This is a genomic window from Bradyrhizobium sp. 22, from assembly GCF_000482425.1.
Classification (GTDB): Bacteria; Pseudomonadota; Alphaproteobacteria; order Rhizobiales; family Xanthobacteraceae; genus Bradyrhizobium; species Bradyrhizobium japonicum_B.
In genome coordinates, this window is the sequence record NZ_KI519399.1 from 3675967 (window position 1) to 3732487 (window position 56521).

The 56521-nt window shown below is 65.4% G+C and carries 51 protein-coding genes and 1 tRNA gene (1 of these 52 cut by a window edge); 29 read left to right on the top strand and 23 right to left on the bottom strand.

All coding sequences use genetic code 11. The annotated features are described in order from the left end of the window. The 3 genes from K410_RS0118845 to K410_RS0118855 all read left to right on the top strand — a co-directional run. Positions 1–1857: hypothetical protein (locus tag K410_RS0118845; RefSeq protein WP_028136322.1), on the top strand; the 1857-nt coding region annotated here is incomplete at its 5' end. Next, entirely contained in the window at positions 1854–2108 is a 255-nt protein-coding gene (locus K410_RS0118850) for a hypothetical protein (protein ID WP_028136323.1), read from the top strand. The genes K410_RS0118845 and K410_RS0118850, both read left to right, overlap by 4 nt. Further along, positions 2101–3309: a hypothetical protein gene (locus K410_RS0118855; protein ID WP_028136324.1), complete on the top strand. Its 1209-nt coding sequence runs from the start codon at positions 2101–2103 to the stop codon at positions 3307–3309. The genes K410_RS0118850 and K410_RS0118855 overlap by 8 nt, the downstream gene beginning before the upstream one ends. Before the next feature lie 39 nt (positions 3310–3348). Here the strand turns inward: K410_RS0118855 and K410_RS39640 are convergent, their stop codons facing one another. Continuing rightward, entirely contained in the window at positions 3349–4020 is a 672-nt protein-coding gene (locus K410_RS39640; RefSeq protein ID WP_155253491.1) for a hypothetical protein, read from the bottom strand. A gap of 121 nt (positions 4021–4141) precedes the next feature. Then, positions 4142–4393, bottom strand: coding sequence for a hypothetical protein (locus tag K410_RS39645; protein ID WP_155253492.1), 252 nt, complete (start codon positions 4391–4393; stop codon positions 4142–4144). Between the two features lie 311 nt (positions 4394–4704). Here K410_RS39645 and K410_RS0118865 point away from each other — a divergent pair, with 311 nt between their 5' ends. Next, complete coding sequence (locus tag K410_RS0118865; RefSeq protein WP_028136325.1) at positions 4705–5259, top strand: hypothetical protein; 555 nt, start codon at positions 4705–4707, stop codon at positions 5257–5259. A 102-nt stretch (positions 5260–5361) separates the two neighbouring features. Here the strand turns inward: K410_RS0118865 and K410_RS0118870 are convergent, their stop codons facing one another. The 4 genes from K410_RS0118870 to K410_RS0118885 all read right to left on the bottom strand — a co-directional run bounded on the left by K410_RS0118870 (position 5362) and on the right by K410_RS0118885 (position 9795). Then, the gene (locus K410_RS0118870) at positions 5362–5754 is read right to left on the bottom strand and encodes a hypothetical protein (RefSeq protein WP_028136326.1); all 393 of its coding nucleotides are present in this window, start codon (positions 5752–5754) and stop codon (positions 5362–5364) included. A gap of 67 nt (positions 5755–5821) precedes the next feature. Then, positions 5822–5897, bottom strand: a tRNA-Lys gene (locus K410_RS0118875). 433 nt (positions 5898–6330) lie between these two features. Continuing rightward, the gene (locus tag K410_RS0118880) at positions 6331–8991 is read right to left on the bottom strand and encodes a glycosyltransferase (RefSeq protein WP_028136327.1); all 2661 of its coding nucleotides are present in this window, start codon (positions 8989–8991) and stop codon (positions 6331–6333) included. 213 nt (positions 8992–9204) lie between these two features. Further along, on the bottom strand, positions 9205–9795 hold the full coding sequence (locus tag K410_RS0118885) for a hypothetical protein (RefSeq protein WP_028136328.1): 591 nt from the start codon (positions 9793–9795) through the stop codon (positions 9205–9207). Between the two features lie 342 nt (positions 9796–10137). Here K410_RS0118885 and K410_RS0118890 point away from each other — a divergent pair, with 342 nt between their 5' ends. Further along, positions 10138–11697, top strand: coding sequence for a glycoside hydrolase family 17 protein (locus K410_RS0118890; RefSeq protein ID WP_028136329.1), 1560 nt, complete (start codon positions 10138–10140; stop codon positions 11695–11697). Here the strand turns inward: K410_RS0118890 and K410_RS0118895 are convergent. The 3 genes from K410_RS0118895 to K410_RS0118905 form a co-directional block, all read right to left on the bottom strand. Beyond that, on the bottom strand, positions 11657–12037 hold the full coding sequence (locus tag K410_RS0118895) for a hypothetical protein (RefSeq protein ID WP_028136330.1): 381 nt from the start codon (positions 12035–12037) through the stop codon (positions 11657–11659). The two genes, K410_RS0118890 and K410_RS0118895, sit on opposite strands and share 41 nt — an antisense overlap. Before the next feature lie 331 nt (positions 12038–12368). Next, on the bottom strand, positions 12369–12809 hold the full coding sequence (locus K410_RS0118900; RefSeq protein ID WP_028136331.1) for an MgtC/SapB family protein: 441 nt from the start codon (positions 12807–12809) through the stop codon (positions 12369–12371). A 127-nt stretch (positions 12810–12936) separates the two neighbouring features. Continuing rightward, positions 12937–14328, bottom strand: coding sequence for a hypothetical protein (locus K410_RS0118905; RefSeq protein WP_028136332.1), 1392 nt, complete (start codon positions 14326–14328; stop codon positions 12937–12939). 168 nt (positions 14329–14496) lie between these two features. Between K410_RS0118905 and glmU the strand changes: the two genes are divergently transcribed. Then, entirely contained in the window at positions 14497–15852 is a 1356-nt protein-coding gene (gene glmU / locus K410_RS0118910; RefSeq protein ID WP_028136333.1) for a bifunctional UDP-N-acetylglucosamine diphosphorylase/glucosamine-1-phosphate N-acetyltransferase GlmU, read from the top strand. 8 nt (positions 15853–15860) lie between these two features. Here glmU and K410_RS0118915 read toward each other — a convergent pair whose 3' ends face one another. Further along, complete coding sequence (locus K410_RS0118915) at positions 15861–16079, bottom strand: hypothetical protein (RefSeq protein WP_028136334.1); 219 nt, start codon at positions 16077–16079, stop codon at positions 15861–15863. 222 nt (positions 16080–16301) lie between these two features. On the opposite strand from K410_RS0118915, the gene glmS reads away from it, so the two are divergent. The 4 genes from glmS (at position 16302) to panE (ending at position 21115) form a co-directional block, all read left to right on the top strand. Continuing rightward, a complete protein-coding gene (gene glmS, locus K410_RS0118920) occupies positions 16302–18128 on the top strand; it encodes a glutamine--fructose-6-phosphate transaminase (isomerizing) (protein ID WP_028136335.1) in 1827 nt (608 codons plus the stop codon). An 85-nt stretch (positions 18129–18213) separates the two neighbouring features. Beyond that, complete coding sequence (locus K410_RS0118925) at positions 18214–18984, top strand: DUF502 domain-containing protein (RefSeq protein ID WP_028136336.1); 771 nt, start codon at positions 18214–18216, stop codon at positions 18982–18984. A 106-nt stretch (positions 18985–19090) separates the two neighbouring features. Beyond that, on the top strand, positions 19091–19948 hold the full coding sequence (locus K410_RS0118930; protein ID WP_028136337.1) for an NAD(P)-dependent oxidoreductase: 858 nt from the start codon (positions 19091–19093) through the stop codon (positions 19946–19948). A gap of 237 nt (positions 19949–20185) precedes the next feature. Continuing rightward, positions 20186–21115 (top strand): 2-dehydropantoate 2-reductase, encoded by a 930-nt coding sequence (panE, locus tag K410_RS0118935; RefSeq protein ID WP_028136338.1) that lies wholly within the window; start codon positions 20186–20188, stop codon positions 21113–21115. Here panE and recG read toward each other — a convergent pair. Beyond that, the gene (gene recG / locus K410_RS0118940) at positions 21112–23220 is read right to left on the bottom strand and encodes an ATP-dependent DNA helicase RecG (protein ID WP_028136339.1); all 2109 of its coding nucleotides are present in this window, start codon (positions 23218–23220) and stop codon (positions 21112–21114) included. The genes panE and recG overlap by 4 nt on opposite strands. Before the next feature lie 184 nt (positions 23221–23404). On the opposite strand from recG, the gene K410_RS0118945 reads away from it, so the two are divergent. Beyond that, on the top strand, positions 23405–23695 hold the full coding sequence (locus tag K410_RS0118945; RefSeq protein ID WP_028136340.1) for an FAD assembly factor SdhE: 291 nt from the start codon (positions 23405–23407) through the stop codon (positions 23693–23695). Continuing rightward, positions 23692–27210 (top strand): transcription-repair coupling factor, encoded by a 3519-nt coding sequence (gene mfd, locus K410_RS0118950; RefSeq protein WP_028136341.1) that lies wholly within the window; start codon positions 23692–23694, stop codon positions 27208–27210. The genes K410_RS0118945 and mfd overlap by 4 nt, the downstream gene beginning before the upstream one ends. 137 nt (positions 27211–27347) lie before the next feature. Here mfd and K410_RS0118955 read toward each other — a convergent pair whose 3' ends face one another. From K410_RS0118955 to K410_RS0118965, 3 genes are all read right to left on the bottom strand, one after another. Next, positions 27348–28571: a hypothetical protein gene (locus K410_RS0118955; protein ID WP_028136342.1), complete on the bottom strand. Its 1224-nt coding sequence runs from the start codon at positions 28569–28571 to the stop codon at positions 27348–27350. Positions 28572–28657: 86 nt separating this feature from the next. Next, on the bottom strand, positions 28658–30160 hold the full coding sequence (locus tag K410_RS0118960; protein WP_028136343.1) for a class I adenylate-forming enzyme family protein: 1503 nt from the start codon (positions 30158–30160) through the stop codon (positions 28658–28660). Between the two features lie 4 nt (positions 30161–30164). After that, complete coding sequence (locus K410_RS0118965; protein WP_028136344.1) at positions 30165–32027, bottom strand: extracellular solute-binding protein; 1863 nt, start codon at positions 32025–32027, stop codon at positions 30165–30167. 260 nt (positions 32028–32287) lie between these two features. Between K410_RS0118965 and K410_RS0118970 the strand changes: the two genes are divergently transcribed. Beyond that, complete coding sequence (locus K410_RS0118970) at positions 32288–33094, top strand: invasion associated locus B family protein (RefSeq protein WP_028136345.1); 807 nt, start codon at positions 32288–32290, stop codon at positions 33092–33094. Positions 33095–33175: 81 nt separating this feature from the next. On the opposite strand, the gene hspQ is transcribed toward K410_RS0118970, so the two are convergent. Then, the gene (hspQ, locus tag K410_RS0118975; protein ID WP_028136346.1) at positions 33176–33508 is read right to left on the bottom strand and encodes a heat shock protein HspQ; all 333 of its coding nucleotides are present in this window, start codon (positions 33506–33508) and stop codon (positions 33176–33178) included. 106 nt (positions 33509–33614) lie between these two features. On the opposite strand from hspQ, the gene K410_RS0118980 reads away from it, so the two are divergent. Then, the gene (locus K410_RS0118980) at positions 33615–34568 is read left to right on the top strand and encodes an AEC family transporter (protein ID WP_028136347.1); all 954 of its coding nucleotides are present in this window, start codon (positions 33615–33617) and stop codon (positions 34566–34568) included. A gap of 21 nt (positions 34569–34589) precedes the next feature. On the opposite strand, the gene K410_RS0118985 is transcribed toward K410_RS0118980, so the two are convergent. Next, a complete protein-coding gene (locus tag K410_RS0118985) occupies positions 34590–35774 on the bottom strand; it encodes a UbiH/UbiF family hydroxylase (RefSeq protein ID WP_028136348.1) in 1185 nt (394 codons plus the stop codon). Positions 35775–35859: 85 nt separating this feature from the next. On the opposite strand from K410_RS0118985, the gene pcsA reads away from it, so the two are divergent. The 3 genes from pcsA (at position 35860) to K410_RS0119000 (ending at position 38410) form a co-directional block, all read left to right on the top strand. Then, positions 35860–36627, top strand: coding sequence for a phosphatidylcholine synthase (pcsA, locus tag K410_RS0118990; protein ID WP_028136349.1), 768 nt, complete (start codon positions 35860–35862; stop codon positions 36625–36627). Beyond that, the gene (locus tag K410_RS0118995) at positions 36624–37358 is read left to right on the top strand and encodes a TerC family protein (RefSeq protein ID WP_028136350.1); all 735 of its coding nucleotides are present in this window, start codon (positions 36624–36626) and stop codon (positions 37356–37358) included. Before pcsA ends, K410_RS0118995 begins: the two co-directional genes overlap by 4 nt. A gap of 77 nt (positions 37359–37435) precedes the next feature. Then, positions 37436–38410 (top strand): quinone oxidoreductase family protein, encoded by a 975-nt coding sequence (locus tag K410_RS0119000; protein ID WP_028136351.1) that lies wholly within the window; start codon positions 37436–37438, stop codon positions 38408–38410. Between the two features lie 105 nt (positions 38411–38515). Here the strand turns inward: K410_RS0119000 and K410_RS0119005 are convergent, their stop codons facing one another. Continuing rightward, complete coding sequence (locus tag K410_RS0119005; protein WP_028136352.1) at positions 38516–39706, bottom strand: acetylornithine transaminase; 1191 nt, start codon at positions 39704–39706, stop codon at positions 38516–38518. Between the two features lie 268 nt (positions 39707–39974). Next, positions 39975–40613, bottom strand: coding sequence for a membrane protein (locus K410_RS0119015; RefSeq protein WP_028136353.1), 639 nt, complete (start codon positions 40611–40613; stop codon positions 39975–39977). Between the two features lie 325 nt (positions 40614–40938). On the opposite strand from K410_RS0119015, the gene K410_RS0119020 reads away from it, so the two are divergent. The 4 genes from K410_RS0119020 to K410_RS37010 all read left to right on the top strand — a co-directional run bounded on the left by K410_RS0119020 (position 40939) and on the right by K410_RS37010 (position 43689). Then, positions 40939–41886 (top strand): hypothetical protein, encoded by a 948-nt coding sequence (locus K410_RS0119020; RefSeq protein ID WP_028136354.1) that lies wholly within the window; start codon positions 40939–40941, stop codon positions 41884–41886. A 168-nt stretch (positions 41887–42054) separates the two neighbouring features. Continuing rightward, the gene (locus K410_RS38010; protein ID WP_063831424.1) at positions 42055–42486 is read left to right on the top strand and encodes a MerR family transcriptional regulator; all 432 of its coding nucleotides are present in this window, start codon (positions 42055–42057) and stop codon (positions 42484–42486) included. Further along, the gene (locus K410_RS0119025) at positions 42419–42838 is read left to right on the top strand and encodes a carboxymuconolactone decarboxylase family protein (RefSeq protein ID WP_028136355.1); all 420 of its coding nucleotides are present in this window, start codon (positions 42419–42421) and stop codon (positions 42836–42838) included. Before K410_RS38010 ends, K410_RS0119025 begins: the two co-directional genes overlap by 68 nt. After that, positions 42835–43689, top strand: coding sequence for a Vgb family protein (locus K410_RS37010; RefSeq protein WP_049820101.1), 855 nt, complete (start codon positions 42835–42837; stop codon positions 43687–43689). Before K410_RS0119025 ends, K410_RS37010 begins: the two co-directional genes overlap by 4 nt. Positions 43690–43921: 232 nt before the next feature. On the opposite strand, the gene rimO is transcribed toward K410_RS37010, so the two are convergent. Continuing rightward, entirely contained in the window at positions 43922–45241 is a 1320-nt protein-coding gene (rimO, locus tag K410_RS0119035) for a 30S ribosomal protein S12 methylthiotransferase RimO (protein ID WP_028136356.1), read from the bottom strand. 283 nt (positions 45242–45524) lie between these two features. Here rimO and K410_RS0119040 point away from each other — a divergent pair, with 283 nt between their 5' ends. From K410_RS0119040 to K410_RS39650, 6 genes are all read left to right on the top strand, one after another. Beyond that, the gene (locus tag K410_RS0119040; RefSeq protein ID WP_245269402.1) at positions 45525–45953 is read left to right on the top strand and encodes a hypothetical protein; all 429 of its coding nucleotides are present in this window, start codon (positions 45525–45527) and stop codon (positions 45951–45953) included. A 227-nt stretch (positions 45954–46180) separates the two neighbouring features. Then, positions 46181–46771, top strand: coding sequence for an ANTAR domain-containing response regulator (locus K410_RS0119045; RefSeq protein WP_028136358.1), 591 nt, complete (start codon positions 46181–46183; stop codon positions 46769–46771). Beyond that, positions 46768–47931 (top strand): CmpA/NrtA family ABC transporter substrate-binding protein, encoded by a 1164-nt coding sequence (locus tag K410_RS0119050; RefSeq protein WP_028136359.1) that lies wholly within the window; start codon positions 46768–46770, stop codon positions 47929–47931. Before K410_RS0119045 ends, K410_RS0119050 begins: the two co-directional genes overlap by 4 nt. 335 nt (positions 47932–48266) lie before the next feature. Next, the gene (locus K410_RS0119055) at positions 48267–50051 is read left to right on the top strand and encodes a NirA family protein (protein ID WP_028136360.1); all 1785 of its coding nucleotides are present in this window, start codon (positions 48267–48269) and stop codon (positions 50049–50051) included. Next, positions 50048–51658, top strand: coding sequence for a sulfite reductase subunit alpha (locus K410_RS0119060; protein ID WP_028136361.1), 1611 nt, complete (start codon positions 50048–50050; stop codon positions 51656–51658). The genes K410_RS0119055 and K410_RS0119060 overlap by 4 nt, the downstream gene beginning before the upstream one ends. 202 nt (positions 51659–51860) lie before the next feature. Then, on the top strand, positions 51861–52013 hold the full coding sequence (locus K410_RS39650; protein WP_063831425.1) for a hypothetical protein: 153 nt from the start codon (positions 51861–51863) through the stop codon (positions 52011–52013). Positions 52014–52202: 189 nt separating this feature from the next. On the opposite strand, the gene K410_RS0119070 is transcribed toward K410_RS39650, so the two are convergent. From K410_RS0119070 to pxpB, 3 genes are read right to left on the bottom strand one after another with little or no spacing between them, the layout of a single operon-like run. Next, on the bottom strand, positions 52203–52973 hold the full coding sequence (locus tag K410_RS0119070) for a LamB/YcsF family protein (RefSeq protein ID WP_028136362.1): 771 nt from the start codon (positions 52971–52973) through the stop codon (positions 52203–52205). 34 nt (positions 52974–53007) lie between these two features. Continuing rightward, positions 53008–54045: a 5-oxoprolinase subunit C family protein gene (locus tag K410_RS0119075; protein WP_028136363.1), complete on the bottom strand. Its 1038-nt coding sequence runs from the start codon at positions 54043–54045 to the stop codon at positions 53008–53010. Then, positions 54042–54773, bottom strand: a complete 732-nt coding sequence (pxpB, locus tag K410_RS0119080; RefSeq protein WP_028136364.1) for a 5-oxoprolinase subunit PxpB — start codon at positions 54771–54773, stop codon at positions 54042–54044. The genes K410_RS0119075 and pxpB overlap by 4 nt, the downstream gene beginning before the upstream one ends. 257 nt (positions 54774–55030) lie before the next feature. Here pxpB and K410_RS0119085 point away from each other — a divergent pair, with 257 nt between their 5' ends. Together K410_RS0119085 and K410_RS0119090 are read left to right on the top strand one after the other, a co-directional pair. Then, entirely contained in the window at positions 55031–55729 is a 699-nt protein-coding gene (locus K410_RS0119085; protein WP_028136365.1) for a ribonuclease activity regulator RraA, read from the top strand. Positions 55730–55753: 24 nt separating this feature from the next. Continuing rightward, positions 55754–56158, top strand: a complete 405-nt coding sequence (locus tag K410_RS0119090) for a (R)-mandelonitrile lyase (RefSeq protein WP_028136366.1) — start codon at positions 55754–55756, stop codon at positions 56156–56158. A gap of 152 nt (positions 56159–56310) precedes the next feature. Here K410_RS0119090 and K410_RS0119095 read toward each other — a convergent pair whose 3' ends face one another. Continuing rightward, positions 56311–56521: the 3' portion of a hypothetical protein gene (locus tag K410_RS0119095; protein WP_028136367.1), read on the bottom strand. 146 nt of this gene lie beyond the right edge of the window; 211 of the gene's 357 nt are visible here — the last part of the coding sequence; its start codon lies beyond the right edge, outside the window; it ends in the stop codon at positions 56311–56313.

Below are 56521 nucleotides of genomic sequence, written 5' to 3' on the forward strand. Positions count from 1 at the left end.
TTCATCGAAGGATTCTATAACCGGACAAGGCTCCATTCCGCACTCGGATATGGGGACAACCTTGCCAGAGAGCAGGCCGAGACCGCGCGGTTTCAGGCGGCGCATCCGATTGCGGCGCCGGCCGTGGAGGCGGTGGGCAATATCACAACGCCGCTCGGGGTGATTGGCGCGGCGGCAAGGGGAGCGACCCTGGGAGCCAAGACGCTATATGCATCGGGCGCTGGCGCCGTGTTGGGTGGATTGCAGGGCGCGGCCGGCTCCAAGGATTGGACGAACATTCCCCAGACGGCCATGGATGCCGGCATTGGCGGCGGCACGGGCTTTGTTGTGGGCGGCATGATGCCTGGAGCCGGCCGCATCATTGGCGCCGGCTACAACCGCGTCGCAGATGCCTTGACAGGCCAAGCGGTGGGCATGTCCAGAGGGGCTTCCCGGCACCTTGTGCCCGCCATGGCGGCCGACACGCCGGCTGCCGTGCAGGCGCGGCTCGCCGAGCTGGGACCGGATGCCATGCTGGTTGACGCGGGCCCGTCTTTCCTGGGCAAGGGGCAGGGCGCATCGCTCAACAGCGACGAAGGACGGACGATCTTGCAGGGCCGTCTTGGCGTGCGGGATCAGGCGACCAATCAGCGCATCATGGGCGACGTAAACCGCGCGCTTGGCCCGGCTGAAGATCCGCAGACGGTTCGGAATGCCATCGTCGCGCATCGGTCGGAAGTGGATGCGCGCAACTACCCCGCGGCGTTCCGCGACGCTCCTCCGGTCGATACGGCCAATGTCCTGGTCGAGCTGGGGCCCATGATCCAAGGCTCGCCGGCTGGCAGCATGGAGCGGCGCGCGCTGGAAAACCTCCGCGGCATGCTGATGACCGAGCGGCCGGTGCCACGCCTCGACCCGAACACGGGGGTGCATATGTCGGACGCGCAAGGCAACCGGCTCTATGACATGATTCCGGAGCCTCAAAGCGACCCGCAGTTGCTGCACAAGATCAAGGGCGAGATTGACAATGTCGTGGAATACGACGCGCCGGGGCTCGGCATTCCGGCCGCGGCATTGTCCCGGCAGCAAGGTGCGCTGAAACATATCCGCGGCATTCTCAATGAAAGCCTTGAGCAGCAAGTGCCGGGCTACATGGCGGCCAATCGCCAGTCCGCCGGACTTGCGCGGCGTGCGGAGGCGGTTGAGCTGGGCACGCAGTACCTTGGAAGCGGGAAAACTACCGCCTCGCCTGATCGCTTCGTTGACGAGTTCGGCCGGCTCACGCCTGGCGAACAGATCGCATTCGCCAAGGGCAGCCGCGGCGAGATCGAGCGGAAGCTCGGGACGAAGGCGAACGACTTGCAAGCGCTGCGGACCGAGCTGCAAGGCGAGGGCGGGTGGAATACGGCCAAGCTCGCGGCGGTGCACGGCGAGCCGTCTGCGCAGGAGCTGATCAACTCAGTCAATCGCAACCTGAAATTCCGTGACACTCACAACAAGGTCGTGGAGAACAGCCAGACTGCACAGCGGCTTTCCGCGAAGGAAGCCATGAAGCCGTCGCCGTCGAGTGAGACGCCGCTGATCAATCCGAACGCGACGCTGTCGGGCATGTCCGTGACGGCGATCAAGAAGGCGCTCGGGATGGCTTACGGCGCGGTGAAGCCGAGCGAGACGCGGGCGTTTGGGGAGATCGCCGACATTCTCTCGACGCAGGGGCCGGCGCGTGATGCGCGAGTGCAGGCGATCATTGATGCACTGGAGAAGCGCCGTGGTAACGCGGCTATCGCTCCAGCCGCGGGCGATCGGGCGGCGCTGATCGCTGCGATTGCTGCCCACGGCTACGCTCGTACCAATCAAAAGCGAAGGCAAGAGCGATGACGGCAGATCCAACAACGGCACACATCACCATGAAGGACCAGAACTCCATGGACTTGGACAACCCGGACAGCACTTGGCTCACGCCGAACAGGAAGGCGGCCAATATGACGGAGCAGATGACGTATTTGCGCACGAGCGACGCTCCCGAGGGAGGTGATTTGCCCTCATTATCCGAACCGTTCGCAATTGTCGATGAACTCGGGAACCCGATCAGCGCTGGATCTGACGACGAGGGCCTAAACCATGGCTAACAAACGCTTCACCGATCTTCCCGAGGCAACGTCTTCCACGGCTGGAGACGTTCTCGCGATCGACGGCGCGACGACTCGGAAAATCACCATCGAAAATATGCTCGCGGACAACCTTGTCGCGATCAGGGATCTCACGTCCGCGGCCGACAAGGGCATCCAATTTACAGGCAGCGGAACCGCCGCGACCTTTGACCTGACGGCAGCTGGCAAAGCCCTTCTGGACGATGCTGACGCAACAGCGCAGCGGGCTACGCTTGGCCTCGTCATCGGAACGAACGTGCAGGCATACGATGCCGACCTCGCGGCGCTGGCCGCCAACTCGAGCACCGGGCTGTGGTCAGTCACAGGAGCCGGGACGGGGTCGGTTAGGACGCTCACAGCTCCGGCCGCCGGCATCACGGTGACGAACGGGAATGGCGTATCCGGCAATCCAACTCTAGCGCTTGCCAACGATCTGGCCGCCCTGGAGGGCTTGGCCTCAACTGGCATTGCGCGCCGAACTGGATCTGACGCGTGGTCGGTCGGGACAGCGGTAGCGAACTCCGAACTGGCGACTATGGCGGCCTATACCCTCAAGGGCAATGCGACGGGGTCGTCTGCAACTCCGACCGACATTGATATTGCGGCCTTGACCACGAAGGCCAGCCCGACTGCCGCGGATTATATCCCGATTTCCGACCAGGCTGCCTCAGGCGCATTGAAGAAGGTTGCGGTTTCGTCGGTAGCCTCGGCGGGATCGGTGTCATCGATCGCCGGCAACACCGGAGCGTTCACGCTCGGGGTAGGCCTGACCAATGCCGTTAATGATCTCAGAGTGTCGCTTTCAACGGTCGCCAACGCGTTGGCTGCCGATGTTGCGCTCAATAATACCGCAAACTATTTCGATGGTCCGAGCGTGGCACAAGGGTCATCCGGGACATGGCTTGTGTTTGGAACAGTCACGGTGACGGCCACGGCTGCGCAAAGCAACATCAGTTGCAAACTGTGGGACGGCACTACGGTGATTAGTTCGTCAAGGGTGCTTGTGCCTACTGCATCGCTCACTGGCGGATTTCCTGTTCCCTTGTCCGGCATTATCACCGCCCCGGCTGGAAACCTGAGGATTAGTTGCCGAAGCGAGAACTCGACATCCGGTGTGATCCTGTTCAATTCCAGCGGCAACAGTAAGGACTCTACCCTCAGCGCGATCAGAATTGCTTAGGCTTGCGCGGTCACTAGTGATCGCTTGCTGCGGACTGAACTACTTCAATTCGGTTTTCGTGCAGATAACGAGCTGGATGCGAAGATGCGGTGGAAGAGAATAGGGTGTCACGTCGAACTTTATGCCAGCTGCCAGTAAGGCTCTTATCACAATCGATGCTTCCGGTGGCGGCTCCGCTGGGTTGCTGATTCTGACGGCTATACCTGATGGAGGTCGGTCTCCGATGCCGAGTATCGATCCTTCCTCAATGGCCCACGGCCCCGCGGAGCGAAATGCGCTGACAAAATCGCTGGCGAACTGTGGACTATCGCCCCCGGGCTCAGAAGCAATTGCGACGCGCGGCTGAGTGTTTGGAGGTGGGGATAGTCGAGCTATTAATGCCGCTCGTTGCTCCGCTTTAAGTCGGCGCGGTTCAATTGCCGCAATTTTTGGTTCGAGGGCTGCCAGTCTCGCTTCAAGAGCATCGACGCGAGCTTTGGCCTGATCCGGCGTCGCGCCATTCAACTTGTCCTTGTAATCGTCTCTTTGGCCCTTCAGTAAAGCGATCTCTGCATCTCGGTTGCTAATTATGCTTCCGTAGCGCCAATCCATCAGCCACCAAATGGCGCAGAACAGCCCAAATACGACGGCAGCAAAAATCGGAAGGTTGGCCCGTATCATCGGCCAACCGGCGAACAGATTACCGAGCCATCCTGGTAACGATTCCCCCATTGCGATATCTAGCCACAAATTCGCTCAAGGCGCGAGTGTTGGCCTCAGTGTGCCCAGCAATAAATAGCCCAGCCCGCCAGCAGCACGGCGGCAAGCACAAACTCGATTCGGCGGGGAAGGGTCATTGGCCGACATCCTTCAGGCGCGGGCAAAAATAGTTGTCTTGCCCCGTTGCAAAGTCAAAAATTTTGCCCTTGGTCTCAGTCCCGGTGCTGCTGAAATAATGGCAAGTTACGATGATGGGCTTCACACCGACGAAATTCACATTGGCCATTTGAGTTGTCGAGCGACCGTAGAGAATCGACTTTCCAGAAAAGTGAAAAGCAAGCCAGACGATGAGTGCCAGTCCTAGAAGAGAGGCTATTTTAGACATCGGCCCGCATATTCCTGACTAAGAATCATCTGGCCTTCCCCTTAAGACCCAGCTCTATCAGCCGGCGGATCGCTTCAGGTCTTCCCGGAAGGTCCTCTTGGGCCCGACGCCAATCGTCAATAAGCCTTGCCATATCTGGCTGGATTCGGACGCCAACGAGGTCGCCCGTTGCAGGCGCGCGCTTCTTTGGTGTTTTCGTGTTAACACAAGTTGATTTAGCCATGTCATCATGATAACATGAAAACGAGCCGAGGGGAAGTTGCAGCTTCCGCCCCGGCTCTAACCCCAACGACGAAGGACTGGGAAATCCCATGATTGAGGCTGACCGCGTGCATAGCACGCCACGACTTTCTGCGTCTTCGATTCCACTACTGGAGGACGGCCTTGCCGTTCAGCAACGGGAGCGGCGAGCAGCCCTACGGAAGTTGGCCGCGCTCAGGAAAGAGGCGACGACCGAGATTTCCCGGCTGATTGCCTTCCTGGACGCCTCCGACCCGTACGTGATGAGTGAGCGGGAGGAAGAGTGCGAAGACGAGGGAGCCCAATGCGAGGGCGGGGGCGGCGAGGAAGGCTGCGAAGACGAGGGAGGGGACAGGAGCGATTACGAGCCATCGCTCGGCAGCATTGAGCGCCATCCCAGCGTCTACGGGCCTGATGGACGCAACTGGACCGGCGATCAGATTGCGTGGGCAGCCAGCGGCACTAAGGACCTGGAGGACGAGCACGACGGCGCCGAGCCGGGCGAGGACGACGAGCCTTGGCTTGGTTGGACCACCAGCGGCGTCATTGGCACATGCCTTACTGATCGCGAGAAGGACGATTGTGACCGGGAGAGCAACGAGCCGTTGCTTACCGAATGCGTCTGATCAGAGCCCTTTGGGCGCTCCACCGGGCCCGCAAGCTCGCTGAACGGCGCCTACATCGCTCCTAAGCACCAGCCCCGCCGGCCTTCGCTGGCGGGGGTCCCTTCATAGAAGCCGCCACTTGCGTTCGATGCGCGCGATCTCGTCCATAATTGCTTGCCGGGGAAAGGCCGGTCCACCGACATTCACATGGACGACAGTATTCTCAAGCTCTGTGCGAAGATCGGGCCTCAGATGCGGGCGGAGGCTTGAGTAGCTTTCATGATCCATAAAGGCGTACTTGTTCTCGCCGCCGCCGCCGCGCGTTGCGGGGTAAGAGGTGAGCAGCGGGATCAAATCCTTTCGCCATGCATTGACGAGATCGCGGCGTGCTTGAAGCCTCTGCCGCCTCTTCTCAATGCCCCATTGCCCGTAGACGGTGAGGATCCCGCCGGCGCCGCCTAGCAGCGGTGGAATGACGTAACGCGTGAAGATGTCGAGCCAAGTAGCCTCAGCCATCGTGCCCCCTGCGTGCCCCCGCCAAACTTTCTCCGGCCCCGCTCTGCGCTTAAACCATTGAAATCGTTGGTGAGCGCGCTGGGGCTCGAACCCAGGACCCCGTGATTAAAAGTCACGTGCTCTACCGGCTGAGCTACGCGCTCCCATGGCCGCTGATGGCTTTGACGTGGTCGCCATCGTGTTCGGACATTCGAGAAGCATGTCTTGCCGCTACGCGCGATTTGCGTCGCGGGGAAAAACCGGCTGTTTCCGGATCATGCTTTCGGCCCGCGCTGTGTAGGGGGAGTGGCTGCGCAGGTCAATAGTGCGGGTGGTTGCCGGAGAACGCGGCAGGAGCGGGGATTCGTCCGCTGATTCCGCTGCTTAGGCCCGGAATCTCAACCTGTTTGGCGGATCATCGTCCACCGAACTGCGGGAGTTCGCGGGATGAGCGCGGGCCTTCCATGGTGCGAGACGCCCGCTTGGGCGGGCTCCTCACCATGAGGGTCTGATATTTCGCTCCGAGACGCGATCTCACCAGAGGGCCCGCCAGAGGCGGGCGTCTCGAAGGATGGCCGCGGGCGAGCTCTCCGCCCGTCAGTTCGTCTCGCGCCGCACCTCGGTCGGCACGGCCTGCGGCGCGCCCACCGGCGGCAGCGCGACCGGGCGCAGCCCGATCAGCTCGGCGGTGCGGATCGCGCTGTCGCGCCAGAACTGGAACGAGTTGATGCGGCTGAGCTCGAGGACGGCGATGGCGACGGCGGCCAGGAATGGCAGGCTCTGCAGGACGAGGACGCCCGCGAAGATGTAGATCTCGGTGATCTGCTTGAAGCTGTTGGAGGCGACCAGCACGCCGGCGCCGACCAGCAGCAGGGTGCCGATCACGGCTTCCCAGAACGCCTGGAACTCGATCGACATGCGGCTGAGCCCGCCCTTGGAGGTGCGGGCGAAGGCGATGTGCTCGGTGATCAGACCCTGCGCCACCGCGCGCGACACCGTCCATTGCACGCTCATCGCCGCGATCATGGCGCCCAGCATCTGGCCCGGCTTGATGGCGACGCGGGCGCGGTACATCGACAGGAAGTGCACCAGCGAAACGATGAAGGCGCCGATGATCGGCAGCGTCAGGATCTTGTCGGGGATGGCGATATCGGCGAAGGCGACGATCGGCACCCAGACGAGGTTGAGCAGCGCCACGACGACGCCGAGGCTTTCGGCGCCCAGCCAGTTCAGCCAGCCGAGGCCGTATTCGCGCTTCTGGTCCGCGGTCAGCCGGCTCGCGCCGGGCAGGAAGCGGCGCCAGTGCTTCTTGACGATCTGCAGGCCGCCATAGGCCCAGCGGTGCCGCTGCTTCTTGAAGGCCTCGTAGGTGTCGGGCAGGAGGCCCGCGCCGTAGCGGGTGTTGGTGTAGTGCGTGGTCCAGCCGAGCTCCTGGATCGCAAGGCCGAGATCGCTATCCTCGCAGATCGTGTCGCTCGACCAGCCGCCGGCCATGTCCATCGCGGCGCGGCGGATCAGGCACATCGTGCCGTGCACGATGATGGCGTTGGCCTCGTTGCGCTGGACCATGCCGATGTCGAAGAAGCCGGCATATTCGCCGTTCATGATGTAGTGCATGATCGACAGGTCGCCGTCGCGATGCTCCTGCGGCGCCTGCACCAGGCCGACGCGCGGATCGGCGAAGGCGGGGACGAGGTCCTTCAGCCAGTCCGGCTCGACGACATAGTCGGCATCGAGGATGCCGATGATCTCGGCATCCGCCGCGGTGCGGTCCATCGCGATGCGCAGCGCGCCGGCCTTGAAGCCCTGCACCTTCTCGGCGTTGATGAACTTGAAGCGTTCACCGAGCGCGCGGCAATGGTCCTGGATCGGCTGCCAGAACGCGGGGTCCGGCGTGTTGTTGATGATGACCACGCATTCGTAGTTCGGATAGTTCAGCCGCGACAGCGCATCCAGCGTCTGCTTGAGCATGTCGACCGGCTCGAAATAAGCGGGGATGTGGATCGAGACCTTCGGGCAGTAACCTTCGGGAACGTTCTCGATCGGCTTGTCCTTGCTGATCAGCCGCTGCGGCGGCCGGCCGAACGCGACCGCGGCGATCTCGTCGATGCGCGCCATGGCGATGAGGACGAGGGGAACGAGCAGGATCATGCCGAGCGTCAGCGCGAAGGCCGAGCCGAACAGGAAGTAGTGGCTGTTCCAGAACGCGAACACGGTCGCGGCCCAGGCGCCGACGCCGTTGGCGGTCGCCGACAGCAGGAAGGCCTGCTTGGCGGTCGCCTTTTCGATCCGCAGGATCGGCAGCGACAGGAGGATGCCGACCAGCAGTGCGATGCCCATTAGCTTCCAGTAGTCGGGATTCTCCACCGGGCCGGTCCAGGCGAATTTCGGCTCGCGGTTGGCATTGAGGATGCCCCAATAGGGACCGACGCCACCTTCGAAGTATTTCCAGGGCTGATCGATGGCTTCGACAATGTTGTAGTCCATGCCGAGCGCTTCGGCGCGGGTGACGAAATTGCGCAAGGTCAGCGCCTGCTGGAACGGACCTGGGTCTGCGTTGCGCAAATTATAGCCTGCGCTCGGCCAACCGAACTCGGCGATCACGATGCGCTTGCCCGGGAATTGATTGCGCAGAAGGTTGTAGCGATCCACGGCCTGGTCGACGGCCTGATCCGAACGGAAGTTTTCCCAATAAGGCAGCACGTGCGCGGCGATGAAGTCGACGTTGGAGGCGAGGTCCGGAAAATCGCGCCAGATGTTCCAGATCTCGCCCGTCGTCACGGGAACGCGGACCGCGCCCTTGACCTTCTTGATCATCCGGATGAGGTCTTCGACCTTCTGCTCGCCGCGGTAAATCACCTCGTTGCCGACCACGACGCCGACGACGTTGCTGTTCTTGCGGGCGAGTTCGATCGCAGCCTTGATCTCGCGCTCGTTGCGATCCTCGTCCTTGTCGATCCAGGCGCCGACCGTAACCTTGAGGCCGAACTCGGCCGCGATCGGCGGCACCAGCTCGTTGCCTTCCGTCGCGGAGTAGGACCGGATCGCTCGCGTGAGGGTCGAGAGCTTCTTCATGTCCGCGCGAATCTTGTCGGGATCGACGTTGAGGTCGACGACATGGCCCGGTTCGAACGGCGTATAGGACAGGCTCGGCACCAGGCCCTTGAAATCCGGTGCAGGTTCTCTGTCGCGCAGGACTCCCCATAGCCCAGCGTGGAGCACGGACACGAGCAACAGAACGGCGGCGACAACGCGCATCGCGGCTAAACCTGAAGGGGCTGAGGTGGCAGGGAAGCGGATCCGACCCCGAGATCCGACCAAGTCCGCGGCAAAGGAAGCATATCTCCGCCGCGCGGTTTCACAACTGTCATGGCCTCATGTCCTTATGAGGGCATGCCTTTCGGGATGCGCGGCAGTGCCAACCGTCTCTATGGACGATCGTTCCTGAACGCCAGCTGAAACGCCCCTCAGCTATTTCTGGGGCGCGGGCGTCGGGCTTGCCGCAGGCGAGGGGCTGGCGGCCGGCTGCGCCGCCGGCGAATTGCCCGAGGCCGGCGCGGGCTGCGGCGCCGAGGCGGCCGCCTGCTGCGGCTGGGCGGCCGGGTTGATCCAGCAGGCGTGCACACGGCTGTCCAGCGTCTCGGCAACCTTGGGGTCGATCTGGCCGCCGAACCGGGTCAGGCAGCGGAACGCGGCCTGGATGTGGCCGCCGGGGCAGCCGAAACGATCGTAGAGGTCGAGGTGACGGAAGGCGGTATCGAGGTCGTCCCGCCACATCAGCCGCACCACGCGCCGGCCGAGCCAGACGCATTCGGGATTGCCGGCCGGGCCGTTGATGACCTGGGCGGCTTCGGCGAACTCGTCGGTGCGGCGCTGGTTCTGGGCGGCATCCTTGGCGGCGTCGGCAGGCTGGGCGGCGGCCTTGCCTTGATCCGGGGTCGGCGTGCCGCTCTGGGCGGAGGCGCCAGCGAGACCGGCGAGAACGAGGAAGCAGGAGACGGCCAAGGTGGCGGCGAACTGCCGCAGGACCGCATTTCGTGACTCGAACACCCGTTGCCGCATGAATTCCCCAATGTATCCGCTGGCCGTCCGCGTCAGGATCCCGCGGACGCGTCGGTGATGGCGTCCAAATGGGTCTCCATTGCGGCGGAAAAGTCTTTCGGAGTCCATGACCTGTATTTGAAATTTTGTCCAGCAAAGTCACGATGCTAGGGCCCGGTCGAACGGCCACAGCCCAATTCCACGGGGCAGGAGCCGATCCGCCGCGCGTTCGGCACCCAGGCACCCCCCCTTGGCAGACGGCGTGCAAGCAGGTAATCGACGGACCCTTCGCGGAGGACGGAACCGATTTCTCTTCGTACGCCACTGGCGCTTCTGCTCGTTTCACTGGGTGCGATTGCTGCCGTGTGGTGGTGGTTGGCGACGCCGATCACGCTCGCGCGCGCCCCGATCGACCCGGCCGACAAGGTCCAATGCGTCTCCTACGCGCCGTTCCGCGGCGAGCAGACGCCGCTGGAGACGTGGACCCATATCGAAGCCGAGCAGATCGAGCAGGATTTGCGCCAGCTCAAAGAGATCACCGACTGCGTCCGCACCTATTCAATGGAGAACGGGCTCGACCAGGTGCCGGCGATCGCCGCCAGGGTCGGCGGGCTGAAGGTGCTGCAGGGCATCTGGCTCTCCAGCAACCGCACCAAGAACTACGAGCAGGCCGGGCTCGCCATCCGCCTCGCCAAGCAATTCCCGGACATCATCACCACGCTCATCGTCGGCAACGAGGTGCTGCTGCGCGGCGAGATGACGACGGCGGATCTCGTCTCCATCATCCGCCTGGTGAAGACGCAGGTCAGCGTGCCCGTCACCTATGCCGACGTCTGGGAATACTGGCTGAAGAACCGCGAGGTCGCCGACGCCGTCGACTTCGTCACGATCCACATCCTGCCCTATTGGGAGGATTTCCCGGTCAAGGCGAAGTTCGCCGCCGCCCATGTCGAACAGATCCGCGAGCGCATGGTGGTAGCGTTCCCCGGCAAGGAGATCCTGATCGGCGAGACCGGCTGGCCGAGCGAGGGGCGCATGCGCGACGTCGCGCTGCCGTCACGGACCAATCAGGCGCGCGTGGTCTCGGAAATCCTCGGCCTGGCCAAGGCGAACAAGTTCCGCGTCAATCTGATCGAGTCCTACGACCAGCCCTGGAAGCGCAAGCTGGAAGGCACCGTCGGCGGCTATTGGGGCCTGTACGATTCGGCGCACCGGACCCTGAAATATCCGCCGGGAGCACCGATCAGCAATTTCCCGTACTGGAAATGGTACATGGGCGCAGGGATGGGCCTTTCCGTGCTTGTGTTCGCGGTTGCCATCATCACGCTGCGCCGGCGGCCGTGGACGCCGCGCTTCTCGGCCTGGCTCGGCGTCGGCATCTCGGCGACGACGGCGGGGAGCCTGCTCGGGATTGGCGCCGACAAGATGTATTACGAGAGCTACGGCATCGGCGGCTGGCTGCTCTGGGGCGCGCTGCTGCTGGCCGGCATCCTGTCGCCGATCTTCTGCGCCCAGGCGATGGTGATCGGCCGCAGCCTTCCGACCTTCCTCGACCTGCTCGGTCCGCGCGAGGGGCGCAAATGGTCGAAGCTCACCGCCGTCCTCGGCCTGACGCTGGCCGTGACCGCGGTGATCGCGGCCGCGACCGCGCTCGGCTTCGTGTTCGACCCGCGCTACAAGGATTTTCCCTACGCCGCGCTGACGATGGCGGTGGTGCCGTTTGCGCTGCTGATGCTGAACCGGCCGCAGATCGGCCAGCGTCCGATCGCGGAATCGGTGTTCGCCGGCGTGCTGGCGCTGTCGGCCGTCTTCGTGCTCTTCAACGAAGGCCGCGACAATTGGCAGTCGCTGTGGACCTGCACGATGTATCTGCTGTTCGCGCTCACGCTGTGGCGGGCGCGGGCCGAGCAAATCCAAGAATGAACAGGCCGATCGCAAGGCCCGACAACACGACATTGTAGAGCACGATGCCGAGGCCGGCCGCGATGATGCCGACCGTGAGCAGCACGATCGACGGCCGCATCAGGTTCAGCGTCGCAACCACCAGCGCGACGATGCCGAACACCGAATTCTTGAACAGCACGGTCGAAACCGAGCGCGCCTTGCACAGCAACGTCTGAAGCCCGGCGTCGCAGGCGAGAGCGACCTGCGACAGCTCGATCGCGAGGTAGCGCAGGTAAAGCGCATAGCCGACGGACGAAAAGCCGACGATGATCAGGAACTGGACCTGGTAGGGCGAGAGGCGGAAGGGCTTTTTTGTCATGGCCGGCAATATGGTCGGGATGACGCGGGCAGGCAACAGGGCAGGCGAGGTTTCTGTCGATCCGGCCGCTCAAAGCCGCGAGACGCCGTCAAGGCCGACCAGGTATTTTCTGGTTCTGTTCGGCCAGCCGGCGCTCATATCGTGCGGCCAAGTCGAGCAGTCGTTTCCTGATATGGGGATCTGCGCGGTCTGCCAGGTCGCGGATCAACGCGAGTTGCTCTCGCAAGGAATTCGCGTCCGTCATCTCCACTCCGAATCAAATCAGGGAGCGGATCATGCCGTCTTACGCCGACCTCTTCCGTATCATTTGGTATGTTCTCTCGCGGGCTCGCTATTTCAGTCCCAGCCTGCGCTCGACCCAGCCGAGAACGAACAGCACCAGTAAGGTCACTGCGATCGCGGCGCCGACCAGCAGCCAGGCCCCCAGCGCACAGGCAATGCCGAGGCCCGCCGCGATCCAGACGGTTGCCGCCGTCGTAAGGCCGTGCACCGTCTTGGACTTGCTGTCGTGCAGGATGACCCCTGCACCGATGAAGCCCACGCCGCTCAGCACGCCGGTCACGACGCCCTGAATGACCCTGGAGATCGCGTCCGGGTGGTCGCGCATGTTCTGGAACTCGATCACGGAGATCGAGATCAATGCTGAGCCGAGCGCGACCAGAGCGAGGGTCCGCATGCCCACCGGCTTGTCGTTCATGTCGCGATCGATGCCAATCACGAGGCCGGTACCTGCGGCAACGAGCAGCCTCAACACGTCATCAAGTTCGTTCATCGGACTTCGCGAGGTTTGGAAGGTCAGGTGACGCCAATAAGGCGCCGTCAATGAACGCCAACGGGCTGCTCAAGTCCCAGCGTCCGATCGCCGCATGCAAGCTTCTTCCGTCGAGGAAGGGAGCTTCCTATCGCCTGAAGAACGACGACAGCGTCGATGTCGCCGATGCGGCCTCCGGCTTTGCCGGCGCCGGCGGCGCCGCAGGAGCGGGCGCGGGCTCCTCGCGCTTGCTGCGTTTCGAGGTGTAGCCGCGGCGGCGCTGCGGCTTCTCGGGCTTGGCGCTGGGCGCGGTTTCGGCTTGCGGGGCCGCGTCCTGGTTCTTCTCCGCGTTCTTGTCCTGAACCCTGTCTTGAGATTTTTCCTGGACCTTGTCCTGAGGCTTCTCCTGAGGTTTCTCTTGCGCCTTGTCCGAGCCGCGCATCGACAGGCGCTGGCCGTCGAACACGGTGGTCTCGCAGTGACGATTGCTCTCGGCGAGGCTCGCGCAGAATTTGGCGGCGACGGCGGCGTTGACGAGCGGGCCGGCGCCGAGGCGGAGCTGCATGCCGAGCCCGGTCGTGCCTTCCTTGATCATGATGATCGGCCGCAGCGCTGCGATTTCCGGATTGGACTTGGTCACGCCGCGCCAGAGCGCGCGCAGGCCGTCGACCGAATTGGCGCCGCCGAGATCGATCGCGAAACGCGTCTGCTGAACAGCGATCGCGGGGGATTCGCTCTCGGTTGCCTCCGATGGCTTGGCTGCCGCGACGATCTCGGTCGGGGCGGGTGCCGGCTCGGCCTTCTTCTCGGCAGCCTTCTCGTTCGTCTCGGGCTGCATCAATTTCGATGCGGCCGGATCGGGCGGCGCCATGATCGACTTGGACGGGACCAGCGGAATGGTCGGCAACGTCGAATTCATGGAAGGTGATTGCTGCACGAGCGAGGCGGCCGCGGCGGTCTGCGGCGGCGGCTCCTTTGCCGCTTCCTTCGCGGTGTCCTTGACCGCGTCCTTGACCGCATCCTTGGACGTGTCCTTGGCGGCCTCGGTGCGAGGCTTGTCAGGGGCGGACGCAGGCGTCGAAGCAACCGGGGCGACGCTGGGGGCTGCGGGCGCAGCATCCTGCGCCTTGCCGGCCGGCGGCGGCGCCGTGGTCTGCCTGGCGATGGCGCCGGTGACGGAATCGAGCCCTTGCTCCAGCACGGTGACGCGCGAATACAGCCGGTCGCGATCCGTGTTCAGCGTCTCGATGGCGGCCGTGAGCCGGCGGGCCTCGTTCTGGCTCTCCCTGGTGAGCATCTGGAGCCGGTCCGCCTGGCGCGCGAGATCGGCGGAAGCGACCTGGTCGCGGCGCCAGCCGAGCTGAGCCTGATTGGCCAGCACCGCGATGGTGACGGCGCCCACGGCCCCTACGCCCCACGAGCCCAGGCGCCACATCAGGCGGCGATCAAACGCGCTTTCCTCGGCCAAGAGTCCGGAGAACAGTCCGCCGGTCTCCTTGGCGCCGAAGGCATCCGCCAGTGGGTCGGAATCCTTTGCCATGAACGTTGAGTGCCCAGCCCCGAAGCTTCCCCGAATCAATCAGGGAACATTAACAGGAAAAGCGGGCCGCACTTGAATTCCGGGCGTTTGCGGGGGTAGCAAGGCGGCAGCATTCGCGGGCGGCCCGCCTGCCGCGCCATTTGATTCGGCCGAACCGACAGGATTTCGATGACCGCCCGTTCCAGCCTCACGATCGTGCTCGCCGCCGGCGAAGGCACGCGCATGCGTTCGAGCCTGCCGAAAGTACTGCATCCGGTCGCTCACGCGACGCTGCTGGCCCACGTGCTCGGCGCGGCGCCGAAGGGAACCGGCAGCGCGCTCGCGGTCGTGATCGGTCCGGACCATCAGGCGGTCGCGGACGAGGCGAAGCGCATCCGGCCCGACGCGCTCATCTTCGTGCAGGCCGAGCGGCTCGGCACCGCGCATGCGGTGCTGGCGGCGCGCGAGGCCATTGCGCGCGGCGCCGATGATCTGCTGATTGCCTTCGGCGATACGCCGCTGATCTCGGCCGAGACCTTTGCGCGGCTGCGGGCGCCGCTCGCCAAGGGCGCCGCGATCGCCGCGCTCGGCTTCCGCGCCGCCGATCCCGCCGGCTACGGCCGCTTCATCGTCGAGGGCGAACGCCTGGTCGCGATCCGCGAGCAGGCTGATGCGAGCGCCGACGAGCGCAAGATCGATCTGTGTAATGCCGGCGTGATGGCGATCGACGGCCGCCGGGCGCTTCAAATCCTTGAGCAAATCGGCAATGCCAATTCCAAGGGCGAATATTATCTGACCGACGCGGTCGAGATTGTCCGCAAGCAGGGATGGGAGTCCGTGGTGATCGAGACCAGCGAGGACGAGGTGCGCGGCATCAATACCAAGGCGCAGCTCGCCGAGGCCGAAGCGGTGATGCAGGCGCGGCTGCGCAAGGCGGCGATGGAGGCCGGCGTCACGCTGATCGCGCCGGAGACGGTTTATCTCGCCGCCGACACCGTGTTCGGCAAGGACGTGACCATCGAGCCGTTCGTGGTGATCGGCCCCGGCGTCTCGATCGCCGACGGCACCGTGATCCATTCCTTTTCGCACATCGTGCAGACCACGCTCGGCAAGAACGTCTCGATCGGCCCCTATGCGCGGCTCCGGCCCGGCACCTCGCTCGGTGACGGCGCGCGGATCGGCAATTTCGTGGAGACCAAGGCGGCGACGCTGGAGGCCGGCGTCAAGGTCAACCATCTCTCCTATATCGGCGATGCCACGGTCGGCGCCAATTCCAACATCGGCGCCGGCACCATCACCTGCAACTACGACGGCTTCAAGAAGCACAGGACGGAGATCGGGCAGGGCGCCTTCGTCGGCACCAATTCATCGCTGGTCGCGCCGGTCAGAATCGGCAACGGCGCCTATATCGGCTCGGGCTCGGTGATCACGCGTGACGTGCCCGATGACGCCATGGCGCTGGAGCGCAACCAGCAGACCATCCGGGAAGGCGGCGCGGCGCGCTATCGTGAGCTGAAGACGGGCGGCAAGAAGTCGGAGACGTGAGCCTTCCGCTATTCTTCGTCGGCGAATTCGGAGAAGATCGCGCGGGTCAGGCGCCAGCCGCGCGGCGTGGCGCGCTTGACCGGTTCGCCTTCCGGATGCTTCATGAAGACGGGCTTGCTTTCCTTGCCGCGCTGGGGCGGCGGCCAATGTGCGAGATGCGTGCCCGTGGTCTCGCTGGCGCGCATGTACATCGATGACATACCCTTGCGGTCGGATGAGCCTTTCATGGCCTTGTTCTCCTGAGACGGAATCGTTGGCCAAATATGTTGACAACAAGTTAATGCACGCGGTTTAAGGCCGGCCAATTCGACGCAGGCCAAGTCGAAGGATGCGGTCCGTGCTGTCTCAATCCGCAATAATTATTGAGTATCTGGTTCCTTGCGAACTTCGCTAAAAACCGGACGCGTCGTTTAGGCGATTTTTCGACGATTTGGGGGATAGTGATCCGCATGTGCGGGATTGTCGGCATTCTCGGGCGCGAGCCGGTTGCAGAGCAGCTGGTGGATTCGCTCAAACGTCTTGAATATCGCGGTTACGATTCGGCGGGCGTCGCCACGCTCGAAGGCAGGCACCTCGAGCGCCGCCGCGCCGAAGGCAAGCTGAAGAACCTGGAGAAGCGGCTGGCAGCCGAGCCGCTGAAGGGCACCACCGGCATCGGCCACACCCGCTGGGCCACCCATGGCAAGCCGACCGTCAACAACGCCCATCCGCACGCGACCGAGCGCGTCGCCGTGGTCCATAACGGCATCATCGAGAATTTCCGCGAGCTGCGCGAGGAGCTCGAGAAGAAGGGCGCGGTGTTCAACACCGAGACCGACACCGAGATCGTGCTGCATCTGGTCGACGACCTGCTCGCGCGCGGCAACAAGCCGGTGGAAGCGGTGAAGCTGGCGCTGGGGCGGCTGCGCGGCGCCTTCGCGCTCGGCTTCATCTTCGCCGGCGACGACGACCTCATGATCGGCGCCCGCAATGGTCCGCCGCTTGCGATCGGCTATGGCGACGGCGAGATGTATCTCGGCTCCGACGCCATCGCCCTCGGCCCGTTCACCGACACGATCAGCTATCTCGAAGACGGCGACTGGGTCGTGCTGACCCGCAACAGCGCTGATATCTTCGACAAGGACGGCAACGCCGTCCAGCGCGACAAGATCAAGCACGCCGCCTCGACCTCGCTGGTCGACAAGGCCAATTACCGCCACTTCATGGCCAAGGAGATCCACGAGCAGCCGGAAGTGGTCGGCCACACGCTGGCGCGCTACGTCGACATGGCGAGCGAACGCGTCGCGCTGCCGGTCGAGTTGCCGTTCGATTTCAAGAACGTCCAGCGCATCAACATCACGGCGTGCGGCACCGCGAGCTATGCCGGCTATGTCGCAAAATACTGGTTCGAGCGCTTTGCGAGGCTGCCGGTCGAGGTCGATGTCGCCTCCGAATTCCGCTACCGCGAGGCGCCGCTGCGCAAGGGCGATCTCGCCATCTTCATCTCGCAATCCGGCGAGACCGCCGACACACTGGCGGCGCTGCGCTATGCCAAGGCCGAGGGCGTGCACACGATCGCCGTCGTCAACGTGCCGACCTCGACGATCGCGCGCGAGAGCGAGACCGTGCTGCAAACGATGGCCGGGCCCGAGATCGGCGTCGCCTCGACCAAGGCCTTCACCTGTCAGCTCATGGTGCTGGCCAATCTTGCGATCGCGGCCGGCAAGGCGCGCAGCCAATTGTCGGGCGAGGACGAGACCAAGCTGGTCCACGGGCTCGTCGAGATTCCGCGCTTGATGGCGGATGCGCTCACCATCGAGCCCCAGATCGAAAAGCTCGCGCACAGGATCGCCAAGTCGCGCGACGTGCTCTATCTCGGCCGCGGCACCAGCTTCCCGCTGGCGCTCGAAGGCGCGCTGAAGCTGAAGGAGATCTCCTACATCCACGCCGAGGGTTATGCCGCCGGCGAGCTCAAGCACGGGCCGATCGCTCTGATCGACGAGACCATGCCGGTCGTCGTCATTGCGCCACACGACCGGGTGTTCGAGAAGACGGTATCCAACATGCAGGAGGTCGCCGCGCGCGGCGGCAACATCATCCTGATGACCGACGCCAAGGGTGCCGCCGAGGCAACGGTCGAATCCCTCGTCACCATCGTCATGCCGGACATGGCGGCGGCGTTCACGCCGATGGTCTATGCCGTCCCGGTGCAGCTGCTCGCCTATCACACGGCTGTCGTCATGGGCACCGACGTCGACCAGCCGCGTAACCTCGCGAAGTCGGTGACCGTGGAATAGTCAGGGCGGGATATCGGCCGGTCGTGGTCTTCCAAAATCTGCTAGAAGACCCTAGCTTGTGTGCTGCGACCGACCTGGAACCCGAATGACCCCCCGCGACGACGCGCCTGCGCCTCTTGATCCCCTCCCGGAACCGCATACCGGCCTGATGGGCCGCTTCCGCAATTATTTTCTCACCGGCCTCGTGGTCACAGGGCCGATCGCGATCACGCTGTATCTGGTCTGGTGGTTCGTCACCTGGGTCGACGGCGTGGTGCGGCCGTTCGTGCCGCTCGCCTATCGGCCGGAAACCTATCTGCCCTATGTCATTCCCGGCTGGGGGCTGGTTGTCGCATTCTTCACGCTGACGCTGGTCGGCTTCCTCGCAGCCAATCTGATCGGCCGCACCCTGGTCGATGTCGGCGAAACGTTCCTCGGCCGGATTCCGGCCGTGCGGGCCATCTACCGGGGCCTGAAGCAGGTGTTCGAGACGCTGTTCTCGGGCAAGGGCTCGAGCTTCCGCAAAGTCGGCCTGGTCGAGTTTCCCTCGCCGGGCATGTGGTCGATCGTGCTGATCTCGCAATCGCCGAACGAGGACATTGCGCGCAGCCTGCCGGGGCAGGAGGAGCACGTCTCGGTGTTCCTGCCGTGCTCGCCGAACCCGACCACCGGCTTCTTCTTCTATGTTCCGAAGAGCAAGATCATCGAGGTCGACCTCACGGCCGAGGATGCCGCGACGCTGATCATGTCGGCCGGCGTGGTGCAACCCGGCTCGGCCCCCGATTCCAAGAAGGCGGCGGCACTTGCGGGCATGGCGCATGCCGCGCGCATCGCCAATGCGTCGGCGATCCAGCCCGAGCCTGCGAAGGTGGAGTAGAGCCATTCCGCTGCGGGATGGCGTCGGTCACGCGCGCATTGGCATCCTCTGCTAGTCTCCCGTCGAGCCGAGCGTCCTCGCTCGGCGTTCGATGCGGAGTTGCATGATGTCCAAGACCATTGCGATCCTCGCGCCCGGCGCCATGGGCAGCGCCGTCGCCCGCCGTCTTAGCGAGCATGGCGCGCGCGTGTTGACGTCCCTGACCGGGCGGAGCGAGGCGACGCGCACACGCGCAGCAGACGCCGGCATGATCGGTGCCGATGACGATGCGATCGCTGCCGCCGACATCATTCTTTCGATCGTGCCGCCGGGCGAAGCCGTCGCGCTGGCTGAGCGGCTGGCGGCGCTGATCGTCAGGCGCGAGCACAAGCCGATCGTTGTGGATTGCAACGCCGTCAATGTCGACACCGTGCGTGGGATCGAACAGATCATCGGCTCGGCGCAGGCGCCGTTCGTCGATGCCGGCATCATCGGCTTTCCGCCGCAGCCGGGCGGCAAAAGTCCTGCGTTCTACGTGTCCGGCGAGCACGCCGGGGATGTCGCGGTGCTGAAGGAGTTCGGGCTCGACGTGCGCATCGTGGAGGGCCCGGTCGGCGCCGCCTCGGCGCTGAAAATGTCCTATGCCGGCATCGTCAAGGGCCTCGCCGGCATCGGCTCGGCCATGGTGATCGCGGCAACCAAGGCTGGCGCCGCCGATGCGCTACGCGACGAACTGGCACTGAGCCAGCCCGCGATCCTGGCGCGGCTGGAAGTCGCGCTGCCGGACATGATTCCGAAAGCCTATCGCTGGGTCGCGGAAATGCGGGAGATCTCCGGTTTCCTCGGCCCCGATCATCCGGCCAGCCAGATCTACGAGGGCTTCGCGCGCTGGTTCGAGCATCTGGCGGATGATGCGAAGGGCGAAGCGGTGGATGCGGAGCTGATGAAGGCGTTTGCCGCGGCCACCGCGCGGAAGCAGACCTGACGTGCCCACGTTCGCTCCTGCAAGGTTTGCGGTTGCGGTGTGCGGGTCTCTATCCACACGTCATTGCGAGCCAACGGGTCCGCGCGAAGCGCGGCCCGATGACAGGCTCCGCGAAGCAATCCAGAGTCCCTCCGCGGAAAGATTCTGGATTGCTTCGCTGGCTCGCAATGACGGGGAGGAGACGCTGCGGAGCCCATCTGCTACTATGTTTGCGGTTGTTCTGAGACGGGAGTTCGAATGAGAGTGCTGGTGATCGGCGCTGGCGCGCTCGGCGGCTATTATGGAGCTTGCCTGGTTCGAGCGGGCCGCGACGTGACCTTCCTGGTGCGCGGGACGCGCGCGGAGCAATTGCGCCGGGACGGACTAAAAGTCATGAGCCCGCACGGCGATTTCACTGTGCAGCCGAAGATCATCCTGGCGAATGATCTCGAGGAAGCATTCGACGTCGTGCTCGTCGGCGTCAAGGCCTACTCGCTCGATGACGCGATGAGCCAGTTTGCGCCCGCCGTCGGTGCTGACACGATGATCCTGCCGATCCTGAACGGATTGAAACATCTCGACGCTCTCGTCGCAAGGTTCGGCGCCGCTCGCGTCCTCGGCGGTCTCGCCAATGTCAGTGCCGGGCTGGATGCGGAGGGCCGGGTCGTCCACTTCATGGCCAACCAGACCATCGTCTTCGGCGAGATCGAGGGCGCCCTGAGTGAACGCGCGCTCGCGCTGGAGACATTGTTCGATGTTCCCGGCATCGACGTGCGCGCCAGCGAGGCGATCACGCAGGACATGTGGGAGAAATTCGTTCAGCTCTCGACGATCGCGGGGATCACCTGCCTGATGCGCGCAAGCATCGGCGACATCCTGGCTGTGCCCAACGGCGAGCAGTCCATTTTCCGCCTGTTCGCCGAATGCTGCGCCGTTGCGACGGCATCGGGATATGAGCCGCGTGCGCCGTTCATCGAGTTCGATCGCAAGCTGTTCACGACCCTCGACTCGCCGCTGAAGGCTTCGATGCTGCGCGATATCGAACGCGGCTCGATGACCGAGTGCGAGCACATCCTCGGCGACATGGCGAACCGAGCCCGGACCCTGGGCATCGAGACGCCGCTACTGGATCTCGCCCGCGCGCATGTTGCGGCCTACGAAGTTGGGCGACGACGGGCCGCGAGCTAGCCCGCCCCGATCAGCGGGATCGCCTCGTCCCGCTCGTACAGATACAGCAGGCACCGCAGCGCCTCGCCGCGTTCGCCCTTGAGCTTGGGATCGTCCTTCAGGATGCGCAGCGCCTCGTCTCTCGCTTGGGAGATCAGCTGCCCGTGCACCTCCGGACGCGCGATGCGGTAGCCGGGCAGGCCGCTCTGGCGCACACCCAGGACGTCGCCTTCGCCGCGCAGCTTCAGATCTTCCTCGGCGATGCGGAAACCGTCAGTGGTCTCGCGGATCACTTTCAGCCGCGCCTTCGACATCTCGCCGAGCGGCTCAGAATAGAGCAGGATGCAGGTCGAGGCCTCCGAGCCGCGCCCGATGCGGCCGCGCAGCTGGTGCAACTGGGCAAGGCCAAAGCGTTCGGCGTTCTCGATCACCATGATGGTGGCGGCGGGCACGTCGACGCCGACTTCGACCACGGTGGTCGCGACCAGGAGCCCGATCTCGTGGGCGGCGAACTGGCCCATCACGCGGTCTTTTTCCGTGCCCTTCATCTGGCCGTGAACGAGCCCGACGCGATCGCCGAAACGCTTTTGCAGGCTCTCGAAACGCTTGGTCGCGTTGGTGAGGTGTTCGGTGCCCTCGGCCTCGGACTCCTCCACCAGCGGACAGATCCAGTAGACCAGTTTTCCCGCCTGCAAGGCCCGGCCGACGCCGTCCATGACCTCGCCGAGCCGGCTCATGGCGACGGCGCGGGTGTCGATCGGCTGCCGGCCGGCGGGCTTCTCGCGCAGCTCGGAGATGTCCATGTCGCCGAAATAGGTCAGCACCAGCGTGCGCGGTATCGGCGTGGCGCTGAGCACCAGCACGTCGACGGCTTCCCCCTTGGAGGTGAGCGCGAGGCGCTCGCGCACGCCGAAGCGGTGCTGCTCGTCGACGATGGCAAGCGCGAGGTCGTGGAAGGTCACATCGTCCTGGATCAGCGCATGGGTGCCGACCAGCAGGTCGATCTCGCCTGCGGCGAGCTGCATGACGATCTCGCGCCGCTCCTTGCCTTTCTCGCGGCCGGTGAGGATCGCAACGCGCATGCCGGCACGCTCGGCGAGCGGGGCGATGGTCTTGACGTGCTGGCGCGCCAGGATTTCGGTCGGCGCCATCAGCGCGGCCTGCTTGCCGACCTCCGCGACCGCGGCGGCCGCGAGCAGCGCCACGACTGTTTTGCCCGAGCCGACGTCGCCCTGGAGCAGGCGCAGCATGCGCACCGGCTGTGTCAGGTCCTCGGCGATGGCCGCCGCGGCGCTGCGTTGCGAGGGTGTGAGCGCGTAGGGAAGGGCGTCGATGATCTTGTTGCGCAGATGCCCGTCGCCGGCATTGCGCACGCCGGCGGGGCGACGCAATTGCGCGCGGATCAGGGCGAGCGCGAGCTGGCCGGCCAGCAGCTCGTCAAAGGCGAGGCGCGACCAGAACGGTTGGTCGGGCAGGATGTCCGTCAGCTCGACCGGCTGGTGCACGCGATTGAGCGCTTCGGTGATCGGCGGGAAGTTGCAGCGCCGCAGCACCTCCGGGCTGATCCATTCCGGCAGCGCCGGCAGCTTTTGCAGCGCCTGCGCGATCGCGCGGCGGAGCGAGCCGAGTGCGAGGCCTTCGGTGAGCGGATAGACCGGGTCTATCCCGGAGAGTTTCGAGATCGCCTCCTCGTCCAGCACGCGGTCGGGATGCACGATTTGCGGGATGCCGTCGTACATCTGCAGCGTGCCGGAGACGTAGCGCTTCTCGCCGACCGGCAGCAGCTTTTCGACATAGCCCGGCTTGGCGCGGAAGAAGGTCAGCACGACGTCGCCGGTGTCGTCGCTGGCATAGACCAGATACGGCGCGCGTGAATTGCGCGGCGGAGGCGGGCGGTGACGGTCGACAACGACCTCCAGCGTCACCATGGTTCCCTGCACCGCGTCGCGGATCTTTGGCCGCGCCCGGCGGTCGATCACCTGGCTCGGCAAGTGTAGCAGCAGATCGACCAGCCGCGGCGTCTCGCTGCGGCCGAGCAGGTATTGCAGCAGCTTGTCCTGCTTCGGACCGACGCCGGGCAGGCTGGTCACGGCAGCAAACAGGGGATTGAGCAGACTGGGGCGCATGAGGTGAATCTAGGATCGTTTCGGCCCGTGATGCCCGGCTTTGTGCCGGGCATCCACGTCTTTTTTCGTACCCCGTGCCGGCTGCGGGGCCATGCCAAATCGAGGGCTGACACGGCCACCCCGAATGGCTATATCACCCCGGCCCGGCACGTCCGGGCTTTCTGCGTTTGACTGGATTTAAGACATGACGGGAACGACACGATCGAGCAGCGGGCTGGACGATCGCCGCAAGCGGCTTTTGTTCCGATGCTGGCACCGCGGCACGCGCGAGATGGACCTGATCCTCGGCCGCTTCGCCGATGCCGAGATCGGCAATCTGTCGGAGGACGAGCTGACACAGCTCGAGACGCTGCTCGATGTCAACGATCCTGATCTCTATGCCGCCATCAGCGGCGACAAGATGCTGCCGGCTGATGTCACCGGCGCGCTGTTCGCCCGCATCAAGGCCTTCCCGATCCCGGAACGCGACGCATGAAGCAGGGGATGAAATCGCCGGCCGAGCTGCTTGCGCCCGGCCGGGCGCTGACGCTTGCCAACGTCGCGGAAGGCGCCGAAGGCCTCGTCGTCTCCGATCTGGCCCGCGCCATCGCGGCGCGGCCGAAGAAGCCGGCCGTCAGCCTTGCCGTGGTCTGCCGCGACGGTCCGCGCATGCAGCAGCTCGAACGCGCGCTGCAGTTCTTCGCGCCCGATCTGCCTGTTCTGACCTTCCCGGCCTGGGACTGCCAGCCCTATGACCGCGTCTCGCCGCATGGCGGCATTCTGGCGCAACGCCTGACGACATTGGCCCGGCTTGCCTCGCTCACCGGGAGCGACAAGCCGCTGATCGTGCTGACCACGGTGAACGCCGCCGTGCAGCGCGTGCCCGCGCGCGAGCTGGTCGCGGCGCAGGCGCTGTCGGTGGCCCCCGGCAATGTCGTGCCAATGGACACCATCGTCGCCTGGCTCGAGCACAATGGCTACAACCGCTCCTCGACCGTGCGCGAGCCCGGCGAATATGCCGTGCGCGGCGGCATCCTCGATCTGTTTCCGGCCGGCCTCGAGCAGCCCGTCCGCTTCGATTTCTTTGGCGACAGCCTGGAATCGATCCGCTCCTTCGACGCCGAGACCCAGCGCACGCTGCTCGATATGCGCTCGCTCGACCTCGTGCCGGTCTCGGAATTCCAGCTGGTCACCGACACCATCCGCCGCTTCCGCATGGGCTACGTTGCCGAGTTCGGCGCGCCCGAGCGCGACGATGCGCTGTATGAGGCGGTCAGCGAGGGCCGCCGCCATCCGGGCATGGAGCACTGGCTGCCGCTGTTCCAGGACCGCATGGACACGCTGTTCGACTATCTGCAAGGCGCGCCGATCGCGATCGAGCCGCAGGCCGAGGATGCCGTCCGCGAGCGCTTCAAGCAGATCCAGGACTATTACGAGGCCCGGCGCGATGCGATGGAGCATCCCGCAGGCGGCGCGATCTACAAGCCGCTACCGCCGGACCGGCTTTATCTCACCGGCGAGGAATGGACCAAGCGCGAGAGCGAGATGCCGCTGGTGCGGTTGACGCAGTTCTCGGTTCCGGCTGACGGGACCGGTGTCGTCGACGCCGGTGCGCGCAAGGGCCGCGACTTCGCGCCGGAGCGCAACGATGCCAAGGTCAACGTGTTCGAATCCGTGGTCGGTCACGTCATGGCGCTGCAGGCCCAGCGCAAGAAGGTGGTGATCGCGCTGTGGAGCGAAGGCTCGCGCGACCGCATGACCTCGATGCTGCGCGACCACAAGCTGGCCCATACCACCAGCGTCAATTCCTGGCGGACCGTGCAGGCGACCCCGCGCAACGAGACCATGCTCGCGGTGCTCGGCCTGGAGAGCGGTTTCGAGACCGACGAGATCGCTGTCATCAGCGAGCAGGACATCCTGGGCGACCGCCTGGTGCGGCCGCGCAAGGCGAGCCGCAAGCTCGACAATTTCATCTCGGAAGTGACGAGCCTGGCCGCCGGCGACATCGTCGTTCATGTCGACCACGGCATCGGCCGCTTCATCGGCCTGCAGACGCTCGATGTCGCCGGTGCGCCTCACGACTGCCTCGAGCTGCACTATGCCGCCGAGACGAAGCTGTTCCTGCCGGTCGAGAACATCGAGCTGCTGTCGCGCTACGGCTCCGACCAGACCAGTGTCGAGCTGGACCGGCTGGGCGGCGGCGGCTGGCAGACCCGCAAGGCCAAGCTCAAGAACCGCATCCGCGAGATCGCCGGCGAATTGATCAAGATCGCGGCCGCGCGCCATCTGCACGAGGCGCCCAAGCTCCCGGTGCAGCCCGGCCTCTACGACGAGTTCTGCGCACGCTTCCCCTATGACGAGACCGAGGACCAGCTCGGAGCCATCGAAGCCACGCTGAAGGACCTCGAGCTCGGCCGCCCGATGGACCGGCTGATCTGCGGCGACGTCGGCTTCGGCAAGACCGAGGTGGCCTTGCGCGCGGCGTTTGCCGTCGCGCTCGAGGGCAAGCAGGTCGCGGTCGTGGTGCCGACCACGCTGCTGGCGCGCCAGCACGCCAAGACCTTCACTGAGCGCTTCAAGGGCTTCCCGGTCAACGTGGCGCAGGCTTCGCGCCTGATCCCGACCAAGGAGCTGACCCAGGTCAAGAAGGGCATCGCCGACGGCTCGGTCGATATCGTCGTCGGCACCCACGCGCTGCTCGGCAAGGCGATCAAGTTCCGCGACCTCGGCCTCGTGATCGTCGACGAGGAGCAGCATTTTGGCGTCACCCACAAGGAGCGGCTCAAGGCACTACGCTCCGAGGTGCACGTGCTGACGCTGTCGGCGACGCCGATCCCGCGCACGCTGCAACTCGCGCTCACCGGCGTGCGCGAGCTCTCGATCATCGCCTCGCCCCCGGTGGACCGGCTCGCGGTGCGCACCTTCGTCGCTCCGCACGATCCGCTGATGATCCGCGAGGCCTTGCTGCGCGAACGCTATCGCGGCGGGCAGGCGTTCTACGTGGTGCCGCGCATCGACGACCTCGCCGAGGTCAAGGACTTCCTCGACAAGAACGTGCCGGAGATGAAGGTCGCGGTCGCGCACGGCCAGATGCCGCCCGCGGTGATCGAGGACATCATGACCGCGTTCTACGACGGCAAGTTCGACATCCTCTTGTCGACCACGATCGTCGAGTCCGGCCTCGACATTCCCAACGCCAACACGCTGATCGTGCACCGCGCCGACATGTTCGGCCTGGCGCAGCTCTATCAGCTGCGCGGCCGCGTCGGCCGCTCCAAGCTGCGGGCCTATGCGCTGTTCACGCTGCCGGCGCAGCAGAAGATCACGGCGCAGGCCGAGCGCCGGCTCACCGTGCTGCAATCGCTGGAGACGCTCGGCGCCGGCTTCCAGCTCGCTTCCCACGATCTCGACATCCGCGGCGCCGGCAACCTGCTCGGCGAGGAGCAGTCCGGCCACATCAAGGAGGTCGGCTTCGAGCTCTATCAGTCGATGCTGGAGGAGGCGATCGTCAACCTCAAGGCCGGCGTCTCCGAGCCCGCCGCCGATCGCTGGTCGCCGCAGATCACCATTGGCATGCCCGTGCTGATTCCGGAGGACTATGTCGGCGATCTCTCGGTGCGGCTGTCGCTGTACCGGCGCCTCGCCGATCTCGACACCGAGGAGGAGATCGAGAATTTCGGCGCGGAGATGCGCGACCGCTTCGGCGTGCTGCCCGACGAGGTGCGCTACCTGTTCAAGGTCGCCGCGATCAAGGCGTTCTGCCGCAGGGCCAATGTCGAGAAGATCGACGCCGGCCCGAAGGGCGCCGTCATCGTCTTCCGCGACAATTCCTTCGCCCATCCCGATCGCCTCGTCAGCTTCATCCGCAGCTACGGCCAGGCCGCCAAGGTGCGCCCCGACATGAAGGTGGTGTTCTTGCAGGATTGGGAGACCCCGGAGGAGCGCCTCGCCGGCACCACCGAGATCATGCGGCAGCTGGCGCAGCTCGCCGAGAGCAAGAAGGCGGCGTGAGGCGGGGTGCCGTAGGGTGGATTAGCCGAAGGCGTAATCCACCATCTTTGTCGCCACGGGGGAGAAAAGTGGTGGGTTACGTCCAGCGCCTGCGCTTCGCGCAGCCGCAAGGCTAACCCACCCTACAAGGCGACGACTTACGACGCCGCCCGTGACGCATCCGCCGACAGCCGCGCCAGCAGCGACCTTGCCGTATCCGAGGGCGACAGCGAGTCCACGCTGACGACGGGATCGCTGCGCATCTCGTGCTTGCCGTTCGAGGTATGCCGCATCACCGCCGACAGACGCCGCGCGATCATATGGGCCGTGCGGAAGTCGGTCTCCGCGAACACGACGATGACCGAGCCGTCCCTCTGCGCCACGCCGAAATCCATCTGCCGCATCAGGCGGCTGAGGATGCGCGCGGCGTCGAGCTGGGCGCGGGAATTGCCGGGGTCGAAGGCGAAACGCGCGACGGACAGACCGCCGCCGCGGGCCAGCGCCTGCTCGACCGCCTTGGCAAAATCACGGGCGAAGGCTTCCGCCGTGAGCAGGCCGCTGCGCGGATCGAGCCAGCCGCCGGCATCGATCGAGCGCAGCGTGCGGCTCAATTGGGCTTCCATGGCGTGCTGGCGGATCAGGGGCAAGGCGTTGGCCGCGACCTTGGCCGGCTCGCCCGGGATCAGCTCCAGATTGGGCAGATCGTAGCTCTGCGTCAGCTGGTGCGCGGTGACGACGACCGGCAGGCTGCGGAAGCGGGTGTCCTCGGCGAGCACCGTGAGAAAGGCGTCGGTGACGCGCGCGGTAAAACCCTCGGCAAGGACCACGCCGTCGAGGTCGCGGGTGTTGAGGTGCTTCGCGGCGGCCTCGATCGAGAGCGCGCCGACGACTCCGACACGTTCGCCGAGCGCGACGGACAACGCGGGGTAGGCCGCGCCGCGGCCGATCAGGAGCACGGTGGCATCGCGGGCGGGGTCACCTTGCGGCAGTGCGACTTTCACTTCGGGCAGCCGCCGCAGCACGGTGGCGTGGAGCGTGCGCACGCGCAGCGCGGCCCGAAGCCGTGCGATCAGGCGGTCGGGGCTGCCGCCGCGCGAGGAGAAGGGCAGGGCGTTGTGAGGCAGCGAGCCCGCCGCATCCACGACGACGAACGGAAGGTAAGGCGATTGGTCGGCGATCTTCCTTGCGAGCGCGGCCATATGCGGCTCATGTCCGCCATGCATCGCAGCGAGAATGGCCGCTGGCTGCACCTCTTCGACCGCGCGTGCCGCGCCGGCCCAGTCGGTATCGACCACGGGAAACAGCCGGGCCTCGTCCAGCGCCCCAACGAAGGGCGGCCGATCGGCATTGGACACAAAGAGGATCGGGCCCGCCTGGGACATTCGACAAACTCTGATGACGCAACAGATGCCGCGCAATCTAGTGCGGCCGCCTTAATGCGGCGTCAACGTATCCGGCGAAACTGCGTCTAGACCGGCCCGGAGCGATCGCGAAAAGCTTCGACCATCAGAGGGTTAAGCCCGAGCTCGCTGAGCGCCTCGCGGGCGCGGGCATTGTCCTGGGCGCGTCCGGCGAGCCTGTGACCGGAGAGGCGGTCGGGCAGCGCGGTGAGGAGGGCGCCCTGGCCGAGCCGGCGCGCCCATTCCTGCAAATCGTTGGAGAGGAAGCGGTAGCCGCCGACGGCCATGATGCCGGAGGGCGGCGCGGTGATGCAGATTGCACCGCTCGGGCGGTCGATCCGCGCGGCATAGCCGGTGTCGACATAGTCGCGCGGCGGCTGCGCCGTCAGGGTCTCCCCGACCGGCTGCGGCGGGGCGTAGGCTGCGATCGGCACCATGGCGCCGCGCAGGCCGAGCGTGCCCTTCGGCGTCAGCAGGATTTCACCGGCGATGGAGGAGCCGGATTGCTCGCGCGGGGCGCCGTGCGGCCCGGGCATCACCGCGACCGGCATGCCATCCTCGCCGCGGCGGGCGCCGAACAGGCCGGCCTCGCCGAACAGATAGACGTCGGTCAGCGGCGCATGCGGGGCGATCCAGGCATCGCTCGCGGCCACCTGCTCGGGCGCGCGCCACAGGCCGATGACGTTGCGCAAGGACGGCATCCGCGCCGCCAGGTCGGAATCACCGAGCCGCAAGGCCAGCTGCGCCGGCGCGATCAACACCTCGCAATCATGCTCGTTGATCTGCTGCTCCAGCACCTCGACTTCGAAGGGATGATGCAGCGCCAGGGCGCCACCGGAGAGCAGCCAAGCCGCGAGCGAGGAGGCGAGGCCGGCGAACGACATCGGCGCGAACGCCGCCATCAATGTCGCGCCTTGCCGGATGTCGGCTTCCAGCGACATCGCGAGCCCGCCGGCGATCAGGCTGAAATGCGGCCGCGGCACTGGACGAAAGCCTTCCGCGGTGACGTCGAAGGAGATCATCGCCGCCTTGCGGCCGTCCTGAATCACGGCGCGCGTGGTGCCGGGCGGGCGGGCGAGCACCTCGTCGAGCGAGGCCATGCCTTCGGGCAGGTCGCCTCCGAAGCCGCAGACGTGGCGGATCGAGAAGGCTTCGGCGGCCGCATGCATCGCGAGGTCGGCATAGCTGGTGCCGTCGACCTTGCTCATGGTGACGATGGCACGGGCCGCGGTGCGATTGAGGGCGGCGGTCAGTTCGGCATGGCGCCAGAGCAGCGGCAGCACGGCGACGACGAGACCGGCGCGATGGGCGGCGAGCACCGTCAGCACGAACTCGACCGTGTTGGGCAGCTGGATCGCGATGACGGAATTGGCCGGCAGGCCGGATTCGACGAAATGCGCCGACAGCGCCTCGATGGCGGTGTCGGCCTCGGCATAGGTCATCCGCCGCGGCTGGTGCCCGGTGATGCGCGCCTTGTTGAGGGGATCGAGCAATGCGGTCGCATGCGGCTGCCGGATCAGCGTGCGCTGAAACAGCGTGTCGAGCGTCGGCGATACGGCTGGCTGGTTCACGGCGTCACTTTGCTTCAGTGGCTTGCTTCTGCCCCTTCGCCCACCAGGTCTCCGGCAAATAGCCCGAGAGCGAGGTGGCCTTGGGCCGTTCTATCCGATTCCAGCGCGCGATCCATTGCTCGGATACGTTAAACAGGGGGATTGTGTAGAAGCCCGAGATCAGAGCGCGGTCGAGCGCCCGCACCGAGGAGACGAAATCCGTATGTTCACGGGCCTCGAGCAGGGCGGCGATCATGGCATCGACGGCGGGATCCCTGGCGCCCATGTAATTGCGGGTCCCGGGATTGTCGGTGGCCGCGCTGCCCCAGTAGAAATATTGCTCGTTGCCGGGAGAGAGCGACTGGTCCCAGCGGTTCTGGATCATGTCGAATTCGTAGGCCAGACGGCGCTGATCGAACTGCACGGGATCGACCGAGCGCACGCTCGGCTCGATGCCGGCGCGCTTGAGGTCGCGCTGGAACGCGAGTGCGATACGCTCCTGGTCGCGGGTCGTGACCAGGATCTCGAAGCTGAAGGGCGCTCGCGTCGCGCGGTTGCGCAGCACCGTGCCGTCGAGATCGTAGCCGGCCTCGGACAACAGTTTCAGCGCCGCGCGCAGCGTGGTGCGGTCGCGTCCCGATCCGTCGGTCACGGGGAGGCGGTAGCTGCCGTCCATGATGTCGGGCGGAATCTGAGCGGCGAACGGCTTGAGCAGCTCACGTTCGCGCCCGTCCGCCGGCCGGCCATAGGCCGAGAGCTCGGAGCCAGCGAAATAGCCGGCGACGCGCGAATAGAGCCCGAAAAAGTAGTTGCGGTTGACCAGCTCGAAATCGAACAGCAGCGTCAGCGCCTGGCGCACGCGGATGTCGGCGAAGATCGGGCGGCGGGTGTTGAACACCAGGAATTCGGATGGCTGCGGCAAGCCCGGCTTCACGGTGTCACGGACCACCTCGCCGCTTCTGACGGCCGGAAAGTCGTAGCCGTCGTGCCAGCGCAGCGGTTCGTGTTCGACGCGGAAATCGTAGAGGCCGCGCTTGAAAGCTTCGAACTGGCCGTTGGCCTCGCGAAAATAGTCGAGCCGGATCTCGTCGAAATTGTAGAGCCCGCGGTTGATGGGCAGATCGCGGCCCCAATATTCGGGATTGCGGGTCAGCGTCACGCTGGCGCCTGCCTTCACCGCCGTGACGCGGTAGGGGCCGGAGCCGATCGGGCTCGCCAGCGTCGTCTCCTCGAAGCTTGCGACGTCGACCGCATGCTTTGGCAGGATCGGCATCAGGCCGAGGATCAGCGGCAGCTCGCGATCATTGGCGCCCGCGAGGTCGAAGCGGACGGTGATGGGATCGAGCGCCTCGGCCTTGACCACCTTGATGTAATATTGCCGGTGGTTCGGCCGGCCGTGGTCGCGCAGCAGCTGCCAGGAGAACAGCACGTCCTCGGCCGCGACCGGCTTGCCGTCGGAGAAACGAGCGCGCGGATCGAGACGGAACGTGACGAAGCTCCGCTCGTCATTGGTTTCGACGCTCCTGGCGAGCAGGCCATAGAGCGTGAACGGCTCGTCATGGCCGCGCGCCAGCAGGCTCTCGACCACGTAGCTGCGCATCTGCTGCACGGCCAGCCCCTTGACGATGAAGGGATTGAGGCTGTCGAAGGTCCCGAGCATGCCCCAGGTCAAGCGCCCGCCCTTGGGCGCATCCGGGTTGACGTAGGGCATATGGGTGAAATCGGACGGCATTGCCGGCTTGCCGTGCATGGCGATGGCATGGGCGTCCTCGGCCCGTGCCGCGCCCATCGACGCTGCGTCATCCAAGCCCAGGCCAAGGGCAGCGGCCAGCATCAGGACGCCAAGGCGGACACCGGGGCCCTCGAAAAGGCGTTGGAACATGAACATCGGCACAGGTTGATTCGAGGACGGCGTAGCCAAAATCCTATCACAGGGAGTTTCCCCGGACGCAGCCGCGGATGTGGCCAAAGGCGCTTGTCGGCATTGATCTTTTCGTCGGCCACGTTAAGAAGGCACCCGATCGCGCAAGAGCGTCGGGCCCGTCACTTATCCGCCTCAATTGACGGGGAGAGAGCCGCGCCCAAGGCGGCCAGGTTCGGCGCTTCGGAGCGGTTCGGGCACTTCCCGTTCAGAAAGGGTTTTCCGCAATGAATTTCCGTTACTTGGCCGCGTCCGTCCGGCCGCGCGGGCGAATTCTCGCCTTGTTGACGGCGACGGCGTTGGTCGTCCCGTTTACCGCTGAGGCCCAAACTCCCGCTCCGGCTCCCGGCGCGCCCGCGCCCAAGGCGACTCCGGCCCCGAAAGCTGCCCCTCCGAAGGCCGCCCCGAAGGCTCCGGCCCCGGCATCCCCGCAGGCTCAGCAGCCGCCGGCCCAAGGCGGCCAGCAGGGTGCGGCGCAGCCGGCCGATCAGCAGATCCAGCTGATCTATGCCCCCTGGACCAAGTTCTGCCTCAAGGGCCAGGACGCCAACGCCAAGCAGGTCTGCTTCACCGGCAAGGACGGCCGCATCGAATCGGGCCAGCCGGTCATCGCCGCCGTGATCATCGAGCCGGAAGGCGAGCCCAAGAAGATCCTGCGCGTGACGCTGCCGCTCGGCATGCAGCTCGTCCACGGCACCCGGATCATCGTGGACAACAACGCGCCGCTGCAGCAGCCCTATGTGATCTGCTTCCAGAACGGCTGCATGTCCGACTATGAGGCCACGCCCGAGCTCATCAACAACATGAAGAAGGGCCAGAATCTCGTCGTGCAGGCGATCAACGCCAATGGCGCGCCGCTGACCCTGCCGCTGCCGCTCGCCGGCGAATTCCAGAAGGCCTATGACGGTCCGCCGACCGATCCGAAGGTGTTCGAGGAAACCCAGAAGAAGCTTCAGGAAGAGCTTCAGAAGAAGGCCGAAGAGCAGCGGAAGAAGCTCGAGCAGCAGGGTACGCCGCCGGCTGGTCAAAAGTAGTCGGGATCAATCCCGGACATGAAGACATGAAAAAGGCGCTCGTCTCGAGCGCCTTTTTTGTCGGTCGCCGGTCGGAGCGACTCAATTCAGGGACGGATTGCGCGGGCGGTAGCCGCCATCCTTGTTCTTGATGAAGATCTCGGCGACCTGGGAATGCCGGACCGGCTCGCCGGACTCGTCCGGCAGCAGGTTCTGCTCGGAGACATAGGCGACGTATTCCGACTCAGCGTTCTCCGCGAGCAGGTGATAGAACGGCTGGTCCTTGTGGGGCCGCACCTCCTCCGGGATCGACAGCCACCACTCCTCGGTGTTGTTGAATTCCGGATCGATGTCGAAGATGACGCCCCGGAACGAGAAGATCCGGTGGCGCACGACCTGTCCGATCTGGAATTTGGCGGTCCGCGCTTTAATCATTCCCCGTCGATAGACCAGGATTGTGGCCGATGCTAGTGGCCTGATCTGGAATTGGCGTTCACTTGAGGGGGAGATAGCCCCCAAATCTTCAGAAAACACTTCATCAATGGTCGATATCCTCAATCTGGCGCTACCTTATTTCGGGCTGATCTTCGTCGGCTTCGCATGCGGCAAGCTCAAATCCCTGCCGGAATCAGGTCTCGCCTGGATGAACTTCTTCCTGCTCTACGTGTCGCTGCCGGCGCTGCTCTTCGCGATCATGTCCAAGACGCCGTTCTCGGAATTGAACAATCCACCGTTCCTGATCGCGACCACGCTGTCCACCGTCGCCGCGTTCACCCTGGCGCTGGTCGTAGGCAAGGTTTTCGGCCGGCTGACGCTGCGCGAGGCGACGCTCGCCGGTCTGTCCGGCGGCTACGGCAATATCGGCTATATGGGGCCGGGCCTGGCGCTCGCCGTGCTCGGCAGCAAGGCTGCGGCGCCGACGGCACTGATCTTCTGCTGCGACAGCATCTTCCTGTTCACCATCGTGCCGCTCCTGATCGAGCTGTCCGACCGCGACCATCCCTCGATCGTGCACGCCTTCGGCGTGGTGCTGAAGCAGATCGTGCTTAACCCGCTGATCATGTCGGCCTGCTTCGGCGCGGCCTTCGCATCGCTGCATATCGAGATGCCCGTCGCGCTCGATCGCACCATCACCTTCCTGCAGAACGCGGCGGCCCCGACCGCGCTGTTCGTGCTCGGCGTGACCGTGGCGCTGCGTCCGTTCGACCGCGTGCCATGGGAGGTGCCGGGCGTGATCGCGGTGAAGCTGCTGTTCCATCCGCTCGCGGCGTTCGGCCTGATGCTGGCGTTCGGGCCGTTCGCGCAACCCTGGGCCGCCACCGCCGTGCTGATGGCCTCGCTGCCGCCGGCGCTGAACGTGTTCGTGATCGCCCGGCAGAACGATGCCTGGATCGAATCCGCCTCAGTCGCCGTGCTGCTCGGGACCTTCGCGTCCGTGGTCACGCTGACCAGCGTGATGTGGGCGATCCAGACGGGACGGCTGGCGTTTCCGTAAAGGGCCTTACCCTCGCCAATACTACCGTCGCCAGGTCGGCGTCAGGCCCTCGCGCATCGCAAAGCGCCGCAGCGGGCCGATGGCGCCGAGCAGGTGCATGCCGACGGCGCGGACCGGCTGCAGCGGCAGGAAATCGTTCAGCAGGGAGCGGTTGGCGATGTCGATCGCAAAGGTGCGGCTCAGGATGTCCGGACGCCGCGCCCGGTCGTAGCGTGTGAGCACCTCATCCGCGCCGGGATCCTGGCCCGCAGTGACCGCTTCCCCGGCAAGCCGCGCGATGTCGGCGGCATCGCGCAGGCCGAGATTGAGGCCCTGGGCGCCGATCGGGGGAACCACATGGGCGGCTTCGCCGACCAGCGCGATCCGGTCGCGGCCGAACGATTTTGGACGTTCGATCGCCAGCGGGAACAGGTTGCGTCCGGGCTCCACGCTCATCCGTCCCAGGATCGAATGTGACTGTCTCTCGACCGCCGCGGACAACTCGGCGTCATCGAAGCTCCGCAGCCGCTCGGCCTCGGCCGGAGCCGACACCCAGACGACGCTGGAGCGGTCGCCGGGCAGGGGGACGAACACGCACGGACCGTGCGGCGTGTGGAACTCGGTCGAGATGTTGCGATGCGGCCTGGTGTGGCCGACGTTGAAGGTCAGCGCGGTCTGGTTGAGCTCGCGCCGCGTCACCTCGATGCGGGCAGCCTCCCGGCACAGCGAATGCCGGCCGTCGGCGCCGACCACGAGGCGGGCCGTGAGAAATTGTGCGGAGGCCGTCCGGATGGCGACGTCGTCGGCCTCGATGACGATGCTCTCGGCCTCGTCGTCGAAACGGACGAGATTGGGCAGCTCCGCCGCACGCTCTTCCAGCGCCAGCATCAGCGAGCGGTTGTCGATGTTGTAGCCGAAGGCATCCAGCGCGATTTCGTGACAGGAGAACCGGACCTCCGGCGCGCGGAACAGCCGGCCGGTATCGTCGACGAGGCGCATGACCTCGAGCGCGGCCGCCTTGTCCCTGCAGTGCGACCAGACGTCGAGCGTCTCCAGGAGGTCGACGGAGGCACCGAGCAATGCGGTGGTGCGATTGTCGGCGTAGGGAGCGCGCCGCGCCACCAATGCGGTCCGGGCCCCCGCCTGTGCCAGCGCGATCGCCGCGGCAAGTCCCGCCGGCCCGCCGCCGATCACGGCCGTGTCATAAAGTGTCGAGGCGTCTGTCATGAAACGACACATGACACGCCACGCGGCAAATTCAAGCCCGCTGATGGTGTCCCATGCGTGGCCAATTGTGCGACGGCGCGCTGCAATGGCGGATGTGCAAATCGACCTCATTCTGATAGCAGAAGCCATGGATAGCCAAGAGGATTCCCTGAAGCCCACGCCCGCGATCCGCGCCGCGGCCTTCTCGGTGCACATCTTCACCGCGTTCGGCGCGGCGATCGCGCTGCTGGCGATGCTGGAGGCCGTTCGCGAGCACTGGGCGGCGATGTTTCAATGGCTGGGCGTCGCCCTGATCATCGACGCGATCGACGGTCCGATCGCGCGCCGGCTCGACGTCAAGAACGTGCAGCCGAACTGGTCGGGCGACGTGCTCGATCTCGTGGTCGACTTCGTCACCTATGTGTTCGTGCCGGCCTATGCGATCGTGGCCAGCGGCCTGTTGCTGCCCGTCGCGGCTCCCTTGCTCGGCGTCGCCATCATCGTCACCAGCGCCTTATATTTCGCCGATTTGCGCATGAAGGCGGACGACAATCATTTCCGTGGCTTCCCGGCGCTGTGGAATGCGGCGGCGTTCTACCTGTTCCTGCTGCACTGGCCGCCGCTGTGGTCGACGCTGCTGGTGACCGCGCTGGTCGTGCTGACCTTCGTGCCGTTTCACGTGCTGCATCCGGTCCGCGTCGTGCGGCTGCGCTGGCTGACGATGTCGCTGATCGCGATCTGGGCGGTGCTCGCCCTCTACGTGCTGGAGATGGACTTTCGTGTCGGCACCGGCGTCACCCTCGCGCTCTGCGCCATCGCGCTCTGGATCAGCTTCAGCGACGCCTTAATCCGCCTCGTCAGATCCTTCGCATGATGCACCTCATCACCAGTCCCGAAGCCTGGGCGGCGCTGCTGACGTTGACCGCGCTCGAGATCGTGCTCGGCATCGACAACGTCATTTTCATCTCGGTGCTGGTCTCGCGCCTGCCCGAACAACAGGCGCACCGCGCCCGCCAGATCGGGCTGGCGCTGGCGCTGATCTTCCGCCTCATCCTGCTCAGCCTGCTGGTCTGGCTGATCGGCCTGACCGCGCCGGTGCTCTCGATTGCGGGTCAGGACTTGTCCTGGCGCGACCTGATCCTGATCGGCGGCGGCTTGTTCCTGATCGCGAAGGCGACGCACGAGATCCACGCCGAGGTCGAAGCCGATGACGGCGAGAGAGATCAGAAGTCCGGCCGCAGCGCCTTCTTCTGGGTGATTGCCCAGATCATCGTCATCGACATCGTGTTCTCGCTGGACTCGATCATCACCGCGATCGGCATGGCGGAGGACATCCGGATCATGATCGCGGCGGTCGTGATTGCCTGCGCGGTCATGTACGTTTCGGCGGGTCCGGTCGCGCGCTTCGTCGCGGAGCATCCGACCACGAAGATGCTCGCGCTCGCCTTCCTGGTGCTGATCGGCGTCGCGCTGGTCGCGGACGGATTCCAGTTCCACATTCCGCGCGGCTATATCTACTTCGCCATCGCGTTCTCGGCGGCGGTCGAATTCTTCAACGTGCTGGCCAGGCGCAATCGCAAGAGGTCCGGCACGCCGTCGGTTTAGGCGTTCCAGCTGCCATCGAGTTGACAAGGCGGGCGCGATGTCTTTCGCTTGCGCCTTGGAGAAGAGGAGGTCAGGCGATGACCAAAGCGGTCCGTGTGCACAAGGTCGGAGGCCCCGAGGCCCTGGTCTATGAGAGCGTCGATGTGCCGGCGCCCGGGCCCGGCGAGGTGCGGATCCGCCAGCACGCGGTCGGCCTGAACTTCATCGACGTCTACTATCGCACCGGTCTCTACAAGGCGCCAGGGCTGCCCTTCATCGTCGGCAACGAGGCCTCGGGCGAGGTGGTCGCGGTCGGGCCTGGCGTTACGAACTTTCATCCCGGCGACCGCGTCGCCTATTATCACAATCTCGGCGCCTATACCGGCGAGCGCAACATTCCCTGGGAGAAGCTGGTCAAGCTGCCCGACCACATCACCCACGAGCAAGGTGCGGTGCTGATGCTGAAGGGGCTGACCGTCTGGTATCTCCTGCACAAGACGTTCAAGGTCGAGCCGCATCACCGCGTGCTGGTCCATGCCGCCGCCGGCGGCATCGGCCTTCTGGCCTGCCAATGGGCGAGGGCGCTCGGCGCCCACGTCATCGGCACGGTCGGCTCGCGCGAGAAGGCCGAGCTCGCCGAGGCGAACGGCTGCGACCATGTCATCCTCTACAACGAGGAGGATTTCGTCGCGCGCGTCAAGCAGATCAGCCGCAACGAGGGCTGCGACGTCGTCTATGACGGCGTCGGCAAGGCGACCTTCCCGGGCTCGCTGTCCTGCCTGAAGCCGCGCGGCATGTTCGTCTCGTTCGGCAACGCCTCGGGTCCGGTGCCGCCGTTCGCGATCGCCGAGCTCAACAATCACGGCTCGCTGTTCGCGACACGGCCGAAGCTCAACGATTACGTCGGCACGCGCAAGGAGCTGCTGGAAGGCGCCGACACGCTGTTTGCCGCCGTCATCAACGGCAAGCTGCACGTGCCGATCAACCACGCCTACGCGCTCAAGGACGCTGCGAAGGCGCATATCGATCTCGAAAGCCGCAAGACCACGGGCGCCTCGATCCTGAAGCCGTAGCTGACTGTCATTCCGAGGCGGCTCGAAGAGCCGAACCCGGAATCTCGAGATTCCGGGTTCGGTCCTTACGGACCGCCCCGGAATGACGAGCGTATGGATGAAATCTTACGCCACCCGCCGTGCCGCGCCGGCCTTGGTCAGGATCCCGTCGAGACAATCGATCATCTCGGCGATCTCACTCTTCGCCACGTTGAGCGCGGGCATGAAACGCAGCGTGTCGAGCTGCGGCGCGTTGAGCAGCACGCCGGCTTCGAACGCCTGCGCGACGATGCCGGGCGCGATCGGCAGCTTGAGATCGAGCGCGAGCAGCAGGCCGCGTCCGCGCACGCCGCCGAGGCCGTGCCGGGCCGAGACCTTCTGCAGCTCGCTTTCCAGCAAGAGGCCGGTCTCGGCGACCTGTTTGAGGAAGTCGGGCTTGGAGACCTCCTCGAGCACCGCGAGCCCCGCCGCGCACATGATCGGGTTGCCGTTGAACGTGCCGCCCTGGTCGCCGTGCTCGAAGCACGAGGCGCGTTCGGTCGCGAGCAGGGCTGCGAGCGGCACGCCGCCGCCGATGCCCTTGCCGAGCGTCATGATGTCGGGCGCGATGCCGGTGTGCTCGTAGTGGAAGAGTTTTCCGGTCCGGCCCATGCCGGTCTGGATCTCGTCGAAGATGAGCAGCAGGCCGTGCGCCTCGGTCAGCGCGCGCAGCTGCTGCAGGAACGCATCGGTTGCCGGCCACACGCCTGATTCACCCTGGATCGGCTCCAGCATCACGGCGACGGTGTTGTCGTTGATCAGCCGCTCGACCGAGGCGATGTCGTTGAGCCTGGCCTTCTTGAACCCTGCGACCTTCGGCTCGAACAGCGGCTCGAACGCTTTCTTGCCCGAGGCCGACATCGTCGCCAGCGTCCTGCCGTGGAAGCCGCCTTCGAAGCTGATGATCTCGAACGCGCCGCCCTTGTGCAGACTGCCATATTTGCGCGCGAGCTTGATCGCGCCCTCGTTGGCCTCCGCGCCGGAATTGGCGAAGAACACCTGGTCGAACGCGCTGGCCCCGACCAGCGCCTCGGCCAGCTTCAGGCTCGGTTCGTTGTAGAAGGCCGGGCTCGGCGTCAACAGCCGTTTCGCCTGCGAAGCCAGCGCGTCGGCGACCGCCGGCGGGGAATGACCGAGGCAGTTGACGGCCCAGCCCTGCACGAAGTCGAGATAGCGCTTGCGGCCGTCGTCCCAGAGATAGGAGCCGGCGCCGCGGACGAACACGGCTTTCGGCCGTGCGGTGATGTCCATCAGCGCGTCGTACGGATGCGTCGTCATGTCGAACTCCTCTGGAGGCGGGTGGAAAACGGGCGCAAAAAGCAGAAAGGCCGCACCTTGCGGGTGCGGCCTTCTCGAAAACTTCGGCTGAATTCTAGTGGTTCAGCGGCGTCGTCGGACATGGCGCACCCTCTCGTCGTCGCGGGAGCGACGGCGGAGCATGTCGGTGCGCTGGTTGGTCCGGTTGATCATGGGGCGCGGCAATACATGCCAATGCCGGGGCTTGTCAAGCGGGCGTTTTGCCGAACACCCGCCCGGCGTGCATCGGTCAGGTCAGGTGAGCGGCTTCCTCGGCGTCCTCGTCGCCCCAATCGGCGTCGGCGATCGCGGTGTCGATCAGCTCGCCGCGCATCAGCTTGAGCGGCGATTTCCAGTACAGCGCGATGTTGTGGAATGGGTCGGTCAGCACCTTGAATGCCCAGACCAGACCGGTCGTGACGTCGCGGGTGGCGAAGAGCTGGAGCATGCGGGCAAGGCCGCCGCCGATGCCGATCGCGAGCCAGAGCGTGCCGACGTGGCGGATGAAGTCGAGACGCCCGGCCGGCGGATCGAAAAGTCCGAACAGCGTCGGATGGACATACAGCGCGATTGGCGCGCTGCCCCATACCAGCAGCAGGATGATCTTGCGGGTCTGGTTGTAGCCGACCTTGATCGCTTCCTTGTACTCATTGCTGACGTCGTTGACGGCGTCGTAGCCGTTCGGCTCGAAGAAGAAATGCCCGGTCTGCCGCGTCAGCATCGCAAGCCAGCCGACGATGCCTGCGAGCGCGGGGTCTATGAACAGCAGCGCGTAGCAGAACAGGAAGATCACGGCGCTGAAGAGATGCAGCGTCTGGTTGACGGTGCTCTGGTGGTAGAAGCGGTAATCGTCGAAGCGCTGCGTGCGCAGCATACCCGAGAGGCTCATTCTCGTTCCTCGCTCGCGTTGAGAAGCGCGGGCAGAGTTAGGCCGAGTCCGTGACCTCTGCATGAATGCACTATAGTGTCACAATACGTCCCGCTGGCAGTTGCGCGCGTCGTGCTGCGGCAATCGAGAGGACGAAGCGTGCGAGCAAGGCCGATGCGGGTCATCGGGCAGGCCCGGATTCCGCTGGATTCCGCCATTTCATTGTCGGGCCCCCAGAAACCATCGCCTCGCTGGCGCGTTTGTGATCGAGATACGCGAATTGGTTCGAACCGGACGCAACTCGGCTCAGACCAAGAGGGGCGGGACCAACGAGACAGTTTCAGCCTTGTCCGACACGTCTTATCCGATCGACCTCGACAGCATTCGCGGCGCATTTCCGCCGGGCATCGAAGCGCCTCCGTTGCTGGTCGACTTTGCCGGCTGGCTGGAGGGGCGGCCTTGGGGCAGCGTCGGCTGCTTTGCGCTGCAGGGCCAGTTCGCAGATCACGCGCCGATCGTCGACGGCAGTCCGTTGCGGGACAGGTTTTCGCTGTTCATGCGGCTGCCGGATGGTTCGGCCGTCGGCGGCTGGTACGGCGCCGGTCTCGACCGCGACAATCCGCCGATCGTCGGGCTGGGATCGGAGGGCGCCTACGAATTACTGGCGCCGAGCCTCGACGGGCTGCTCGCCAAACTGACGTCGCAGCAATTCGACAACGCCTGGAGCGATCTGAAGCCGCATGACGAGGTCGAGGCTCAGACGGTCGAGCTCGCGCAATGGCTCGCCGGACGGCCGCATGGCGAGCCGGCGGCGGTCGAGGAGACTTCGGCGGAGCTGCCCGACTTCCGCGGTTTCATGGAGAAGTGGAGCCGGAAGCGCGAGGATTATTGGGCCAATCACCGGCTGATGGCCGAGCTCGGCTGGCGGCTGGCGGCGCATCTGCCCAAGGGCAAGAAGCCCTGGGACCAGACCCGCTTCGCGGTCGCGATCGTGGGTAAGCAGTACGAGGCGCGCGTGCTCGCGCGCGGGCCGCAGCCGTTCGAGGAAGCGGCTTCGATCGAATCCCTGTTGCGCGACCTGCGCGAGCAGATGCGCAGCGCGCAGCCCGAGCTCGGGCTGTGGTACGCGATGAACTTCGGCCTCCATGCCGACGGCCGCGTCATGCCGAACTTCGCGTACGATGTCCGCCCAACCATCGACGGCGAGCCGGCGCTGCTGTCCGAAGCCAGGGCCGATCTCGCCCGTGCCCCGCGCCCGGAGCGCTGGGTGCCGAAATGGCTGACGGAGACCTGAAGCCTCGGAATCCACGACGCTGCCGTGCACCTGGCGCGCCGAGATGTCCGCTGTTGCGCCATCAATGCTTGTAGCCCTTGCTTGACCTCGCGGCACCTTCGATCCCTCTTGACTTAGAGCGCGCTCGAAGGGGTATCTGTACGTGCGTCAGTACGAGAACGGGCACAAATGAAGATCGGCGACCTTGCAAAACGAACCGGCTTGTCGACCCACACGCTGCGCTACTATGAGCGCATCGGGCTGCTTCCATACGCTGATCGGGATCGCTCCGGTCAACGTGATTTTGACGCATCAATCCTGACATGGATCGCATTCCTCGGTCGGCTCAAGACCACGGGAATGCCGATCCGGGATATGTTGCGTTACGCGGCGCTTCGTGACGAAGGCGACGCCACCGGGCCAGCCCGGCGGCAGATGCTGGAAATCCATCGAGAACAGGTTCGTACGCAGATTGCCGAACTCCAGGAATGCCTGCTCGTCCTTGATACCAAGATCGCCGGCTACGCCGGCGACGAACAGAGGACGAAGGAAAATGACGCACGTCCACACACAAGCCGAAAGCCGCTTCGATCGCGGCCAACGGGCCCTATCACGCATTGACGGCAGTGCCGGCGAAAAAGTCATCGCCTCACTCGCCGACATCGCTCCGGATTTCGCACGATACGTGATCGAGTTTCCCTTCGGCGACATTTACAGCCGCCCGAACCTTGGCCTGCGCGATCGAGAGATCGCGACGATCGCCGCGCTGACGGCGCTCGGAAATGCCGCGCCTCAGCTCAAAGTCCATATCGAGGCGGGTCTGAACGTCGGGCTGTCTCGCGACGAGATCGTGGAGATCATCATGCAGATGGCCGTCTATGCGGGCTTCCCGGCTGCGCTGAATGGGCTATTCGCAGCCAAGGAGGTGTTCGCCGCGCATGACGAACGGCGGGCGTCGGGAGAAGCGACATGACCCACTTGCTCCAAACCCTCCTTCTGCTCGGCAGCCTGGGTATTGCAGCTTCCCCCACGTGCGTTGCCCCGGCGCCGGTCCGCGCCGAGCACGCGTCGCCGGTGAAATTATGGGACGGTTTCAAGTCGCCGACCGGCATTGCCGTCGGCGCCGACGGAATGGTCTATGTGTCCAACTGGAGCGGCGACACTGTCGAGCGGATCACGCCGGATGGCGGTCGATCCGTGTTCGCCGCTGCAATTTCGTCACCGGCGGGCCTTGCCGTTGGTGCGGACGGCAGCGTCTACATCTCGTCCTACTCTGGCGACTATATCGAGCGCGTCGCACCAGACGGTGCCCGCACGCGCGTTACCAAAGATCTTGCCACGCCGGCCGGTATCGCCCTCAGCCGAGATGGCAGGCTGCTCGTCGCGAACCGGTCATCAGGCGAGATTCTCAGCATCGACGTCGCCAGCGGCGACCGCAGGGTCGTCGCGCGTTCGCTGTCCTTGCCGGTGGGCGTGGTGGAGATGGCGGACGGCAGTCTGGTCGCCGCACAATATGGCGGACGGCTGACGCGCGTTCTTCCGGATGGCAAGACCCAAGAACTTGGCGAGAGCTTCGATCGGCCTGGCGTAGGCATCGTTGCGGACGGCCCCGATGCAGTCCTTGCGATCGACAACGGGGCTGGCGTGGTGCGCCGCGTGTCGTTTGGCGGCTTGTCGCGAGTGGTCGTGAGCGGCCTCGATGGCAGCGCCGTCGCGCTCGGCCGGATGGCGAATGGCGATCTGCTCGTTGGAACCTGGGGCGTCGGCGCCGTGTATCGCGCAACCCCGCAGTACGGCGCGCCCAGCCTGAACGTGGGCCGGTGAAATGCCTGAGGCGCGCGGGTCTTGCCCGCGTGCCGCGGCCGGAACACTGGGGACGAAATTGCTGGTTTGATTGAGCTGTGCCTCAAGCGACGCTAGCGGCTACGCTTGCGTGCGCTTATTCTCAAGAGACCGGCTCGTGCCGGGCATCCACGTTCGTCGTGCCGGATGTCAACGCGTGGTCCGGACAAGCTCGGCCATGACGTTGTGGCAGCATTGGTGTCCGCGAGCTCCTTCAGAACCCCGCGACGCTGCCGTGCAGGTCGTATTGGTCCGCGCGCTCGATCTTGGCGGTGACGATCTCGCCGACGCGCAAGGGGCGGCGGCTCGTCAGATAGACCGCGCCGTCGATCTCCGGCGCATCGGCCTTGGAGCGGCCCTTGGCGACGGTCGGTCCGACCTCGTCGATGATGATCTGCTGGCGCGTGCCGACCTTGCGCTTGAGCCGGCGTGCAGAAATCTTCTGCTGGCGGGCCATCAGCGCGTTGTAGCGCTCCTGCTTGACCTCTTCCGGGACCGGGTTCTCGATCGCGTTCGAGGTCGCGCCGGCCACCGGCTCGTATTTGAAGCAGCCGAGGCGGTCGATCTCGGCTTCATCGAGCCAGTCGAGCAGATAGGCGAAGTCGGCATCGGTCTCGCCGGGGAAGCCGACGATGAAGGTCGAGCGCAGGGCAAGATCGGGACATTCCTCGCGCCAGCGCTTGATCCGCGCCAGCGTCTTGTCCTGCGCTGCCGGACGCTTCATCGCCTTCAGCACGTCTGGGCTCGCATGCTGGAACGGGATGTCGAGATAGGGCAGCACCTTGCCCTCGTTCATCAGCGCGATGACCTCGTCGACATGCGGGTAGGGGTAAACATATTGCAGCCGCACCCATGCGCCCAACTCGCCGAGCTCGCGGGCGAGGTCGAGGAATTTGGCGCGGACCTGGCGATCCTTCCACGGGCTCTCGGCATATTTCAGATCGACGCCGTAGGCGGAGGTATCCTGCGAGATCACCAGCAGTTCCTTGACGCCGGCGCCGACCAGGCGCTCGGCCTCGCGCAGCACGTCGTTGGCGGGGCGCGAGACCAGGTCGCCGCGCAGCTTCGGGATGATGCAGAAGGTGCAGCGGTTGTTGCAGCCTTCGGAGATCTTCAGGTACGCATAGTGGCGCGGCGTCAGCTTGATGCCCTGCGGCGGCACCAGGTCGAGATGCGGATTGTGCGCCGGCGGCAGCGCGCGGTGCACGGCATCGAGCACGCTCTCATATTGCTGCGGGCCGGTGATGGAGAGCACGCCGGGATAGGCCTGCTCGATCGCTTCCGGTTCCGCACCCATGCAGCCGGTCACGATCACCTTGCCGTTCTCGGCCATGGCCTCGCCGATCGCCGAGAGCGATTCCTGCTTGGCGCTGTCGAGGAAGCCGCAGGTGTTGACGATGACGATGTCGGCCCCGTCGTGCTTGCGGGCGAGCTCATAGCCCTCCGCGCGCAGGCGCGTGATGATGCGCTCGGAATCCACCAATGCCTTGGGACAGCCGAGTGACGTGAATGATATACGCGGCGCTCTTTCCATGTAATCGCCTGAAGCCTATCTGAATTGTCTGGATTTCCGATCCAAGTAATTGAACCGATGGCGAAATTCAACAACTAACGTATGCGGCGCGAAGCCAAAGCAGTCTTCGCGCGTTGCTTGATTTCACGGAATTTCGCGGAGCTTGACCACGATGCGCCGTTTCATCTTCGGCTTGGCTTTCGTTACCGCTTCCTGCGCGATGGTCCCGGCGCGAGCCGAAGTCGACAAGATCATCCATGTCTGCGAACGGCAAGAACGGATGTGTCCGGAATTCAGGCCTCGCGTGAAGGCACCCGACGGCTGGGCGAGGGACGAGGCCGCAAGCCTCAAATACGGCGCCTCGATGTTCGTGCCCAACGGGAAGAGTTTTGGTAAGGCCGAAGCAATCATCTATGCCGAAGGCCGCTACAACGAGGATCGGACCGAATTGGCTCGATGGGTCGCGGCCAGTGATCGGGATTGGGCGACGGAAGCCGGCGACAATGCCAAGATCACCACGCTTCCCTCGGTCAACCCGAAGGTCATCATCAACCGCTACGACAATCCATCCCTGAAGGACCAGCCGGTCGAAGTGATCGCGCATTACGCCGATCGCGACAAGGACGGCAATTCCTACGTCGTGCGGCTCGCGGTCTCCGGCCGCACTGAGGCGGCGGTGCGGGCCGCCATGCCACTTCTCGACAAGATGATCGTTGGCGCGAAGATTCCGTGAGAGCGTAAGCCCAGATCGCTGCTGCCGTCGCGGGAGTGGGCGGCTCAGAAGCCTGCATTCGTTGTCTCGGGTTCAGCAGCGACACGAAGCTGACCTTGGCGCAGCCGTCTGATCGGTATCCTGAACTAGCTGACGACAGGCCTGAGCTAGTCCCAATTGCCCACAATTGCAACCCTTTGCATGGGTCGCTGGCATGCTATGGATGAATCACCCGCCGCGAGTGAGCCATGAGCGCCGAACAGTCGCCCAAAATCGTGATCGTCGACGAAAGCCCTGTCAGGGCCGCGATCCTGCAGGAGGGATTGCGGGAGGCCGGATTCACTCAGGTCGTCCATATCAGCGAGATGCAGAGCCTGCTCGCCCGTATTTATTCGGTCGATCCCGACATCATCCTGATCGATCTGGAGAACCCCAGCCGCGACGTGCTGGAGGCGATGTTCCAGGTCAGCCGTGCCGTGAAACGGCCGATCGCGATGTTCGTCGACCAGAGCGATTCCGCCTCAATCCAGGCCTCGGTCGAGGCGGGGGTGTCCGCCTACATCGTCGACGGGCTGAAGAAGGAGCGCATCAAGCCGATTCTCGACCTCTGCGTGTCCCGCTTCAACGCCTTCGCCAAGCTCCAGGAGGAGCTGGAGCGGACCAAGTCGCAGCTCGAGGACCGCAAGATCATCGAACGTGCCAAGGGCATCCTGATGAAGGTGAAGGGCCTGACCGAGGACGAGGCCTATGTGCTGCTGCGCTCCACGGCGATGCGCGAGAAGAAGAAAATCGGTGAGATCGCGCAGTCGATCATCACCGCCTCGGAGATGCTGAAATGACCGCCCCCCTTCGCATCGGGTTCATTCCGCTGGTCGATGCCGCCGCCCTGATCGTCGCCGTCGACAAGGGATTTGCCGCCGCCGAAGGCCTCGACGTCGAGCTGGTGCGCGAGGTCTCCTGGTCCAACGTCCGCGACAAGCTCAATATCGGCCTGTTCGACGCCGCGCATCTGCTGGCGCCCGTGGCGATCGCGTCCTCGCTCGGGCTCGGCCATGTCAAGGTGCCGATCGCCGCGCCCTTCAATCTCGGCATCAACGGCAATGCGATCACGGTGTCGCCGGCGCTCCATGCCGCCCTGATGGAGCAGATCGACGGCGACCGTTTCGATCCGATGGTGACGGCGAAGGCGCTGGCGAAGGTCGTTGCGATCAGGCGCAAGGAGGGGGCGGAGCCGCTGACCTTCGGCATGACCTTCCCGTTCTCGACCCACAATTATCAATTGCGGTTCTGGATGGCCGCGGCCGGCGTCGATCCCGACGAGGACGTGCGCCTCGTGGTGCTGCCGCCGCCTTACATGGTCGACAGCCTCGCCAATGGCCATGTCGACGCGTTCTGCGTCGGTGCGCCCTGGAATTCGATCGCGGTCGATCTCGGCATCGGTCACATCCTGCATTTCGTCTCCGACATCCTCGACCGCGCCGCCGAGAAGGTGCTGGCGGTTCGCCAGGTCTGGGCCGACAAGAATCCGGACGTGGTCGCCGGCCTGGTGCGCGCGGCGGTGAAGGCGGCCGAGTTCATCGAGAATCCTGCGAACCAGACCGAGGCGGCGCAGCTCCTGGCGCAGCCCGAGCGGATCGGCGTCGATGCCGAGGTCATCCAGCGCACCCTGACCGGGCGCCTGAAGATTTCTCCTGACGGCACGTTCCGCGAAAGCGGCCGCTATCTCCTGGTCGGGCGGGAGGGGGCAGGTCGCCCCGATCCGGTGCAGGCGGCCTGGCTCTATGCGCAGATGGTGCGTTGGGGGCAGACGGCGCTCGCGCCGGAGGGCGTCAAGACGGCGATGGCCGTGTTCAGGCCCGATCTGTACGATGCGGCCCTCGGCAGGCGGTCGCCCGAGCAGCCTGCCGCGGCGTTCGGCGCCTTCGCCGGTCCGGTCTTCGATCCCGCCAACATCCGGGGGCATCTCGAGGCCTTCGCGGTTGGCCGTTGGCGGGTCTGATTCGGTCTGCATGATTTTTGGGCGCCGAGACTCGCTGCCCAAATGTTGATCTGAGTGCACGAATTTCGTGAAAGCGCACGGCCCGGGATCTTCCGGGTCTACACATAACCGATTGCAAACACAAAACTTTCCATTTCTTTCAAGCTGGCACGCAACTTGAATGTTGCAGTGCGGCCAGCTTGTCACAGGTGCCTGCTGAGCCGAGTCCCGCAGCAACGAAGCTGATCGGACCGCTGGGGTAGCGAAGCCGGCTCTTGGAGCCAGCCTCGGTCCTCGCGGGTCGCGCAATGTCCGTCGATGCCACCCAGGTGGCCGCAGGAGCTTCGTTACCGACCATGAAAATCGATACGCTCGCAGTCGACTTTACCGACGAGCAGAAACGCTATCTCGAAGGCTTCACCACCGGTCTGCAGATCAGCCGGGTCGGGCGCGGTCTGGGCGGCGGCAATGCCGGCAAGGCCAACGCCGAGCCTGTCGGTCCCGACGCCGTGCACCTCAAGGCGCAGGACAAGGTGATCGCGGCCGGCAAGAAGCTCGCCGACCAGGAGAAGTTCAAGCGCGACGAGCATCCCTTCGATGCCTATCCGCGGCTGCGCCAGCAGGCGCTCGACAATGCGCCGCCGAGCCCGGCCGACAATTTCCGCTGGCGCTATTACGGCATCTTCTACGTCGCGCCGACGCAGGACTCCTACATGAGCCGCCTGCGGATTCCGAACGGCATCATGAAGCACTGGCAGCTGTCGGGCCTCGCCGATCTCGCCGACGAGCTCTGCGGCCCCTACAGCCACGTCACGACGCGCGCCAATCTCCAGCTCCGCGAGATCCCGCCGAAGCACGCGATCAAGCTGCTCGAGGGCATCCAGGAGCTCGGCCTGTGCTCGCGCGGCTCCGGCGCCGACAACCTCCGCAACGTGACGGGAACGCCGACGGCGGGCATCGATCCGCAGGAAATCATCGACACGCGACCCTATGCGCGCGAATGGCACTACCACATCCTCAACGACCGCTCGCTCTACGGCCTGCCGCGCAAGTTCAACGTCGCCTTCGACGGCGCCGGCAGGATCGCCGTGCTGGAGGAGACCAACGACATCGCGTTCACGGCCTATGAGGTGAAGGACGGTTTCGGCGTCGAGCCGGGAGTCTGGTTCCGCCTCGGCCTCGGCGGCATCACCGGCCACAAGGACTTTGCGAAATATTCCGGCATCATCGTCAAGCCGGAGCAGGCGACCGCCGTTGCCGACGCCATCGTGCGGGTGTTCATCGATCATGGCGATCGCACCAACCGCAACAAGGCGCGGCTGAAATACGTGCTCGACGCCATGGGCCATGACGGTTTCCTTGGGCTGGTCGAGGAGCGGCTGAAGACGCCGTTCACGCGCGTGCCGGAGGAGGCGTTTGCGCCGCGGCCGGCCGCCGACCGCATGGCGCATGTCGGCGTGCACAAGCAGAAGCAGGACGGACTCAACTGGATCGGCGTGTCGCTGACGCTCGGCAAGCTGACGAGCGATCAGATGCGGGGGCTCGCCAAGCTTTCGCACGACCTCGGCGACGGCGAGATCCGACTGACGGTCTGGCAGAACCTGCTGATATCGGGCGTGCGCGACGAGAACGTCGAGCTTGCCATCGCGGCGATCAAGCAGATCGGGCTTGCGGTCGAGGCCTCGCACATCCGCGCCGGCCTGATCGCCTGCACCGGCAATGCCGGCTGCCGCTTCGCCGCGGCGAACACCAAGCGACATGCCGCCGAGATCGGCGACTGGTGCGAGCCGCGCGTCGCGATGGACAAGCCGGTCAACATCCACGTCACCGGCTGCCACCATTCCTGCGCGCAGCATTACATCAGCGACATCGGCCTGATCGGCGCACGCGTGCCCGTTGGCGAGGACGATACGGTCGAGGGCTATCACCTCTTCACCGGCGGCGGGTTCGGCCCGGACGCTGACGTCGGGCAGGAGGTCTACCACGACCTCAAGGCCGACGACGCGCCGAAGACGGTCGAGGCGCTGCTCAAGGCCTATATCGCCCATCGCTCGTCGCCTGACGAAACCTTCCTCTCCTTTGCGCGCCGCCATGACGGCGAGACGCTGCGCAAGCTTGCCGATGCACAGGTGTCCGCATGAACCAGATCACCCCTCCGCCCAGGCTCGACATCATTCCCGCCAGCGCACCGTTCTCCGATGCGCAGCGCTCCTGGCTGAACGGCTTCTTCGCCGGGCTGCTGTCGCCTGATGTCGCCGCGCCGTTGTCGGCGGAGCAGGGCGCCGCCGTCATGCAGGGCGCGGCCGGCGACGGTGACGACGGCGAAGCGCCCTGGCACGACCAGACCATGCCGATAGCCGATCGCATGAAGCTCGCGGAAGGGCGTCCCGTGCGTCGCAAGATGATGGCGGCGATGGCGCAGCAGGATTGCGGCCAGTGCGGCTATAATTGTCACGACTATTCGGAGGCGATCGCCAGCCGCAGCGAAGCACGGCTCAACCTCTGTGTCCCCGGCGGCAAGGAAACCGCGCGGATGCTGAAGTCGCTCTACGAGGAGCTGGACAAGGCTCCGGCGGCCAAAGCGGCGGACAAGCCGGACGCTCCGGCGCCGGCCGTGACGGTGACGATCGCAGAGCCGGGCCGCTCGCGCGACAACCCTGTGCCAGCGACCTTCCTGTCGCGCCGCCTGCTCAACAAGGGCAAGTCGGAGAAGGAAACCTATCACGTCGAGTTCGATCTCTCCGAGAGCAAGCTCGACTACGTCGTCGGCGACAGCTTCGGCGTGTTCGCGCGCAACGATGTCGGCCTCGTCGACCAGATCATCGCGCTGCTCGGCGCCTCCCACACCACGAAGGTCAACGGCAAGACGCTGCGCGAGGTGCTGATCGACGACGTCTCGCTGTCGCCGGCGCCCGACACCCTGTTCGAGCTGATCTCCTTCATCACCGGCGGCGCGGCGCGGGAAAAGGCGCGGGCGCTGGCGCAGGGCGAGGACCCCGATGGCGATGCCGCAACCCTCGACGTCATGGCGGGGCTGCAGAAGTTTTCCGGCACGCGGCCGCACCCCGAAGCCTTCGTCGAGGCACTGGAGCCGCTGCAGCCGCGACTCTACTCGATCTCGTCGTCGCACAATGCGACGCCCGGAAAGCTCTCGCTGACCGTCGATTCCGTGCGCTACGTCATCGGCAAGCGCAAGCGTCTCGGGGTCGCCTCGACCTTCCTCGGCGAGCGCATCAACGAGGGCGACAAGCTCAAGGTCTATGTGCAGAAGGCGCACGGCTTCGGCCTGCCGAAGGATCCGAAGACGCCGATCATCATGGTGGGCCCCGGCACCGGCATCGCGCCGTTCCGCGCCTTCCTGCTCGACCGCAAGGCCACCGGCGCGCCCGGCAAGAACTGGCTGTTCTTCGGCCATCAGCGCAGCGATTGCGACTTCTTCTACCAGGAGGAGCTCAATGCGATGAAGACCTCGGGTCTGCTCACGCGCATGTCGCTGGCCTGGTCGCGCGACGGCGAGAAGAAGTTCTACGTGCAGGACCGCATGCGGGAGGTCGGCCGCGAGCTGTGGACGTGGCTGGCCGAAGGCGCGCATTTCTACATCTGCGGCGATGCCAAGCGCATGGCCAAGGACGTCGAGCGCGCGCTGGTCGACATCGTCGCCCAGTTCGGCGCGCGTTCGACCGACGAAGCCGTCAGTTTCGTCGCCGAGCTGAAGAAGACCGGGCGCTTCCAGGCGGATGTGTACTGACGGCTGCCGCTCACCGATCTCCGAGCCGGTTCCAACTGGCTCGGATTTGAACGAATAAGATTCTCGGAACCCGCACCTGGAAAGAATTTACGTCTGCGAGACGGCCTGCTCGGAGCAGGCGCATCGCTATTTGCGCCGCCATCTTGCCTCCCGCCCTGGTTGATCCTTCATACTCGCGAAAATGGGGCGTTGGAGATCGACCATGCGCGAACTATCGGCGGAAGCCAGACTGCACTTCTACGCGCGCTCGCTCTCGCGGCAGACCCGGGCGAGCGCCCATCATCTGGCGCTTTACAGCGCGTTTGCGGTCATCGCCGCGATCGTGTTCGGCACGCTCTCGGTGCATCCGTTTTGATGTGACTGCGTAGGGTGGGTTAGCCGAAGGCGTAACCCACCACTTGTATGGCTGCAGCAGAAGAGGTGGATTACGCTTCGCTAATCCACCCTCCGGCACTGATTGTCATTTCGGGGCGGCGAAGCCGATCCCGGAACCTCGAGATTCCAGGTCTGATGCTTCGCATCATCCCGGGAATGACGAAGAGCCTCACGCCCCGCGCTTGAACGGCGCGACCTCGATCCCGGCATCCTTCAACGCCGCTCGCAAGGTCCGCGCGATCTCGACGGCGCCGTGGGTGTCGCCATGGATGCACACCGTGTCCGTGCGCATCTTGATCACCTTGCCGGTCACCGAGACCACCGCGCCGTCCTGCACCATGCGCACCACGCGCTCGGCAATCGCCTTGGCATCGTGCAGCACCGCGCCGGGCTTCTTGCGCGAGACGAGATTGCCGTCGTCCTCATAGGCGCGGTCGGCGAACACTTCGTGCACCATCGGAAGGTTGGCGTCTTCGCCGGCCTTCACGAGCTTCGAATTGGCGAGCACGACGAAGATCAGGCTGGGGTCGACCGCCTTGATGCCAGCGGCGATCGCCTTCGCCGTCATGTCGTCCTCGCAGGCGACGTTGGAGAGCGCGCCATGCGCCTTCACATGCGTGACCTTGTGGCCGGCCGCGGTCGCAATCGCCTGCAATGCGCCGATCTGATAGGCGACGAGGTTCTCGATCTCGGAGGCCTTGAGGCCCGCGATCGGATGGCGGCCGAACCCGTGCAGGTCGCGATACCCAGGATGGGCGCCGACCGAGACGCCGCGCGCCTTCGCCAGCTCCACCGTCCGGCGCATGATGTCGGGGTCGCCGGCATGGAAGCCGCAGGCGACGTTGACCGAGCTCGCCAGCTCGATCATGGCGGCGTCGTTGCCCATCTCCCACGCGCCAAATCCTTCGCCGAGGTCGCAATTGAGATCGATCGTCTTCATGGATGCTCTCCGCCTTCGGGTCTTGTTGTTGCGTCTAGGGCTCCGCGGTGACCTGCCAGGTGCCGGCATCGACCGCGTTCACCGCATGGCCCGCCACGTTGGCATCGCTGAGGGCCTGGATGTTGAGTGCAACGCTGTCGGCCGCGCGCAGGCGATCGGGCAGGGTCCGGATCGCTTGCGCGAACTTGCGCGCCTCGTCCTGCGCCTCAGCCATGCTGACGGCCTTGAAGCGAAACGCCGTTCCCGCCGAGGTCTGCGCGAGGCGACCGATGTCGGCGGTGATCACGGTTGCGATCTTCGGATAGCCGCCGGAGGTGCCGCGGTCCATCATCAGCGCGATGGGCGCGCCGTTGCCGGGCACCTGGATGCTGCCGTTGACGGTGCCGTCGGAGACGATGTTGTGGCCGTGCAGATGCTTGATCGCGGGGCCTTCGAGCCGGTAGCCCATCCGGTCGGAGGTCGCCGAGATCTTCCACTCGCTGTTCAGGAACAGCGCCTTGTTGGCCTCGTCGAACTCGTCGTCCTGGGGTCCCAGCAGAACGCGGATCGGCCCGCTCGCGGGCTTCGGCAATTCGATGCGCAGCTCGCTTGCGCCGCTCGCGGCATCGACGCTGAATTCGTCGCCGGCCTGGAGCGGGCGCGGGTAGGGGCTGCCGAGGCCGGCACGGGCATTGACCGCGAGGCTGCCGAACACGCGTTCGCCGGTGATGGCGCCTTCGATCGCGAGATAGGTGAAGGCGCCGCCGCGGGCAAAGCCCAGCGTCAGCGTCTCGCCGTCCTTCAGCGTCACTGACGTGTCCATGGCGACCGGGTTTCCGGCGACGTCTGCGTTGCGCGGCGCCCCCGAGATCGCCACGCGTACGGCGCCGTCACGGGCGGTGAAGGCGGCACCGAACGGGCCGATCTCGACGGCGGCCGCGAACGGCGCGTTGCCGACCAGCGTGTTCGCCGCAGCCAGTGACAGCCGATCCATCGCTCCGCTCACCGTCAGGCCGTAGCGCTGCGCGCCGAAGCGGCCGCCATCCTGGACGGAGCTTGCAGGGCCGATGCTGGCGACGACGAGCCGGCTCATGCGTCCACCTGCTCGGCGACGATTTCGCCGGCTTCCGCCGCGCGATCCAGCTCGTCGAAGGTCTTGTGGTCGATGGCGAAGAACGTCACGCGGTCGCCGGGTTCGGTCAGGAAGGTCGGATTGCGGTGGAGCTGATAGGTGCGCACCGGCGTGCGGCCGAGCAGGTGCCAGCCGCTCGGCGCCGCCAGGCACTGGATTCCGGCCTGGACGCCGCCGATCGAGATCGTGCCGGCCGGCGTCAGCAGCCGCGGATTCTGCCGCCGCGACATGTGCAGCGATTTGTCGAGGCCGCTGAGATAGGACCAGCCCGGCGTGAAGCCGATCATGGCGACCTTGTAATCGCCGCCCGCATGGCGGGCGACGATGTCGTCCGGCGTGGTGTTGAGGGCCTTGGCGACATCCTCGAGGTCGATGCCGTGCTCGCCGCCATAGGCGACGGGAACGCGCCAGCGGCGCGCCCTGGTCACGGGCGGCGGCGGCTGGATCGCGAGCGGCAGCAGCTTGTCGCCGAGCGCGTCGAACCCGATCTTGCAGGGGTCGTAGTGCACCAGCAGCGAGCGATAGGTCGGCACGGTCTCGGTGATGCCCTCGATGGGGCTTGCCGCGAGTGCCTTGTCGAGTGCCAGCACGCGCTGGTTGGCGTGCTCGTCGATGGTGCGGCTGAACTCGACCGTGACGGCGCTATCGCCACTGGGCAGGAGGCGGGGCGGGGGAAGCGTCGCGGCCATTGAGCTGTCGAAGAGCTGTCGGAATCGGGCTTTGCAAAGCGCGGCCTCGAGCTCGAGTTCCGCGTCACCCTTGCTTCGCGTATATGCGCCCGCAAGTCCAATAAATTAATGCAGGGGGAGGCGATAAAGCCTTGTTATCGCGTCGCATAAAGGCCCACCGGCCCTGCGTTATTGCGCGCCTCTTGGCCCTTGACGCAGGGGCTGCGGCTCGCAAGATGCGCGCGTTGTTTCCCGCACCCCGGAGCTCGTCTCTTTCCATGTCGCTGTCCCCCGAAGCCCGCAAGACCCTCGCCGGCATCACCACCGCCACCATCACCACGGTCCTGCTGAAGAAGGGCCTGCGCAATGTGTGGATGCGGGGCGCGCGGCCGCTGCGCCCGGGCCTGCCGCGCCTGGTGGGACCGGCCTTCACGCTGCGCTTCGTGCCGGCGCGCGAGGATCTGGCGACGCCGGAATCCTGGTCCTCACCGATCTCCACCCGCACCGCAATCGAGGCGATGCCGGAGGGCTGTATTGCCGTGGTCGATGCCATGGGCATCACCGACGCCGGCATCTTCGGCGACATCCTGTGCGCCCGCATGGTCAAGCGCGGCGTCACCGCGCTCGTCACCGACGGCGTCGTGCGCGACGTCGAGGGTGTGCTCGGCACCAATCTGCCGGTCTGGTGCGACGGCTATGCCGCGCCGCCCTCGGTTGCGGGCCTCACCTTCGTCGGCTGGGGCGAGCCGATCGGCTGCGGCGGCGTTGCCGTATTCCCGAACGACATCGTGGTCGCCGACCAGGATGGCTGCGTGCTGATCCCGCAGGCGATGCTCGAGCACGTGCTCAACGAGGGTGTCGAGCAGGAGCGCATGGAGGCCTGGATCGTCAACGAGGTGAACAACGGCGCCGTGCTGCCGGGCCTCTATCCCATGAACGCCGAAACCAAGGCGCGCTACGCCGCCAGCAAGAAGTAACCGGGAAGAAGAGAGGTCATTTCGATGGAGATCACTGTTGCAGGCACGCGGCCGACCCGCCGCGCGCCCAAGGAAAACTTCACCGGCACCGTGTGGCAGGACCCCGTGATCATGGCGCCCGCGCCGGCACGGCTGAACTGCTCGCGGGTTGCGTTCGAGCCCGGCGCCCGCACCAACTGGCACCATCATCCGCTCGGCCAGACGCTCTACGTCATTTCCGGCGTCGGCCGCGTCCAGACCAAGGGCGGTCCCGTCAGGGAGATCCGTCCCGGCGACACCGTCTGGATTCCGCCGGGCGAAGTGCACTGGCACGGCGCCTCGCCGACTAACGGCATGTGCCACATCGCCATGCAGGAGGCGCTCGACGGCGTGTACTCGACCTGGCTCGAGCCGGTCACCGACGCGGAGTACGGCGCGGCGCTGGGCTAGAGCCTCGTGTCCCGGACCAGCCGTAGCGCCGTCAGGCGATGCGACGCCGATCCGGGACACAGCTGCCGTGCTACGAAGCGCATGTGAAGCGTGCCGGGTCCCGGCTCTGCGCGGCAACGCTTCGCATTGCCGCTTGTCCGGGACACGGCAGCCTACATCCGCTCTGCCGTCCACGTGCCCGTGCACAGCGCGCCGCGCCAGGTGCCGGAGCCGGAGGTGCCGCTGAGCCGGCCGAAGCCGACGGCGCGCTTCATACCCGTGCTCAAGGTGACGTTGATGCTGCCGGCGTCGGCGACCCGGCCTGATGCCGACACGGCCGCGCTGCTCGATGCGATCTGACCGTTGTTGATGCCGATGGCAACG

Excerpts from the sequence above, each read along its gene's own strand:
- K410_RS0118850 (WP_028136323.1), top strand. The coding sequence starts at position 1,854 with ATGACGGCAGATCCAACAACGGCACACATCACCATGAAGGACCAGAAC.
- K410_RS0118855 (WP_028136324.1), top strand. The coding sequence starts at position 2,101 with ATGGCTAACAAACGCTTCACCGATCTTCCCGAGGCAACGTCTTCCACG.
- K410_RS39640 (WP_155253491.1), bottom strand. The coding sequence starts at position 4,020 with ATGGGGGAATCGTTACCAGGATGGCTCGGTAATCTGTTCGCCGGTTGG.
- K410_RS39645 (WP_155253492.1), bottom strand. The coding sequence starts at position 4,393 with ATGTCTAAAATAGCCTCTCTTCTAGGACTGGCACTCATCGTCTGGCTT.
- K410_RS0118865 (WP_028136325.1), top strand. The coding sequence starts at position 4,705 with ATGATTGAGGCTGACCGCGTGCATAGCACGCCACGACTTTCTGCGTCT.
- K410_RS0118870 (WP_028136326.1), bottom strand. The coding sequence starts at position 5,754 with ATGGCTGAGGCTACTTGGCTCGACATCTTCACGCGTTACGTCATTCCA.
- K410_RS0118880 (WP_028136327.1), bottom strand. The coding sequence starts at position 8,991 with ATGCGCGTTGTCGCCGCCGTTCTGTTGCTCGTGTCCGTGCTCCACGCT.
- K410_RS0118885 (WP_028136328.1), bottom strand. The coding sequence starts at position 9,795 with ATGCGGCAACGGGTGTTCGAGTCACGAAATGCGGTCCTGCGGCAGTTC.
- K410_RS0118895 (WP_028136330.1), bottom strand. The coding sequence starts at position 12,037 with ATGACAAAAAAGCCCTTCCGCCTCTCGCCCTACCAGGTCCAGTTCCTG.
- K410_RS0118900 (WP_028136331.1), bottom strand. The coding sequence starts at position 12,809 with ATGAACGAACTTGATGACGTGTTGAGGCTGCTCGTTGCCGCAGGTACC.
- K410_RS0118905 (WP_028136332.1), bottom strand. The coding sequence starts at position 14,328 with ATGGCAAAGGATTCCGACCCACTGGCGGATGCCTTCGGCGCCAAGGAG.
- glmU (WP_028136333.1), top strand. The coding sequence starts at position 14,497 with ATGACCGCCCGTTCCAGCCTCACGATCGTGCTCGCCGCCGGCGAAGGC.
- K410_RS0118915 (WP_028136334.1), bottom strand. The coding sequence starts at position 16,079 with ATGAAAGGCTCATCCGACCGCAAGGGTATGTCATCGATGTACATGCGC.
- glmS (WP_028136335.1), top strand. The coding sequence starts at position 16,302 with ATGTGCGGGATTGTCGGCATTCTCGGGCGCGAGCCGGTTGCAGAGCAG.
- K410_RS0118925 (WP_028136336.1), top strand. The coding sequence starts at position 18,214 with ATGACCCCCCGCGACGACGCGCCTGCGCCTCTTGATCCCCTCCCGGAA.
- K410_RS0118930 (WP_028136337.1), top strand. The coding sequence starts at position 19,091 with ATGTCCAAGACCATTGCGATCCTCGCGCCCGGCGCCATGGGCAGCGCC.
- panE (WP_028136338.1), top strand. The coding sequence starts at position 20,186 with ATGAGAGTGCTGGTGATCGGCGCTGGCGCGCTCGGCGGCTATTATGGA.
- recG (WP_028136339.1), bottom strand. The coding sequence starts at position 23,220 with ATGCGCCCCAGTCTGCTCAATCCCCTGTTTGCTGCCGTGACCAGCCTG.
- K410_RS0118945 (WP_028136340.1), top strand. The coding sequence starts at position 23,405 with ATGACGGGAACGACACGATCGAGCAGCGGGCTGGACGATCGCCGCAAG.
- mfd (WP_028136341.1), top strand. The coding sequence starts at position 23,692 with ATGAAGCAGGGGATGAAATCGCCGGCCGAGCTGCTTGCGCCCGGCCGG.
- K410_RS0118955 (WP_028136342.1), bottom strand. The coding sequence starts at position 28,571 with ATGTCCCAGGCGGGCCCGATCCTCTTTGTGTCCAATGCCGATCGGCCG.
- K410_RS0118965 (WP_028136344.1), bottom strand. The coding sequence starts at position 32,027 with ATGTTCATGTTCCAACGCCTTTTCGAGGGCCCCGGTGTCCGCCTTGGC.
- K410_RS0118970 (WP_028136345.1), top strand. The coding sequence starts at position 32,288 with ATGAATTTCCGTTACTTGGCCGCGTCCGTCCGGCCGCGCGGGCGAATT.
- hspQ (WP_028136346.1), bottom strand. The coding sequence starts at position 33,508 with ATGATTAAAGCGCGGACCGCCAAATTCCAGATCGGACAGGTCGTGCGC.
- K410_RS0118980 (WP_028136347.1), top strand. The coding sequence starts at position 33,615 with ATGGTCGATATCCTCAATCTGGCGCTACCTTATTTCGGGCTGATCTTC.
- K410_RS0118985 (WP_028136348.1), bottom strand. The coding sequence starts at position 35,774 with ATGACAGACGCCTCGACACTTTATGACACGGCCGTGATCGGCGGCGGG.
- pcsA (WP_028136349.1), top strand. The coding sequence starts at position 35,860 with ATGGCGGATGTGCAAATCGACCTCATTCTGATAGCAGAAGCCATGGAT.
- K410_RS0118995 (WP_028136350.1), top strand. The coding sequence starts at position 36,624 with ATGATGCACCTCATCACCAGTCCCGAAGCCTGGGCGGCGCTGCTGACG.
- K410_RS0119000 (WP_028136351.1), top strand. The coding sequence starts at position 37,436 with ATGACCAAAGCGGTCCGTGTGCACAAGGTCGGAGGCCCCGAGGCCCTG.
- K410_RS0119005 (WP_028136352.1), bottom strand. The coding sequence starts at position 39,706 with ATGACGACGCATCCGTACGACGCGCTGATGGACATCACCGCACGGCCG.
- K410_RS0119015 (WP_028136353.1), bottom strand. The coding sequence starts at position 40,613 with ATGAGCCTCTCGGGTATGCTGCGCACGCAGCGCTTCGACGATTACCGC.
- K410_RS38010 (WP_063831424.1), top strand. The coding sequence starts at position 42,055 with ATGAAGATCGGCGACCTTGCAAAACGAACCGGCTTGTCGACCCACACG.
- K410_RS0119025 (WP_028136355.1), top strand. The coding sequence starts at position 42,419 with ATGACGCACGTCCACACACAAGCCGAAAGCCGCTTCGATCGCGGCCAA.
- K410_RS37010 (WP_049820101.1), top strand. The coding sequence starts at position 42,835 with ATGACCCACTTGCTCCAAACCCTCCTTCTGCTCGGCAGCCTGGGTATT.
- rimO (WP_028136356.1), bottom strand. The coding sequence starts at position 45,241 with ATGGAAAGAGCGCCGCGTATATCATTCACGTCACTCGGCTGTCCCAAG.
- K410_RS0119045 (WP_028136358.1), top strand. The coding sequence starts at position 46,181 with ATGAGCGCCGAACAGTCGCCCAAAATCGTGATCGTCGACGAAAGCCCT.
- K410_RS0119050 (WP_028136359.1), top strand. The coding sequence starts at position 46,768 with ATGACCGCCCCCCTTCGCATCGGGTTCATTCCGCTGGTCGATGCCGCC.
- K410_RS0119055 (WP_028136360.1), top strand. The coding sequence starts at position 48,267 with ATGAAAATCGATACGCTCGCAGTCGACTTTACCGACGAGCAGAAACGC.
- K410_RS0119060 (WP_028136361.1), top strand. The coding sequence starts at position 50,048 with ATGAACCAGATCACCCCTCCGCCCAGGCTCGACATCATTCCCGCCAGC.
- K410_RS39650 (WP_063831425.1), top strand. The coding sequence starts at position 51,861 with ATGCGCGAACTATCGGCGGAAGCCAGACTGCACTTCTACGCGCGCTCG.
- K410_RS0119070 (WP_028136362.1), bottom strand. The coding sequence starts at position 52,973 with ATGAAGACGATCGATCTCAATTGCGACCTCGGCGAAGGATTTGGCGCG.
- K410_RS0119075 (WP_028136363.1), bottom strand. The coding sequence starts at position 54,045 with ATGAGCCGGCTCGTCGTCGCCAGCATCGGCCCTGCAAGCTCCGTCCAG.
- pxpB (WP_028136364.1), bottom strand. The coding sequence starts at position 54,773 with ATGGCCGCGACGCTTCCCCCGCCCCGCCTCCTGCCCAGTGGCGATAGC.
- K410_RS0119085 (WP_028136365.1), top strand. The coding sequence starts at position 55,031 with ATGTCGCTGTCCCCCGAAGCCCGCAAGACCCTCGCCGGCATCACCACC.
- K410_RS0119090 (WP_028136366.1), top strand. The coding sequence starts at position 55,754 with ATGGAGATCACTGTTGCAGGCACGCGGCCGACCCGCCGCGCGCCCAAG.